Below are 57,671 nucleotides of genomic sequence, written 5' to 3' on the forward strand. Positions count from 1 at the left end.
TTAAACGAATACAAGATTATTAGATTACCTAAACAAAATATCTTTCTAGCTTTTGCTAGACTAGTAATAATTGCGATTGCTTTACAACTATGTATTTTATATATTCCATCATTAGTAGGCTTTGCGAAGGAAGCTACTAATAATGAGCAAGAAAAGGATTTTCGTATACGTGTCATTGCGAATAGTAATACTATACAAGATCAGCTAGAGAAAGAGCAGCTTGCCCAAGATTTAAAACCATACTTTATGCAAGTGGCTACTGCTGGACTTGTAGGGAATGAGCAAATTCTTTCGTTAAAACAACAAATTGAAACAGAATTGAGCGAAAATTATCCACAGATGGATACACAGGTTGTCGTTGGGGATAACTTATTTCCACCGAAAAGACAAGGTGCTGTACTATATCCACAAAATGTGTATCATTCAATTGTTGTTAAGATTGGTGATGCACGTGGGGATAACTGGTGGTGCAGTATCTTCCCATCTATTTGTGAGCCTGACAAAGAAGAAGTAAAAGAAGAAGAGCCGGAAGAAGAGAAGGTAACGTTCTTTATATGGGAATGGATTAAAGGGCTTTTTGAATGAATTGTGCACAAATTCAGATAACTTATGCACATTTTTTAATAAGTTATAAACAATATGTGGATAATTCAGTGAAAAATGAATAATTGAAGGTAGGTTTTAATCATGGAAACTGTTTGCAAGGTTGTGGACAGTAATGTGAATAGTCAGATTAATTATACACAAGCTGTGGATATCTTAAATGAAGGCAATGTAGTAGCATTTCCGACAGAAACAGTTTATGGCTTAGGAGCAGTTGCCACAAATGATATGGCAGTTAAAAAGATATTTGAAGCAAAAGGCCGACCTTCAGATAATCCTTTAATTGTCCATGTTGGCACAAAAGAGGAAGTAGCATTTTATATAGACCATATTTCTGAAGTAGCTAAACAATGCATGGATTTATTTTGGCCAGGTCCACTAACGCTTGTGATGCCAGCAAAGCCAAATGTATTAGCTCGAAGTGTAACAGCTGGATTATCGACAGTTGGCATTCGGATGCCAGATCATCCAGTAGCACTTACCTTGCTGCAACAGCTTAAAAAACCGCTTGCTGCGCCAAGTGCTAATCGTAGTGGTAAGCCAAGCCCGACAGAGGCAGTCCATGTATTAGATGATTTGGGAGGGTACATACCTTATATTTTAGATGGAGGTTCTACAGGGATAGGGCTTGAGTCCACTGTGTTAGATGTGACACATGAGCCTCCAGTGATTTTACGTCCAGGTGGTATTACAAAAGAAATGCTTGAGGCTAAAATTGGGCCTGTTATTCAGCCGACAAAAATAGAGCAGAAGTTAGAAACGACACCTAAGGCACCAGGAATGAAATATACACATTACGCACCAAATGCTCCTGTGTATTTAATAGATTGTCATTATGAGAAAGTCAGTGAAGCTGTTCAGCAATTGCAGCAAGAGGGACATGTGGTAGCACTACTTGCACCTGCTAATTTTGAACATATCAAGGCCGATTTTTACTTCTCCATTGGTGAAGCAGGCAGTAAGCAAGAAATGGGTGCGACTTTATACAATGCACTTAGAGCATGTGATAAAACAACAGCTACCGTTATATTAGCAACCACAACCTCAACAGAAGGTGTAGGCGCAGCTATAATGAATCGATTGGAAAAAGCCTCTGGCGGTAAATGGTATTCATTGTAGAAAAAACTAGCGACAAAAGACATGAAAATTTTTCAATGTCTTTTGTCCTTTTTTATGTTCATTTATCACATGCACAAAAAAGAAAATCTATTGTGTGGACAATTATGATAATAATGTATTTCCGAGCATAAAATGATAAAATATTAGGGAGCGAAGGAGTGCGTTCTTGCAGGGGATTCTTGCAGGTATATTAACGTCTGTTGATGTGATTGGTCTATATGTTTTGCTGCCAAATGTTAGATATCGTTTATTTCTGGCACTATGGACGGCTGCACTGCATATGCTTTTCCCGTTATTAGGATTTGAATTAGGAAGCTATTTAGTTCGTTTCCTATTAGAATGGGGACAATGGATTTCGAGTATTTTATTATTTTGTATTGGGATGCATTTACTATTATTCTCTCATAGAGATGAAAAAGTAATGATTTCACCTGTACTTTTAGCTGTGACTGCAAGCCTAGATACCTTTTCAGTTAGTGTTTCTTTTGGTATGCTACACTTAGAAAAAACAATTTTTATAATGAGCGCAGGCTTGAGTGCTCTAATTTGTGCTTATGGGTCATTAGTCATTGCACGTAGAAGCCAAGTCTTTTTTGGCAATAGAATTCAAATAGTCGCTGGGATTATCTTTATTATCATGAGTATTCTAGCTATTCAACAATAAATCAAACTGGAGAGTGATAAGTGTGAAAATATTATTTGTTTGTACAGGCAATACTTGTCGCAGTCCAATGGCAGAAGTCATATTAAAACATAAACAGATAGACAATGTAGAAGTGCGCTCGGCGGGTATTTATGCTATGCCAAACGCACAAATGTCAGCAAATGCACAACAAGTGCTAAATGAAGCGCAAATGTCACATCAGCATTTTGCGACGCAATTATCAATGACTGAAATGGAATGGGCAGACTTAATTTTAACGATGACTACTGCTCACAAAGACACCGTGCTTTCAAGTTATCCAGAAGCTGAGAATAAAGTATTTACATTGAAAGAGTATACAAATGAAGGCAGTCTGGAAAATGTAGGGGATCCTTATGGTGGAAATAAAGTAATATACGAAGCAACATTTGCAGAATTAAAGGGATTGGTAGATCAATTAATAAAAAAACTAGAAAAGAATTGAGGGGCCCTATGAAAAAACAATTTGGTTTACGACTTAAATTGGTGTTATTTGTTAGCGTACTTGCATTAATCACCTACAGTGTCAGCTTTATATTCATTGAGTTTTTACAGCCAACTTTCTTCCCTGAAACGAATCGAAAATTGTTTGAATTGATTACTTACGCATTAGGTATTACATGGTCAGGTATATTGGCTGCTATATTTAGTGTAATCCTAATCAAACCTTTACAGCAGCTTGAACATTCTGCAACGCTTGTGGCAGAAGGGAAAATTGGACAGGATGTACAGATGCCTAAAACAAATGATGAGATTCGATCAGTTGCAGAGGCATTCCAACAAATGGTGTTAAATTTACGTCAAATGGTAGAGAGTATTGATCATAACTTCCAACAAACTAATCAATCGATTATTCAGCTTTCAGATGAAGCTGGAGTAGCAACTAGAAAAGCAGAAGGCATCGCCTCTACAGTGAAGCATATTTCTGCAGGGGCAGAAGCATCCGCAACAGCTGTACAAGATACTGCTGAAGCAATTGAGGATGTGCGAGCTCTAGCAACTGAAGTAAATAGTAGAGCAGAGGCATCAGCATCGCAATCTAAAGAGATCCTACATAATTTATCAACAACAACAAAAGCAATCGAAACATTAGTGAATAGTATTCAACAAATTGCAACAGGCAACAATGAAGCGCTGAAAAGCATTCATGTATTAGAAGAAAACGCTGGACAGGTAGAACGTATTATTAGCTTAGTCGGTGACATCGCAGCACAAACAAATTTATTGGCATTAAACGCCTCTATAGAAGCAGCTCGTGCAGGAGAGCATGGAAAGGGCTTCGCAGTGGTGGCTGAGGAAGTTCGTGGTTTAGCTGATGAAAGTGCGAAAGCTGTACAAGGTATTACAGCATTAATACAGTCCATGCAGCAAAATGTAGAAGTAGTTGTTAAACAAATGAACGAACAAGTGGCATTTGCTACGAAGGAAGCTGATCGCGTTTCTGAAACTACGACAGCAGTAGAAGGAATGTCTTCCAATGTACATGAAATGGCAACAGCTATTGTTGAGATTTCTTCTTTAATTGAACAACAAATGCATAATATTGAAACGACAGCTCGACAATCGCAAGAAGTCGCAGCTATTGCAGAAGAAACGTCAGCAGGTGCACAGGAAGTTCGTAGTGCAGCTGAAGAGCAAGCGCATGCAATCGAACAAGTAGAGCATCTTGCTCAAAGTTTAAAAAAGCAATCGGAAGCATTGCATAAAATGATTCAACAATTTGATAGACAAGCATAGACCTATAGACTCTACAAAAATGCGACGTAAAATCGGATTTATGTAGAGTCTTTTTTCTTGATTCAGCTAAAGAGTTCTTCCTCTAAGGCAGAGATGAATGCTTGTTTTGTTTTTTCAGCTAGTGTTCAAACGCCTGAATCACGAAATAACCTTCGGCGGATGTCATAGGACGAGCCAGTATCAGGTTACAGCTACTCGTTAGTTCAAAAAATCTGTACGCATTGTGTATCTACGCGAAAAGTGAAGCGTCTGCAGCAATTAATTCTAGGTGTAAGACATTACCAGACGAACAGTCATCTTCATTTAATAGAGAACTTTTATCTAAGCGCCACATTCTGTCGAAGCGTTTATGTCCACGGTAAGTAAAAAGCTAAAAAAACTTTAGAAGATGGAATATTACAACAAAAGACCGTTATCCGAACTTATTAACATGATATTCACACTATCCACAGAAAAGTAGCTTTAAAAGTGAATATTTTTATGTTAGAATACAATAAACGTTCGTCTTTTAGGAGAAATCAGCATAAAAATACAAGAAAAATCATGTTATTCTTCAGAAAGAAGTGGTACACTAAGGTTGACTATAATTCGAAAAGAGGGAACCCAGTGAGAATAGCAATTTCTTCTGATCACGGAGGCAATAACTTACGTCGTGAGATTATGCAGCTATTAGATGAACTTCATATTAGCTACGAAGATTTTGGTCCACAATCTGCGGATTCAGTAGACTATCCAGATTTTGCAAAACCAGTTTCTGATGGTGTTGCAAACGGAGAATTTGATAAAGGTATTTTAATTTGTGGCACAGGGATTGGTATGTCCATTGCTGCTAATAAGGTAAAGGGCATTCGTTGTGCATTAGTGCATGATGTATTTAGTGCCAAGGCAACGCGTTGCCATAATGACTCAAATGTTTTAGCAATGGGTGAACGTGTCATTGGTCCAGGCCTTGCACGTGAAATTGTACAAACATGGCTAGCAACAGATTTCGAAGGTGGCCGTCATACACGCCGCATCGAAAAAATTACTGAACTAGAGCAATAAAAGGTTCATTATGCCATGCTTGGCATTCGTCAAGGATGTCATACATGGCATAATCTTAATGGATATATATGAAGGAGCTGAGCTTAATGGTTGTAAACCAAATACGAGCACATTTGACTCAGTTACTCAGTGAATTTGAAGAGCAGGTAACATTACGACCTCATACAATTTTTGTCGTAGGATGCTCTACATCTGAAGTGATTGGTCAGAAAATTGGCACAGCAGGTGCATTGGAAATAGCTGAAGCAATTTTTGAACCGTTACAAGAATTTACAGCGAAACATCAACTACATTTAGCGTTTCAAGGTTGTGAGCATATTAACCGCGCCATTACGATGGAAGCATCAACAGCTGAAAAATTTGGCTACGATGCAGTGGCGGTAGTCCCAGTACGAACGGCAGGTGGATCTATGTCTGCGTATGCCTATACGCAATTTGCTAACCCTGTGGTTGTGGAATCAATACAGGCACATGCAGGTATTGATATTGGACAAACATTAATTGGTATGCATTTGAAAGCAGTAGCTGTACCAGTTCGAACATCAGTGAAAATGGTGGGAGAAGCAGTTGTCACGATTGCAACAACGCGTCCAAAGCTAATTGGCGGAGAACGTGCTGTATATAAATAGTTACCGCTGATATTAGTGGTATAGTTAAATAATGATACTTTGGGAGGCTTTATCTAACATGGCATATGAAAAATTAGCAGTACAAGACAAAGCAGTATTAGATGGAATTCTTGCAGAAAAAAAACGTCAACAAGCAAATATTGAATTAATTGCATCAGAAAACTTTGTATCCGAAGCGGTTATGGAAGCGCAAGGATCAGTATTGACAAATAAATACGCTGAAGGCTATCCAGGTAAACGCTACTATGGTGGTTGTGAACATGTAGACGTAGTAGAAGATATTGCACGTGACCGTGTGAAAGAAATCTTCGGGGCAGAATATGCAAACGTACAACCACACTCTGGTGCGCAAGCAAACATGGCTGTTTACCACACGATTTTAGAACCAGGTGACACAGTTCTTGGTATGAACCTTTCTCATGGTGGTCACTTAACACATGGATCGCCAGTAAACTTTTCTGGTATCCTATACAACTTTGTGGAATACGGCGTAACGGAAGATGCACAAGTAATTGATTACGAAGATGTACGTCAAAAAGCATTAGAACATAAACCGAAACTTATTGTTGCGGGTGCTTCTGCATACCCACGTGAAATTGACTTCTCTAAATTCCGTGAAATCGCAGACGAAGTGGGCGCATACTTCATGGTAGATATGGCACACATTGCTGGTCTTGTAGCAGCAGGCGAACATCAATCACCAGTACCATATGCTGATTTTGTTACATCAACAACACATAAAACTTTACGTGGACCACGTGGTGGATTAATTCTTGCTTCAAAAGAATGGGAGCAAAAATTAAATAAATCTGTATTCCCAGGAATTCAAGGTGGCCCATTAATGCATGTCATTGCTGCTAAAGCTGTAGCATTTGGCGAAGCGTTACAACCAGAATTTAAAGACTATGCAAAGCAAATTAAAGCGAATGCCAAAGCTTTGGCAGAAGTACTAATTGCTGAAGGTGTTGAAATTGTCTCTGGTGGTACAGATAACCACTTATTACTGCTAAATGTTAAATCTCTTGGTTTAACAGGTAAAGTAGCAGAGCATGCACTAGATGAAGTGGGTATTACAACTAATAAAAACACAATCCCTTATGATACTGAATCTCCATTTGTTACTTCTGGTATTCGTATTGGTACGCCAGCTGTTACTTCTCGCGGCTTTAAAGAAGAAGATATGAAAGAAGTTGGAGCAATTATTGCAGCGGTTCTTAAAAACCCAGAAGATGAAGCAGTTAAAGCGGAAGCAAAAGATCGTGTGAAAGCATTAACTGATAAACATCCTTTATACGTATAATAGAATAATAAGACTGTGTTTAAAGTAACATTTTCACTTTAAGCACGGTCTTTTATTTTGTAAATTAAGTATAATAATGTAAAATAATATTTTTTCTAACAAAGTAGAATAATCCTTTTATTTTTGAATAAATTTACATAAAACCAGTATAAAGGGATATATTGTTATAGACTGAGGACAAATAATGTCCTGGAAAAGAAGTTTTTTTTAATAAAAGTGAAAATTTAATTAAATTTTATGTACAATGGAAATGGGATGAAGTGATAAAGGAGGGGTTTTATGGTCACTAAATCGTTAGGCATAGATCATGATGTATTATTAAACAGTATTCGTAAATTAGGGGATAAATCTAAGGAAAGCTATGTGATTTTTGATGCGATAAATCATCATTGCATACTAGACTGTAATGATTCTTTTTACATGCTTACAAATTCTTCGCGGTCACAAGTCCTAAATACTGATTATTTTTCATGGCTATCGGTGGATGAAAAAAAGACAACTATTGAAATGATTAAAGAAAAAATACATAACGGCATAATGGTACAAGCGAAGCTATACCATAACGGCATCAATAAACCTCCCTTTTGGGCAGAAATACAAACTCTGCCATTTTGCAATGAAGCAAATGTAACGCAATTTGTTTTAGTACTTGTGAAGGATGTTACGTATTGCCATACAGAAGACTTCTTAATGCGTTTAGAAAATGATATGTACAAGGCAATTGAGAGGGATAGCTCATTTGAACAAAAGATGAAGATTATTTGCCATGGGCTAGATAAATTTTTTATGCCGAATATTTCAAGTATGGTCCTCATTAAAACGGAAGCAAACCTGTTACAAGTTTTTACAGGTGATAGAGTGGAAAGTGTACCGAAGTGCTGTGAGAACAACGAATTTTTTAGCAAGGTTATGCTATCCGAAACTTCTACTTTAATTGAAGATTTAGATGAGGCTGATATTCCTAAAGAACATAAACAATATGCTGCTTTATCCCAAAGACCATATGGATGGTTTATACCAATACGCAATCAACAACGACAAGTGATAGGGCTTTTTTCGATATTTTGTAAAAAAACACATAGTGACCAAACGTTTTATAAAAATATGTTTCGTAAAATGGGAGCACTTGTTGCACTAGCCTTCACGTATGCAAGAACCCAGGAAAAAATTTGGGATTTAGCCTATACAGATATTACAACGGGTCTACCTAATCGCCACAGCTTTGTTAATACCATTGAAAAAGAGATTGAACATGGTCAAAGCGGTTTTATTAAAATAATAAAACCAAGTGAATTTCATCAAGTAGTTGAACTATATGGACGCGAAATAGGTGATGAACTTTTAAGACAACTCGCTAAACGCCTTGAACAAGACAAGCCGGAATACAATGAATATGTTGCTAGATTTACAAGTTCTAGTCTCATACTGTCTACGATGACACATAATGAAAATTTGAATGATTATGAATTGAGGATAAAAGAAACGGTTCGTCAACCCTTTATTATTGGAGGAAAGCAAATCTATATTACGTTAAAAACAGGGATTGCTTCCTATGATAATGACACAAAGATCAATGATGCTATTCGTTTTGCTGATAACGCTCTATCTTTTGCAACCGATAAGCCAGGCACATATACTGAAATATTTACAACAGAAAAAAATGATGTGCTGGTACAGAAAATGACTGTTTTAAACCATCTGTCACAAGCAATCAAAAATAAAGAAATAACTGTCCATTTACAGCCTAAAGTAGATTTACGTAATGGAGAAATACAAAGTATTGAAGCACTAGCACGTTGGGTGTCCCCTAAACTTGGTTTTGTTTCACCGGCAATCTTTATTCCAGTAGCAGAGAGCGTGGGAAAAGTTCGGGAAATTGATGTTCTTGTTTTAGAGACCGTGCTTAAGTGGCTTTGGGAACGTCAGCGATCAGGAAAGAAATTAGTGAAAATAGCAGTCAATATTTCACCTGATCATTTTTACTATACGCATTTCGTTCAGGATACATTGAAACTAGTTCGGAAATATAATATTGACCCTAGTTATATCATATTAGAGGTAACAGAAAATATTGGCTTAGTAGATTTCCAATCTGCCTTTAAAATTATCCAAGAGTTAAAAAGCTATGGCTTTAGAACTTCAGTAGATGATTTTGGGACAGGCTTTTCTTCATTAAGCTATCTGCAACAGTTGCCATTCACTGAATTAAAGATTGACCGTAGCTTTATCAATGCCATTGAAGATGCAGCAACACTTGCTATTGTACGCTCCATTATTCAGTTGGCTTTAAATTTAGGGATGACCTCTGTAGCAGAGGGAATTGAAACAGAAGAACAGGTTGAAATTTTACGTGCGCTAGGTTGTACAATAGGACAAGGATACTTTTATTTTAAGCCAATGCCAATTGAACAGTTAGATACAATACTAGATCAATAACTTATTTTGGCCAAAAGAAATATGACAATAGGAGTCGTCCTAAATTTATTTTTGAGGCGACTCCTTTTTTCTGTTATACTAGTTGAGATAAAAATGAAATCCGAACGGTTAGGAGAGATTCCCTTTGAGCAAAGTCTATGTATTTGATCATCCACTAATCCAACATAAGTTAACTTATATCCGCGACAAGAGTACAGGAACAAAAGAATTTCGTGAGCTAGTAGACGAAGTAGCAACACTTATGGCATTTGAAATCACACGTGATATGCCAGTAGAGGAAATTGAAATTGAAACACCTGTAACAATTGCAAAAACAAAAGTACTTTCTGGTAAAAAGCTTGCGATTGTACCAATTCTTCGTGCAGGTATCGGCATGGTAGATGGTGTATTAAAGCTTATCCCAGCGGCTAAAGTTGGTCATATTGGTCTTTATCGTGACCCTGAAACATTAAAACCAGTTGAATATTATGCAAAACTTCCAGCAGATGTTGAAGAACGTGATTTCATCATTGTAGATCCTATGCTTGCAACTGGTGGTTCAGCAGTGGAAGCTATCAATTCACTGAAAAAACGTGGTGCTAAAAACATTAAATTCATGTGCTTAATCGCTGCACCAGAGGGTGTAAAAGCTATTCAAGAAGAACATTCAGATGTAGATATTTATATTGCTGCACTGGATGAGAAATTAAACGATCATGGCTATATTGTACCTGGTTTAGGTGATGCAGGAGACCGTCTATTCGGTACAAAATAAAATCAATATATGAAATTTCCTCATTTAGGAAACTAATAACTTGTGAAAGCGTCCTTCAAATTGAAGGGCGTTTCATAGTATGTTTAGGTAAGTACGCCTCTTAATGGGTATTAACGGGTGTGGTGGATCTTTTCATACAATAACAAAAAGGACGGTGCAGATCATTTTGACAAAGAAATGGAAAGTAATGACGATTTTTGGTACAAGACCAGAAGCAATTAAAATGGCTCCTCTCGTTTTAGAGTTACAAAAGTATCCTGAGCAAATAGAATCTATTGTAACCGTAACAGCTCAGCATCGCCAAATGCTCGACCAAGTACTAGAGACATTTAAAATTACGCCGAACTATGATTTAAATATTATGAAGGATCGTCAAACATTAATTGATGTCACTACAAACGCTTTACAAGGCTTAGATAAAGTTATGAAAGAAGCGCAACCAGATATCGTTTTGGTTCATGGTGATACAGCAACAACTTTCATTGCGAGCTTGGCTGCGTTCTACAATCAAATTGCTATAGGGCATGTGGAAGCGGGTCTTCGCACATGGAACAAGTATTCACCATACCCAGAGGAAATGAATCGCCAACTAACAGGTGTTATGGCTGATTTACATTTTGCACCAACTGAAGTATCTAAAAAGAACCTTCTTGATGAAAATAAAAATTCAGAGACGATTTTTGTTACTGGTAATACAGCGATTGACGCGTTAGCAACAACTGTTAGCGAGCATTACACACATCCTGTATTAGATAAAATAGGCGAAGATCGCATGATATTATTAACAGCACATCGCCGCGAAAATCTAGGTGAACCAATGCGCCATATGTTCAAAGCGATTACTAGAATTTTAGCTGAGCATGAGGACGTACAAGTTGTATACCCAGTCCATATGAATCCAGCTGTCAGAGAAATCGCAAATGAAATCTTAGGCGACAATGAACGAGTACATTTAATAGAACCTCTTGAAGTGTTTGATTTCCATAACTTTGCAGCAAATTCTTATATGATCTTAACGGACTCAGGTGGTGTACAAGAGGAAGCCCCTTCATTAGGGAAACCGGTGCTTGTTCTTAGGGACACAACAGAACGTCCAGAAGGCATTGCAGCTGGAACGTTAAAGCTAGCAGGAACAGAAGAGGAAACAATTTACGCCTTAGCAAAGGAATTACTAACAGATAAAAACGCTTATGAAGCAATGGCAAAAGCATCAAATCCTTATGGGGATGGACATGCATCTAAGCGTATTGTAGAGGCACTGCTAGGATTTTTACAAAAAACGAATTAATGTACTATTTTTTAATTCTAAAAAATAAGTCTAATGTACCTATTGAAATGGGTAAGCTAATTTACGAGCATAAACATGTCGTAAATTAGCTTTTTTTATGCGTGGGAAGGTTGTGAACTTTTGAAACTATGAAATTTCATACACAAATTTGTCAACAATTTGACAAGAGTATAGAGGCTGTGAAGTTTTTCTCCTTTACCAATTGACTTCAAATATCACCTATTGTATGCTTACAAAGGGTAAGAATGATAAGGGTTTCAGTTCAAAATAGGACGTTGAAACACTTGTTATATCAACTTTCTACTAAATTGACAGTTCAAAATAAAACTGTCGATTTGCAACGTTCTGTGCGTTTCGGTTTTTACCGAGCAGGTAAGGGGTGTAAGTTATTTTTTGGGCATTTACACCTGAAATTGAAATGACTCTCCCATTACTATTCCGCTGTGAGTAGTGCTTTTCACTGCTCTTTTCTGATTTCACATAGTGGTCAGCAAACGTTTTCATTACTCGAAAAAATGATTCAGGAGATTACAACCAATGCTAGATTTGCATCACATTTTTGCTGTGCAGAAGAGGGCGTTATTTTTTTTGCTTGCACTCTGCGCATTAGGCTGGGGATTTACATCCTATCAAACTGTATTTGCGGGCATCGCAGTCGGTGCATTCTTTGGTACGTATAACTTTTGGATTTTAGTTCGCCGTATGGAGAAGTTTGACAGATCCATTAGTGAAGGGAAGAAAATAGGCTCACTTGGTACAGCGCTTCGCTTTGGATCAGGTGTTGCGGCAGTCGCAATAGCCATTTCGTTGCCAAACTATTTTCACTTAATTAGCACGGTAATAGGGCTAATGATTCCGTACGTTTTTCTCTTTGTCGAGAGAATTGTGTCACATGTAAGGAACCGCTAATGTGCTTTAAATTAGAAAGAGAGGTGAAAAATAACAATGAATCATGAAGCTCCGTTACTAGAGGTTGGTTTTTTAACATTTAACTTATCAACAGTTATGATGTTACTAGTTGCAGCAATTGTCGTATTTCTAATTGCCTTTATTTCAACTAGAAGCCTAAAGCTAAAACCTACTGGTATGCAAAACTTTATGGAATGGATTATGGATTTCGTTAAGAATATCATTAAAAGCAACATGGACTGGAAAACTGGTGGTAGATTCCACGTTCTAGCTATCACGCTAATTATGTTTATCGCAGTATCTAACTTATTAGGTCTTCCATTCTCTATCGCCTACGATCATCAGTTATGGTGGAAATCACCAACAGCTGACCCTACGGTTACGATGACGTTGGCAGCGATGATTTTAGTCTTAACGCATTTCTATGGTGTTAAAACGAAGGGGACAGGTCATTATGTTGGTACATTCTTCAAACCAATGTCATTCATGTTCCCACTTAAAATAGTAGAAGAATTTGCAAACACATTAACATTAGGTTTACGTCTTTACGGTAACATTTATGCGGGTGAGATTTTACTTGGCTTACTTGCAGGATTAGCATCATCAAGTGCTGTGGGATTCATCGGAGCAATCGTTCCTATGATGGCATGGCAAGGTTTCTCAATTTTCATCGGCTTTATCCAAGCCTTTATCTTCACAATGTTAACAATGGTTTACATGGCTCATAAAGTGAGCGATGACCATTAATATAAAGCATATATCCTATGCTTGAACCACAAAAAAACATACAATTCCAAGGAGGAAATTTTCAAATGACAGGTTCATTAGGTTTATTAGCAGCAGCAATCGCAATCGGTTTAGGTGCACTTGGTGCAGGTATCGGTAACGGTCTTATCGTATCAAAAACAGTAGAAGGTATCGCTCGTCAACCAGAAGCTCGTGGCGTTCTTCAAACTACAATGTTCATCGGGGTTGCATTAGTTGAAGCCCTACCGATCATCGCAGTAGTAGTAGCATTCATCGTAATGAACAAATAATTCAGTTGAACACTGAATTTTACTAGTGGCGAAGCAGGATTCACCAGATGAAACTTCGCCCTTCATTTTGGAACAGATAAAAGCTATGTGTAAATATAGCTTTTTAAAATAGGTAGTTTTTAAAGTTTTAAAATAATGTTGAAGTTAAAGCTCTTGAAGGGAGTGAAACAATCGTGTTTTTAGATTATCTTGTACTAGGTGCAGGCGCTAGTAAGTTTAATAGCGGAGACATCATCGCAACATTAGTTATCTTCTTATTATTAATGTTATTACTAAAGAAATTCGCTTGGGGTCCACTTATGGGCATCATGCAACAACGTGAAGAATTAGTAGCGAGCGAAATCGAAGCAGCTGAAAAAGCGCGCAAAGAATCGCACCAATTTTTAGAAGAACAAAAGAGCCTTCTTAAAGAAGCTCGTACGGAAGCACAATCGATTGTTGAAGGCGCTAAGAAGCAAGGCGAACTACAAAAAGAAGAAATTCTTACTGTAGCACGCAATGAAGCAAATCGCTTAAAAGAATCGGCTTTACGTGAAATTGAGTCTGAAAAAGAAAAAGCTATTGCAGCTGTACGTGATGAAGTCGTTTCATTATCTGTACTTGCAGCATCTAAAGTCCTTAGCAAAGAGATTTCTGAGGCAGACAACCGTGCTCTAATTGAAGAGACGATTGCGAAGGCAGGGGAAGCTCGATGAGTAATTCAACTGTAGCAAAACGTTACGCTCAAGCGCTTTTTAAATTAGCGCAACAAAAAAATAGTATTACTGAAGTTGGAGCTGACTTAAGCGAACTAACAAAAGTAATTAAAGAATCTCCTGATTTTTTAACGCTTTTAAATGCACCTAAGTTCTCCATCGACCGTAAAAAACAAATGGTAGCTGAAATCTTTACTGGTGCAACACCAGAAGTTTTACACACAGTTCAACTTTTAGTTGAGAAAAAACGTGTAGACGAGATGAAGCTAATCGCTAAGACATATGCTGAGCTTGCTGCACAAGCACAAGGCACTGCAAATGCAACTGTATTTTCAACACGTGCACTTTCTGCTGAAGAAAGCGCTAATATTTCGCTAGCATTCGCGAAACTTGTTGGGAAACAATCATTAAACATTACAAACGAAATCGATCCATCTTTACTTGGTGGTATTCGTGTTCAAATCGGTAACCATATTTATGATAGCTCAGTAGTAAATAAACTAGAGCGTCTAAAACGTGAATTAATCGGTTAATAATTTAGAAATGTGAGAGGTGACATACATGGGCATCAAGGCTGAAGAAATCAGCAGTCTGATTAAACAACAGATTGAGAATTATGAATCTGAACTAAAAGTAAGCGAAGTTGGTACAGTTATCCGTATTGGTGACGGTATCGCTCTTGCTCATGGCCTCGACAACGCCATGGCTGGAGAGCTTTTAGAGTTCTCTAATGGTGTTATGGGTATGGCTCAAAACCTAGAAGAAGGTAACGTTGGTATCGTAATCTTAGGTCCATACACTGACATCAAAGAAGGCGATGAAGTTCGTCGTACAGGTCGTATCATGGAAGTACCAGTTGGTGAAGAACTAATTGGTCGTGTTGTAAACCCACTTGGTCAACCAGTGGATGGACAAGGTCCTATCAACACTACAAAATCTCGTCCAATCGAAAGTCCAGCTTTCGGTGTAATGGCTCGTAAATCAGTACACGAACCACTACAAACTGGTATTAAAGCGATTGACGCATTAGTACCAATCGGTCGTGGTCAACGTGAGTTAATCATTGGTGACCGCCAAGTAGGTAAAACATCTGTAGCAATCGATACAATCTTAAACCAAGATGGCGAAAACATGATTTGTATCTATGTTGCTATCGGTCAAAAAGAATCAACTGTACGTGGTGTAGTTGAAACGTTACGTAAGCACGGTGCACTAGATTATACAATCGTTGTTACTGCTGCTGCATCTCAACCAGCTCCATTACTATACTTAGCACCATTTGCGGGTGTTTCTATGGCAGAAGAATTCATGTTACAAGGTAAGCACGTGTTAATCGTGTATGATGATCTTTCTAAACAAGCATCAGCTTACCGTGAACTTTCACTTCTTCTACGCCGTCCTCCAGGTCGTGAAGCATACCCTGGTGACGTTTTCTACTTACACAGCCGCTTACTTGAACGTGCTGCGAAGTTAAACGAAACATATCAAAATGGTTCGATTACAGCTCTTCCATTCGTTGAGACTCAAGCTGGGGATATCTCTGCATACATCCCAACTAACGTAATCTCAATTACTGATGGACAAATCTTCTTACAATCTGACTTATTCAACTCAGGTGTACGTCCAGCGATTAACGCCGGTCTTTCTGTATCACGTGTAGGTGGATCTGCTCAAATTAAAGCGATGAAAAAAGTTGCAGGTACGCTACGTCTTGACTTAGCTGCATTCCGTGAACTTGAATCATTTGCTCAATTTGGTTCGGATTTAGATAAAATCACACTAGCTAAACTTGAGCGTGGTAAACGTACGGTTGAAGTACTTAAACAAGACCTAAACAAACCACTTAAAGTTGAAAAGCAAGTTGCTATCCTTTATGCATTAACTAAAGGTCATTTAGATGATATCCCAGTACAAGATATCGTTCGTTTCGAAAGCGAATTCTTAAGCTGGTTAGATTCAAACCACACTAACGTTTTAGATCATGTTCGTACTACAAAAGAACTTGCATCAGACGCTGAGTATGAAGCAGCTTTAACTGCATTCAAAAAAACTTTCGCTAAATCTGAATAAGCTCTAACTAGTCACTTGATTAAAAAACAGAAGGTGGTGAAATACCAGTGGTAAACTTACGCGAAATAAAAGGTCGTATTAATTCTACAAAGAGTACGAAACAAATTACGAAAGCGATGCAGATGGTTTCTTCTTCGAAGTTACGTCGTGCGGAGCAAAATGCTAAAGCTTACGTTCCTTACATGGAAAAAATCCAGGACGTAGTAGGCGCGATTGCATCAGGTACAAAAGACAGTGGACATCCAATGTTAACTGCACGTCCTGTCAAGAAAACAGCTTACTTAGTCATTGGTTCTGACCGTGGTCTTGCAGGTGCTTACAACTCAAGTATCCTACGTCAAGTACAACGTACAATCAACGAGCGTCATAATTCAAAAGACGAATACGTGATTTTAGCGGTAGGTCGTGTTGTTCGTGATTACTTTGTAAAACGTGATCATAATGTCATCAGTGATGTAGTAGGTCTTCCTGACCAACCAACATTCGCTGATATTAAAGAAATCGCTCGTAATGCTGTTGGTATGTTCATTGATGGTACGTATGATGAACTTTATATGTACTACAATCACTTTGTCAGCGCAATTGCTAACGAAGTGACAGAGAAAAAACTTCTTCCATTAACAGATATTGCACCTGTAAACAGTAAAGCTTCTTATGAATTTGAACCATCTGGTGAAGCAATTCTTGAAGTGTTACTTCCACAATATGCGGAAAGCTTAGTTTATGGCGCATTATTAGATGGAAAAGCAAGTGAACATGCTTCTCGTATGACTGCCATGAAAAATGCAACAGATAACGCATCTGATCTTATTGCAGATCTGTCGTTGCAATATAACCGTGCACGTCAAGCAGCAATTACACAAGAAATTACAGAAATCGTTGGTGGAGCTGCAGCCTTAGAATAGGCTGAGCTCACCAATGTCGTATAAGAATACGATAGGAGGGTACACAGTAATGAATAAAGGACATGTTATTCAAGTAATGGGTCCGGTTGTAGACGTAAAATTCGAAAACGGCCATTTACCAGCAATCTATAACTCATTAACAGTTAAGATTGAACGTCCTAATGAAGAAGCAACAATTCTTGCATTAGAAGTTGCACTTCATTTAGGTGACGATTCTGTTCGTACAATTGCAATGTCATCTACTGATGGCTTACAACGTGGAGCAGAAGTAACAGACTCAGGAAAAGCTATCTCAGTACCAGTTGGTGAAGTTACACTTGGTCGTGTATTCAACGTACTAGGAGAAGTAATCGACTTAGGTGAAGAAATTCCAGCTGATGCTCGTCGTGATTCAATTCACCGCGAAGCACCATCTTTCGATGAACTTTCAACTACAGTTGAAATTCTTGAAACAGGTATCAAAGTAGTAGACTTATTAGCACCATATATCAAAGGTGGTAAAATCGGTCTCTTCGGTGGTGCCGGCGTAGGTAAAACAGTATTAATCCAAGAATTAATCAATAACATCGCACAAGAGCACTCAGGTATCTCTGTATTCGCTGGTGTAGGTGAGCGTACTCGTGAAGGGAACGACTTATTCTTCGAGATGAGCGATTCAGGCGTTATCAAGCAAACTGCGATGGTATTCGGTCAAATGAACGAGCCACCTGGTGCACGTATGCGTGTAGCTTTAACTGGTCTTACAATGGCAGAATACTTCCGTGATGAGCAAGGTGCTGACGTACTTTTATTCATCGACAATATCTTCCGTTTCACACAAGCAGGTTCTGAGGTTTCTGCCCTATTAGGTCGTATGCCTTCTGCGGTAGGTTACCAACCAACACTTGCAACTGAAATGGGTAAACTACAAGAACGAATCACATCTACTAACAAAGGATCTGTAACTTCTATTCAAGCGATCTATGTACCAGCCGATGACTATACTGACCCGGCTCCAGCTACCACTTTCGCCCACTTAGATGCAACTACTAACCTTGAGCGTAAATTATCTGAAATGGGTATCTACCCTGCGGTTGACCCATTAGCTTCGACTTCTCGTGCATTATCACCTGAAATCGTAGGCGCTGAGCACTATGCTGTGGCTACTGGTGTACAACGTACAATCCAACGTTACCGCGAATTGCAAGACATCATTGCAATCTTAGGTATGGATGAGTTATCTGATGAAGATAAACAAACAGTAGAACGTGCTCGTCGTATTCAATTCTTCTTATCTCAAAACTTCCACGTTGCGGAACAATTCACTGGTCAAAAAGGTTCTTATGTACCTGTAAAAGAAACTGTTCGTTCATTCAAGGAAATCCTTGATGGCAAATGGGATCACTTACCAGAAGATGCTTTCCGTTTAGTTGGTTCAATTGATGAAGTAGTTGAAAAAGCGAAAAGCATGGGCGTAGAGGTTTAATACTAGGGACGAGGAGGAAAAAATATGAAGACAGTTCAAGTCAATATTGTCACTCCCGACGGCCCAGTATACGATTCTGAAGTATCAATGGTAATCGCTAAAACAACTTCAGGAGAAATCGGTGTTCTTGCAGGCCATATTCCAATGGTTGCTCCACTTGCAATTGGTGCAGTGAAGCTTAAAAAAGAAAACGGTTCGACTGATATTGTTGCTGTAAGCGGTGGTTTCATTGAAGTTCGTCCAGAAAAAATCTCAATTTTAGCGCCTTCTGCTGAAATTGCTGAAAACATCGATGTTCAACGTGCTAAAGAAGCCGTTAAACGTGCTGAAGGACGTCTTCAAACGAAACAAGACAACATTGATTTCAAACGTGCTGACCTAGCATTAAAACGTGCGTTGAATCGTATCAACGTTCATGAGGGTAATATCTAATTCATTTTTAACGGGCAGATATAGCATCTGCCCGTTTTTTAAGATAAAGCAACAAATTAAAGGTGAAATGGAGGAGATAGCATGGAACTATATGAAGCGATAGGACAAGAAGCTTTATTAGGTATTTTATCGCATCTGTTTTTTATTGCTATTACTTTTTACGCATTACAAGCTTTTATGGTCGATAAACTATTTAAGAAGAATAGAGTTTTTCAAATTCAGCTCATATATATTTTACTAAGTATTGTGATAGGCTCAGCAGTATCTAATTTTTTTCTTCAAATATCTAGTTGGTCTGGCAAACTCCCATATTTATTTTAAAAGATCGACTTTGGCTTCTATATTTAACAAGATTTATCCGTCTACATACTTCAAAGGACTTTATAATACCATTTGTGCGGCCCTTTGAACTATGTAAAAATGCTTATCAAGTACACCTTGACGTAATGATAAGATTTCTAATTGTACTTGCACATTTGAATCCTTGTAAAATCCATGACCCATCTTCTTTTTGTCTTTCACACGAAAATATGGAGTTAAAAGTTGTTTTTTGTACATATATCTTTGGGTATGTATTAGAAGTGAACGGGTTATTGGTCATTCACAAAAAAAAAATGGTAGCGTACAATAAATAAATAGCAAAATATCTAATAATGCCTTAAAATAGTGATTTGGACGCTTGAACGAGCGTTAGAAAAGTTGTACTATAGAGTTGTTTGTTTACTGATTATGACATTATACTTCTTTTTAAAATAAAAATTCGATAGGTTAATAGATTGAATTCGGAGGGACATAGGGTGGATAAAATAATAGTGACTGGCGGCCAAAAACTACAGGGGAAAGTACGTGTAGAGGGCGCAAAAAATGCAGTGTTACCAATCCTTGCGGCAGCTTTACTTGCTTCAAAAGGAGAAAATGTAATTAAAGAAGTCCCTAATTTAGCAGACGTCTTTACAATAAATGAAGTACTTAAAAGTTTAAACGCAGCAGTTACATATATACCTGAGGATAATGCCGTATATATAGATGCAACAAAAGAACTTTCAAGTGAAGCTCAATTTGAATTTGTTAGCAAAATGCGTGCGTCCATTTTAGTAATGGGTTCACTACTTGCTCGTAATGGATATGCTCGTGTTGCGCTTCCAGGAGGCTGTGCAATCGGTTCTCGCCCAATTGAATTACACTTAAAGGGCTTCGAAGCGATGGGTGCAAAAATTTCATTTGGTCACGGTTATGTTGAGGCAAAAACTGAAGGTCGTTTAAAAGGGGCTAATGTGTATTTAGACTTCCCAAGTGTTGGTGCGACTGAAAATATTATGACAGCTGCATCTCTAGCAAAAGGGACAACTGTGATTGAAAATGCCGCAAAAGAGCCTGAAATCGTAGATCTTGCAAACTTCATTAATAGTATGGGTGGCCGTGTAATCGGTGCAGGTACAAATACGATTCGTATCGAAGGAGTCGATACATTATATGGCGTAGAGCATCATATTATTCCCGATCGTATTGAGGCTGGTACATTTATGGTAGCAGCGGCTATTACTAAGGGAGATGTAGTCATTGAAAATGCAGTTCCAGAGCATATGACAGCTTTAATTGCTAAGATGCGTGAAATGGGCGTAGAAATTATCGAATTGGATGAAGGAATCCGTGTACGTGTTCCTCATACATTAAAAGCTGTTGACATCAAAACGATGCCACATCCAGGATTCCCAACAGATATGCAATCACAGATGATGGCTTTAATGTTAACTGCAGAAGGTACGAGTATTATTACAGAAACGGTTTTTGAAAATCGTTTTATGCATGTTGAGGAGTTCCGTCGCATGAATGCTGGTGCTAAAATAGAAGGACGCTCTGTGTTTATTGAGGGGCCGGTTGATCTTCAGGGAGCTGAAGTAATGGCAACGGATTTACGAGCTGCGGCTGCACTAATTTTAGCAGGTCTTGTATCTGAAGGAATTACACGTGTTACAAAGCTTTACCATTTAGATCGTGGTTATGTTGATTTCCATGGTAAATTAGCATCACTTGGTGCCAATATTGAACGAATTACTGAAGAAGTTATGACAGAAGAAGACACAACAGTTGAATTACCTACAAACTAAATTCATTATAAAACCCTTTGCTTTTTTAGCAGAGGGTTTTTGTTTTCTCATAACTAAAAGAAACCCAGCATATTATTCCTTATGAAAAAATGGATGATTAGTATAGGTGTCATTTGTTTAATTGGAGCATTATATATGCTTCCTATAGTAGGGTTTAGCGAAAGACAGGAGGTTGTAAAACTTCCAACTAAAGATGAGAATGCTTGTGAAATATTTATAGAAGTGGAGGGACAAGAAGAAAAAATCCCTTTGGAGACGTATATTACAGGTGTAGTTGCTGCGGAAATGCCTGTTTCCTTTAAAAAAGAGGCATTGAAAGCACAAGCAATTGCAGCACGAACATATGCGTTGAAAACGACAAATTACGGTAAAAAGGCAATTGCTCCAACTGTTGCAAGACAAGTATTTTATGATGAAGAGCAAAGAAAGGCGAATTGGGCTAGCAATTTCCTGGGAAATGAAAAGAAAATTGTCGAAGCTATCAATGAAACGAAAGGACAAGTTCTTCTTTATAATAATGATCTAATTACAGCTATGTTTCACTCAACAAGTAATGGGAAAACAGAAAGTGCTTATGGCTATGGTGGAAATGAAATTCCATATTTGCAAAGTGTTGCAAGTGTATCAGATCAAACATCACCAAAGTTTGAGGCAGAGCAAGAGTGGACACTAGCACAATGGAATAAGTTATGGCCTGTACAATGGCAACCTAATGATTTTAATCGAATACAGCTATTTAATAATGACTCAGGGCGAGTAGAGCGATTGCAGTTAGGGAATACTGTTTGGACAGGAAGAGAGGTCCGAACTCTCCTTGGCATACCATCAACTGATTTTACAATTGACTATAATGCCAATACAAGAAAGGTTCATGTGAAAACACAAGGCTATGGTCATGGAGTGGGAATGAGCCAATACGGAGCAGAAGCAATGGCGAATGAAGGAAAAAAAGCTACCGAAATTTTACACTATTATTATCAAGATATTGAAATAAAAAAAATAGATGCATGTTTAAAATAACTTCTAGTTGTTCACACTGCAACTAGAGGTGATGAAAATGAGAGAGGATAAAAATAATAAAACTTCTCAAAACCAAGATCCAAATCAAAAGGAAAATGGTCAATTACAAAAGAAACCGTGGTTTTGGCCAGCAGTTTACACAGGTGGTGCACTAGTTCTAGCAGGATTGTTATTTGGTTACAATAGTCTCGTATCAAAAGTAGAAGAGGCTCCGCTACCAGATTTAGCTGAAGTAGATCCAGGTCCTGTAGTAGAAACAAATGCTCGAACTGAAAACATGATGTACCCATTCAAAGAAGAGAATTTTAGTAAAGTACAAGTTTTACAAGAATTTTATGAGCTAGAGGCAAATGAAGAGTCACGTGAGAATGCACTAATGGTATTTAATCAAACATTTACAACGTCTTCTGGTATCTCTATTGCTATGAATGGTGAAGAATTTGAAGTACTAGCTGCTATGAGTGGTAAAGTACTAGAGGTAAAACTAGACGCATTTACAGGCAATAAGATTGTGATTGAGCATCCAAATGGTATGCAAACACACTATAGCTCTGTAAAAGATATCGCTGTCAAAGAAGGCGATGAGGTAACACAAGGTCAGGCATTAGGAAAAGCGACTGACAATGAGTGGAATCAAGCGGCTGGCGTCCATATGCATTTCGAAGTTCTTGAAAACGGAAAATATATTAATCCGAAAAAATTACTAGCTTTTTAATCCGAAAAGCTAGTAACGCATAAAAAATCAGCATTTTATCAGGAAAATGCAAAACGTGTTCTGAATAGCTTTGTCCTTACATAAGGTGAAGAAATGCGCAAATGTGCATCTGATTGCCAAAGCATTTTGTGAAATTGTGTGGAAAGGACGAAGAACGTGCATGAGCACATTCGGAAGCGCTGCATACGCCTCGGTGAATTACTGATTGAGACGCGTGAGACTGTGCGTGTCCTCGCGAAAATGACTGGTTATTCAAAAAGTACGGTGCACAAAGATTTAACAGAGCGATTACCAACAATTCATGAAGGATTAGCTGACCAAGTGAAAGAAATACTCGCCTACCATAAGGCCGTACGTCATATTCGTGGAGGAGAAGCAACGAAAAACAAGTGGAAAGAAAGAGCGAGTCATGAGTGATTCGTTCTTTTTTGTTGTGTTGGAGAAGCATAATAGCTGTTTTCAAAGGAATAGTAATTCTATATTATAGCCGTTCATAGCATGAAAAGAAAACAGTCTTATTCACTAAATTTAGGTGAAATTACCAATAGAATATGATAAAATATTCTAGATAAAGAGATAAAATGAACGTTATGTAGTTGGAACTGGCGGGAAGGAGAAATTATAGAATGTTTTCGAAAGATATTGGCATTGACTTAGGAACTGCGAACGTATTAATCCACGTTAAAGGAAAAGGGATCGTCCTAAATGAACCATCTGTTGTGGCGATTGATAAAAAAACAAACAAAGTATTAGCGGTAGGGGAAGAAGCTCGCCAAATGGTAGGGAGAACGCCAGGTAATATCACAGCAATTCGCCCACTAAGAGATGGAGTCATTGCAGATTTTGATGTGACAGAGGCGATGTTAAGACATTTCATCAATAAATTAAACGTAAAAGGATTTTTGGCAAAGCCACGAATTTTAATTTGCTGTCCAACGAACATTACAAGTGTTGAGCAAAAAGCTATCCGTGAAGCTGCAGAAAAATCTGGTGGTAAAAAAGTATATCTAGAGGAAGAACCAAAAGTGGCAGCAATCGGTGCAGGCATGGATATCTTCCAACCAAGCGGTAATATGGTAGTCGATATCGGTGGCGGAACAACAGATATCGCAGTTCTATCAATGGGTGATATTGTAACAAGTGAATCCATAAAAGTAGCAGGCGATGTGTTTGATAATGATATTTTGCAATATATTAAAAAAGAATATAAATTGCTAATTGGTGAACGTACAGCAGAAGCAATCAAGATGACAATCGGTACAGTTTTCAAGGGTAGCCGTAATGATACAATGGATATTCGTGGTCGTGATATGGTAACAGGCTTACCACGTACAATTTCAATCCATTCTGAGGAAATTGAACGTGCATTACACGAATCTGTAGCGATGATTGTCCAATCAGCAAAAAATGTCTTAGAAAAAACACCACCTGAGCTTTCAGCTGATATCATTGACCGTGGCGTTATTATTACTGGTGGCGGTGCATTACTACATGGAATGGATCAGCTATTAATAGAAGAGTTAAAAGTTCCTGTCTTCATTGCAGAGAGACCTATGGATTGTGTAGCTATTGGTACAGGCATTATGCTGGAAAATATTGATCGTGTGCCAGCATCCTTATAAAAATAAAATGAGGTGATTTCTTTGTTTAAAGGGTTTTATACAGTTGCAACAGGTATGATCACGCAACAAAGAAGAACAGAATTACTAAGCAATAATTTATCCAATGCGAATACGCCAGGATTTAAGGCAGATCAATCAACAATTCGCTCGTTCCCAGACATGCTGATGTCTAGTATTGGAAAGACAAATGCTCCCGCCAATCAACAAGCTGGCGCTGAATATATGAGTCAAGTAGGAGCTTTAAATACAGGGACATATTTACAAGAAACATTGCCAAATTACATACAAGGCCAAATCTACAACACTGATTTTACAACAGATATGGCATTAATCGATGGAAATTTACCACAAAATGAAGATGGTGTTACAGGCTCAATTTTCTTCCGTCTTGAACATCCAGCTGGTGGTGAAGCCTATACACGTAATGGTAATTTCACGTTAGATGGTCAAGGCTATTTAGTAAATGGTCAAGGTCTATACGTACTAAATGATGCAGGACAACGTATCCAGCTACCAAATGATGATTTTCGCCTCGATGAAAGTGGAGCCATTTTTGTGAATGATCAGCAGGTAGCACGTGTTGGTGTATCATTTGCTGCGAATCCGAACATGCTACTTAAACAGGATAATGGCCTCATTCGTACACAAAATGGTGAGAACTTACCAACAGCCTATGGAGCGAATGGCGTTTCCTTTACACTACGTCAAAACTATTTAGAAGGTTCAAACGTAGATTCTAGTCGCACTATGACAGATTTAATGACAGCCTACCGTGCGTTTGAAGCAAACCAAAAAGTATTACAAGCTTATGATCGCAGTATGGAAAAGGCTGTTAATGAAATCGGAAAAATTTAATGGGCGAACAGGAGGCGTTTTATAAATGCTACGTACAATGATTACGGCAACGAACACAATGGGCCAATTACAAAATAAACTTGATACGATTAGTAATAACATTGCCAATAGCAGTACAACAGGTTTTAAATCGAAGGAAGCATCTTTTAATGAACTACTTTATCAGCAATTTAATAATGATAAGCAGGATCGTGCTGAGCGTCAAACACCTGTTGGTATTCGTTATGGATCTGGTGCAATGCTGGGACAAATTAAATCCAATGAAAAGCAAGGTTCATTACAAACAACTAATCGAGATTTAGACTTCGCTTTTACAAAGGCAAAACAATATTTCAATATTTTAATGCCAAATGGTGAAAATGGAACCGAAACAGTGTATACTCGACAAGGTGACTTTTATTTATCGCCGTTAAATAACGGGACAGTCATGCTAGTAACGGCAGAGGGTTATCCCGTAGCTAATGCAGCAGGACAAGCCATTACATTACCGGATACTGTTAAAAGCTTTGCCGTCCGAGAAGGTGGCGTATTAGAAGCATCTTATCCAAATGGCGATATCATTCGTACGGACTTAGCCGTAACTGAATTCCAAAAGCCGCAAGTAATGGAACATATCACAGGTTCGTATGTTGGGTTACCAGACAATCTAGCTGAACTAGGCTATACACAAGCAGACGTTCTGACAGAGCTAGTTGGTGCCAATCGTCAACAAATCGGAATGCAAAGTGGTACATTAGAAATGTCCAATGTAAACCTATCGAAGGAAATGACAGAACTAATTCAAACACAACGTTCTTATCAATTCAATGCAAGAACGGTTACATTAGCAGATCAAATGCTAGGACTAATAAACGGCATTCGATAAAAAGTTATCCAAAAACACATAGTAAGGAATGAAGAGGAGTACAATCTATGACTAACGATTCACGTCGACGTTCTGTGCCGACACAAGAAACCGATACGCAACCAGAAAAGAAAGAACGCCGCTCAAATGGAGAGCAACGCGAGGTTCGATGGGTGCAAATCCGACTGATTCCGATTTGGTTACGCATTGTAATTGTTCTCGTCTTAGTCGTTGCTGCCGCAGCATTAGGCGCAATGTTTGGCTTCAGTGTTATTGGAGAAGGCAATGCTATGGATATTTTTAAATTTGAAACATGGCAACATATATTTGATATTATGAATGGTAAAGAATAACATTATTCTTTACCTTACTTTGTGTATACATACCTAAGTTTGAGGGGGAAATGACATGTTAACAGCAGAGCAAATTCAAGCAATCCTACCACATCGCTATCCTTTTTTATTTGTAGATCGGATCATCGAATTAGAAGAAGGGAAACGTGCAGTAGGTTTAAAAAACGTTTCTATTAATGAAGACTTTTTTAACGGGCACTTCCCAGGATATCCTGTTATGCCAGGTGTCTTAATTGTAGAAGCATTAGCACAAGTAGGCGGAGTGGCATTATTAAATGCAGAAGAATTTAAGGGACGTTTAGCATTTTTAACAGGTGTGGATAATTGTCGTTTCAAGCGACAAGTCGTACCGGGCGACCAACTTAAACTTGAAGTAGAATTCGTAAAACTTCGTGGTGCAATGGGTAAAGGACATGCTGTAGCAACTGTAGATGGAGAACTTGTATGTGAAGCCGATATTCTATTTGCAATTGGGCCAGAACAGCCAAAACAAGCTTAATTTGCATTTGTAGACCAAAAGATATAAAATAGATAAAGTCAAGTCAAAAATTGATTAATAGGTTCTTAAATTGCGATGGCGAATAAGCGATTGTGAATTGAAATAGATGTAATTTTTAGGTTTTACAAACGTAGGAGGATTATTAAGATGTATAAGGAATTGTCTTCAGGTATTAAAATTAGCATTACTCGTTCGATTTCGACATCTTTTGAAACATACTTAGCAAGTATTGGTTGGGATGATGAGCGCTTTTCAATGGAAGACTTCATTGCAAGTTGGCAGACTTATTTTCAAGAAAATGCCGCATGGATCGAAAAAATCCCTGCTGATACATTGATGAGTGCACAGTTTCATGAAGAGATGGCAAAAAAAATCGATGAAGTTATTGCCAAAATTTTAAATGAAGAACCAACAACACAGCAAACTGAAACAATCGAAGCATTGCAAAAAGAGTTAGGCACAAACTATAGCTATGACTGTAAAGCAGAAGCAGCATATATTGAACAGTTATTAAAAGAAAAACAAAAATAGTTTGTACAAAAATCGGATAGTTCCCTCCTTTCCCGGGCAATCTATGTAGGATCACAAATACACACGTATTTGATGACATAGTACCCAAGAAAGGAGGTTTTTTACTATGTGGAAAATGTCATTTTTAACCATTATTCTTGCAACTGTATTCCTTGGAGGATGTAACTGGGGAAATAATGCAGTAGAAGATCACCCAGTAAGAGAAGTCGAGAATGACGTTCGTCGTGGTGTGGACAATGTCGAGGATGCATTAGATCCAAATGATACGGATGATGCATATAATCGAAATAATGTAAATGGAAATGGTGTTGATCGAGGCACTGTTAATGATAATACAACATTGCCTGAAGCAACAACACCTGGGTCAAATGCTGATTTAAACGGTACAAACGGCTATGACAACGTACCAAATGCAAATGGTGTAAACGGTGTTGAACGTAAAGACAACGTAAACAGCAACAATAATAATGATATTGTCGATGACAAAGTCAACGACACGGAAAAGTACCGTGACGGTATGAACAACCGATAACATAAAAAAGAGTGTTTCCTAAATGGAAAGCACTCTTTTTTCATGAAAATATACTGCTGAGAGAAGTGAAAACACGCGGAAGCAGAGTGAAAACCCGCGGAGGAGAAGCGAAAAACCGCGGAAGAGAAGTGAAAACTCGCGGAAGAGAAGTAGTTACCCGCGGAAGAGAAGCGAATACCCGCGGAAGAGAAGCGAATACCCGCGGAAGCAGAGCGAATACCCGCGGAAGCGAAGCGAATAGCCGCGGAAGAGAAGCGAATACCCGTGAAAGCAGCAAAATAAAGCTTCAAAAAAATGCCTTCATATATTCCAATAAATTTTCGGGTAAATGGTAAACTCGATCTTTATATGCACCAGTATAAGAAAACTTAAATTTTTTTAGTAATCGAGTGGCTGCATCACTAGAACGAATATGAAAAAATGACCGTAACTGTTGATTTGTAATAGTATGTCCTACTAATAATCGATAATCATGCAAGGCTTCTGCGAAAATTTCTATACTCGTATTATGACAGGATGAACATTTCCAGACACCACGATGGTAATACATTTTATACAGATAGGAACATTTTGGACAAAGGACACCTTGTCGAAATCGTGATGGTGCAATCGCTGTTTGAACTTGGGGAATCAGTTGTTTGGAAAGAAGCACTTGGACCAGTTGAGTTAATTGATTTTCTGATAATAATTTTTGAGGATACTTTTTAAAAAGGGATTGAAGATGTGCATGAAGCCCAGACAGATGAAAAATTGGGACAGCAGCATTTGACGGGTTAGTAATTATCGCTGAAGGATTCGCAATGACAACAGCACCTTCAACGGGGAGTGAATAGTTTTCAAAAAGTGTTTTAAGAAATCGCATATGGCGCTCTGTTTGAGTAAGAGCATTTGGAAATCCTTCAACAGTACCATCTAACTTCGTGCGTGTGCATTGATGTGTATATTGATCAAAATCAAGACGACCATGAATGTTTTTGATTTCTAAAACGAATATAAATTGAGGACACATAAAAAGTGTATCGAGCTGATGTGTATGTTGAGCAGCGTTTGCCAAATATAAATTATGTAATACAAAAAAAATATTTGGACATATTATTTCATGCCATTCACGATCAACTTTTTGTTCACCAGCAAACCCTGCATCTACACGACGAAATTGCTCTTGAAAGTAATGGAATTCGACATCATCCTTAAGAAGACGCCTCATTAAAGCCTCAAGCCATAATAATTTTAAAGGTTTTTCCCTAATAGCAAGCAAAGTATAACCTCCCTTTTTAAATTGTATTTTACATAAAAATAGTAGCTTGTCCAACAAAAAAACGATGCAAAATACGCATCGCTAGTCATTTTTTAATTTTGGTCGCTTCTTCATATCTTTCGTAAAGCGTTCCAGTAAATTCTCTAGGGAAACACCTTCAGCAAGTAGCTCTGAAAGCAATTGTTCGGCATATTTAGAACGTTTAATTTTGAGTGTACCCTTTAATAGTACAGAAACATGAGCACCGATTTCTTGAACAGTATGTACGATTACCTGGAAAGGAGCGGGTTCATTATCTGGAAATGAAATAACTGCACGTACATTGAAGACAGTAGCATTCGCTAAGAGCTCATCAAAGGTTGAGCGATATTGTTTATCCATAAATAATTCAAGTACCCAAGATTGATGGCTGTTCTCCTGATTAATAATGATGCCATCGACTAAAGGGAATGGTTGCACGCCATCTTTTGTGACAAGGTCAAAGGAAAGCATTTTAAATGTTTTCATTATGTATATTCCTCCTAAGTCTGTCATTCTTTTAGTATAACACATGAAAGTATCGGTTGTTTGTTATGCGCACCTGTCACGACTTTTTAAAAACTGCGAAATTGATGATTTCATGAAGTAGCATTTGCCATTACAGCCTAAAGAATTCAGCTGAAAAATTATTAAAAAATAGAAAAGTAAAAATGCTAATTTACCTAATTTATGCTTAAAAACTGATGGAAATTAACAATATCGGATTTTGCTAAAAATGGAATCGTTTTGTAAGATGAGAGCAATCTAAAGTAAAGGAGGTGAACGAATGAATCAAGTCGGACTGGTCGGAAGGTTTACGAAAGATCCAGTGTTACGTTACTTATCTGGAAATCGTGTGCAGACTCATTTTTCACTCGCCATTAATCGTAATTTTAAAAATAATCGTGGGGAAGTAGACACGGACTTTATATTCTGTACAGCTTGGGGAAGGCTTGCAGAGCATATCGTCAAATATTGCGGTAAAGGCTCATTAATAGGTGCAAACGGCCGTATTCAAACAAGGTCATTTGTAAATGAAGAAAGCACCAAGATTTTTATGACAGAGGTAGTGGTAGAAGATGTACGATTTTATCAGCTCAAACAAAGGGATAGTGACGAAATAGCTGTTGTCCCTCCAAAACCACCGAAAGAACAGGAAGACTTAAAAGATTTTGTATTACCATAGCAAGTTAAGTTTACATACGGGGCAGGAAAAAATCATTGTCTGATCCGCCATTCTTCTTCTATCCGTGCACCGTAGCAACAGAAAGGAATGATGTGTAGATTTATAATAAAACCATTGCTGAAGACCGCACAGCAATGGAAGTTTCAACACAACTAAATAAGAATAATGAAGTAAGTAGGGAAAAGAAGCAACAAAGTTCCGCTAAAAGAGCGCCAAGAACAATTTGCTCTTGGCGCATCTAATTAGTATATGTCTAATGTTATTAAATCACGAAGTTCTTGATCCTCTAATTCGGTCAACCACTGGCTTGATTGAATGAGTTCTTCTGATAGAGCAGATTTCTGCACCAACATTTTATCAATTTTTTCTTCGATCGTGCCTATTGTTACAAATTTATGGACTTGCACAAATTGTGTTTGCCCTATGCGATAAGCTCGATCGGTTGCTTGATTTTCGACAGCAGGATTCCACCAGCGATCCGCATGTAAAACATGATTAGCTGCTGTTAAGTTAAGCCCTGTTCCACCTGCTTTTAAGGAGAGGATAAATATAGGGAAATCTCCTGCCTGAAAAGCCTCAACTAAGCGGTCACGCTGCTGCTTAGGCATTGCACCAGTTAAAAAAGGTGCATCTACATTATATAATTCACTTAAACAATGCTGTAGCAATTGCCCCATCCCGATATACTGTGTAAAGATAAGGCATTGCTCGCCATTGTCCACAATCTCAGCTGCCATTTGTACAATGCGCTCTAACTTGGTCGAACGTGTAAGCATCGTTTCGGCATCCTCGAAAGGCTCCTTTAAATATAGGGCAGGATGATTACATAATTGCTTTAATTTACTGAGCATCTTTAAGACGCGTCCCTTTTTTTGAAAGCCTGTTAACTGCTCCAGCTGATCGAGTGTCTCTAAAATATAGCCTTCATAGAGAGAGGCTTGCTCGGCTGTTAATGGGCAGTATTCGTTCGATTCTAGCTTATCTGGTAAGTTAAGCTGTAAATGTGGATCACGCTTTGTACGACGCAATAAGAATGGCTGAATTTTAGCTCGTAGTTTCTGCTTATGTGAATCCGATTCGTCCCGCTCAATAGGTAAAATAAATTCCTCGTTGAAGCGGCCAAAGCTACCTAAATAACCCTTATGAATGAAATCAAAAATAGCCCATAGCTCAGATAAACGATTTTCTACAGGTGTCCCAGTAAGGGCAATGTGATGGTCACCTAGTAATTTACGAATGGCTCTTGATTGCAATGTCTGCATGTTTTTTATATTTTGAGCTTCATCAAGTACAACAGTTGCCCAATCAATGTTTTGTAAAAAATCAGTATCCTGCGAAACAGTACCATAGGTTGATAAAATAACATGTGGTTTTTCTACTGCCACTAACTGTTTAAATTCTTCATCTTTCGCTCGGTTTGTCTGATAATGCGTATGCACAACCAGAGAAGGAGCGAATCGAGCGAGCTCTTTTTGCCAGTTACCGAGAACTGAAGTTGGACAAATAATGATGGATGGCTTTGTATAATCAGCTACATCCTCATAAATATGAAGTAAATAGGTAATCAGCTGAACCGTTTTACCAAGGCCCATATCATCAGCTAGACACGCACCGAAACCTTGTTGACGCATAAAGATTAACCACTCAAAGCCCTCTACTTGATAAGGTCGTAATTCGGTCTGTAAAGATAATGGAATCGGTACTGCAGGCAATCCTTTTTTCTCCAAAAGCTGTTCCATATATGCTTTTAATGACTGTTGAATTTCCAATGCAAAGATTGGATCATCTCTTAGTGCATCATCAGCATCTTCTTCCTCAAGAGGTGCAGACAAGTCTTCAGGTAATTCTCTAAATAACAACTCCCGAACAGTCCAGCTTTCATCTTCTGCCTGCTGCATCAATTCACGCATTTCTTGCATCCAATGGGCGTCGACTCGGAACCATTCAGTACCAATACGAATAAATTCACGTTTCTCATCCACTAGCTTTTTAAATTGCTCAGGTGAAATCGTTTGTCCATTCATAGAAAATTGCCATTTAAACGTTAAAATATCATCTAATCCTGCTACCTTTTTTGCTGAGACATTATTAGTTGTGACGCGTACACGGATTTTGGATTGTTTTAAATCCTTAAGCCATGCAGGTAGTACAACATCAAAACCAAGTGCCTGCAATCTAGCGAGATCCTCACGTAAAAAGGATCGTACTTCTGAATCTTCCAGCGCCACACGAATAAAAGTATCACTTTTGCTATCATCGTTGGATAGAAGATCTACAATTTGCTGTTGTTGCTGCTCGATGTCAGTTGCATACATCCGCCATTTTGTAGGAAGTGCATCTTCTATTGGTAAAGATTGCTTGCGAATAGCAGGTGTCCAGTAGTTTTTTGTAGTAGCAGTGCTTAAGACCGTTTCTAATAACCATACATCAGAATCATCCTCTGGTTCACTTAATCGTAAAGAAACCGAAACTGCACCAGTTTGACGAGTTTGATCCAACGGCCAGCCACCACGCAAGAAAAAGGGCAGTAGCTTTGGTAAATCAGTTATAATTAGCCCGACTTGTGAAAGTTTTTGCTGCACAGCCGTTTCTAATAAAACTGAATCGATGTGATCGATAGGAAAAGTTAGTGAAGAAAAATCTTCTGCAATGACAGCGTGGGACCAAAGTGATGGCTCCTGCCAGTATTCCTGTAAAGCCAATATTTTTTCAAGCCATTCTTTACTTTCTTCATTTGCACCAAGCCAACTGATAAAGGGATGTTGGAAACTTGATGAAAAAATATCAAGTAACTCAGCAGTAGAAACCTCAATCGTATAATCAGCCCGATTTGTTAATAAACCATAAACATTTGCTTCATAAGTAAAGAATAGCGAAGAAATGAATGTATCTACGTCGATTGTCGTACCATTTGCAGTAAAACCCTGCAACGTAAAATATCCTTCCCGAGCTACATCAATACGGAGCTTTTGTGTTTTGGAAAAAGGGGAAGGAGCATTTATTGTCATCATACTAAGTTTCCTTTCTCAATTTCTTCTTGTAATGCACGAAGTCTTTTATATTCTGCACGAATAGTATGCATATATGTTTCAAAATAACCCGTTTTACCAGCTCGTTTTGCGGCACTACGCATACTTTTCCAAATACGCACAGCCTGCTTATAATTCATGCGTGATTTTTGTGCAATTTCAGCCATTGCATAGACATGGTATAAAGGTAAGACAGTAGCAGGTTCAACCTGTAGTACATCCTTTAGTCCACACATTTCTAAATAAGACAGAGACGAAGGATTTAATTGATGAAGAGCAGCCCATTCACGATAACGCCCTTTTTTAATTAGAAAGCTAGAGAACGGCTGAAGACCATACACACCAAAGGCACTGTATAACATTGCTTCCTCTTCCTCAGTAAGCTGTATTTCATCAAACAATAGCTGGAATTGCCTTACGTACTGGGCTCGCTGAACAACTGGCACGACTTCCTGTAGAAATGTTTCAGTCAAAGGTAGTATTGCTCGTAAAATGACTGCCAATGAATAGGATTCGCCAGCACGTTGAGCAAAGGTAGCAAGTTCAAATAAATCCTGTATTTGTGCCAAATCAATCTGAGCCAAACTTTCGAGCAGCAAATCCTCTTTTTGTAAGAGCACATAAAATAATAGTCTTAACGATTGCAGGAAAACTTCTGCTGAAGGGTGATCAAGATTATTTAAATAAACTAATTCTTGTTCACGCCGAGGCTTCTCGTAAAAAAGCACTGCCCAAAGCAGCATGTACAGGCGAAGTCGATTGGCAAACAGCCCCTGTCGTTCTAATAAAAATTCCCTTACTAGCTCTTGGATTGCATCATAAAATGGGTCAGTTGCAAAAAGTCGTGACCGATTAGTAAGCTCTGTGAGGATGCTCTCAAATGATTGACTGCTTTGGTCGATAAAGTATTTCATATAAGGTGAATCTAACGAATGTCCAGGTGTTTCATTTAAATGCCGCCATATAGTATTAAAAATGGCTAACTCCATAAAGAGTTTGTAAAGAGGCTGCCATTCACGCTCAAAGGGCATATGTCGGCGAAGACGCTCCAAAGCATCCGTCCTTACAGCAGAAAGTCCATAGCCTTCTAATACTCGGCCGGGTGGCAATAATCGCTTCATTACTTCATCAACCATCATCGACCAACTTTGCGGGCTCCGTTCATCAGCTAAAGATTTTAGCTGGACAGATTTTTGAGCACGCCAAGCACTCGACCAATTTTGAACGGAATCAAAGTATTGATAGAGGGCGAGTAATGCACCAACTTGATGTCGACACCATTTGGTTTGAGGACAGTTACAATGTAGCTCTTCTTTGGAAAAATCAATTTCAACAGAAGCGGGTCTGACATCCTGAACACTTGCATATAATATAGAACTTGCTCCATTAAAACGTTCAAACACAATGGATTTATTCCTTACAGAAAAGACAGCACGACGCACTAGTTCTTCATCTTCCGTAGTGGAAGGGTGTAACCCTTGTTCAGCTTCTTTTAATTTTGTCAGCACAAATGCTTGATGCTCCTTGGCTAATTGCGATATAGATAATGCCATAACCTCACTCCTTTCATCATGTATGGCTATTTTAACTTTGTTCATTGTAAAAAAGGAAAAAAGACTGTCCTTCCATTATACGATTAAAATGCAGTAATGATAAGCTGAATGATTAGAAAGAAAAAATGAAATAAGATAGTTAACAAGGCTTTTGATTTATGTTAAAATCTGAATAATCAGATAACAAGGGAGGGATGAAGGATGATGCAAGTTCAATACATGAAGCCGTTTTATACAAAAATTACTGGGGACAAATTACGTCTCGTATTTGCTTATCAATATTTCTCTATTTTAAAAGAGAATGAGATTTTCCATTTCATTCCCATAGAAGGTAAAGAGATGATCATCAACTTGAAGACACAGCAAATTGAAAATTTATCTGAGGTTTTTGTTTTCCAAAAAGGAAATCGTTTTATCCGATTACCACTTTATCAACTACTGCTTATTACCAATGTTCATGAGCATTTAGCACCAATACTTGAAAGCGCTACACCGAAGCAACAAATCCCATTAGTTTCTACAGTGACGGTTGGTGAAATAGATCAGCTCATCACAGAGCTAGAGGAACAAAATTATGATAATTTAATCGATCAGGCATTATTAGAGAACGATAAAGCACTCTTTTTCGAACTGCTACAGCAAAAGAGCCATCAACTTGGAGGTTTCAAAATTGAATAGATGGAATGCCCAGTAAGCACCTACTTTTCGTAAATGAGAAGAAGGTGCTTTCATTATGCGCATTAGTATAAAGGGTAGGTCGAAAGTTTAATATAAAAAGATGCAAGGGGATGGATTGCTAATAAATCCCGAAAAAATTGAAACGATTCCCAATTTAAAGATTAATAGAATAGCGAATAGACCGATATAAATAATAAGAAGGTGGTGAAAGCATGCTTGGTAAGTGGTCAGCAACGGGGATGTCAATCTTGAATAATATGAATCGGCATCAAAGTGCGATGAGCAAGGCAATGCTACGCATTTCTTCAGGTTATCGAATCAATAGTGCGGCGGATGATCCAGCTGGACTGGCGATTTCTGAAAAGATGCGTGCTCAAATTCGTGGATTGAATATGTCGGCTAAAAATATTCAGGATGGCATTTCTCTTGTGCAGACGGCAGAAGGAGCATTGAATGAGACACATGCCATGATTCAACGGATGCGTGAGCTAGCAGTGGAGGCAGCCAATGATACATTAACAGATGATGATCGTAAGAAACTTGATCTGGAATTCCAAGAATTAAAGAAGGAAATTCAGCGTATCTCGACGGATACAGAATTTAATACTAAGACGTTGCTTAATGGAGATCACGAGACTAATGGCATTAAAATTCAAGCAGGAGCCAATGCAGGGCAATCTATTGAACTGTTTATCAATGGCATGGGATCAGAAGCACTGGGCTTGAAGGATGTTTCTATTGCCACTCGTGAGGAAGCGGATAAAGCCATTTCATCAATGGATGAGGCATTAAAAAGCGTATCTAATGAACGTTCTCGTCTTGGTGCCTATCAAAACCGTTTGGAACATGCCTATAATGCCAATGTGAACACCGCAGAAAATTTACAAGCAGCAGAGTCTCGAATTCGGGATGCAGATATCGCAAAAGAGATGATGAACATGGTAAAGGCTCAGATTTTAATGCAGGCGAGTCAATATGTGTTAGCGATGCATATGCAGCAAGCACAGTCCATCTTAAAATTATTAGAAGTTGGAAAAAAATGATGAATTTCAATTTAATTGAAATTCATCATTTTTTAATGTTTATTGTGAAAAAACCTCAATCGCTAATTTAGCTGTTGCTGTTGCTTCATTTTGTAATGGTAGGACAGTCTGACGCATATTATCTTGAACCGTTGTATACGCTTCAAGGATTGCGACAGCTTGTTCAAACAAGGTAACACCATTCCAATCATCTACTTCGACATGTCCTATAACTGGTTGGCCAACAATGTCAGCAAACGCATCGATTTTCGGATCATATGAAATCGCAATAAAAGGTGTAGCATAAATGGCTGCGAAGATTAAGGAATGCAATCTCATACCAATTAATAATTGAGATTGTCCAATCACTGCAATTTTCTCCTCTATGGATAAATCAGCAGGAGCAATCAAACTCTTTTCCTTCATCAGTGCGGCTACATCCTGCGAAGTTTTAAAATCATGGTCACCATGCATAGGTAAGAAGACGACTTGCTCACCTTGACGTACTAATTGATCTAGGCTGTGCGCGATTTTTTCTTTGTACGCTACAGTGGATGGCCAGTCACGAACACTTACAGCAATATAGCTCTCGGCTGACAGGGCTACGTTTTCTAGCCATTGACAATCAAAGTCACTTCCGTTTAGCCCCATAACAGGATCTGGCACAACCATTGCCTCTTTACGAACACCTATCTCTGTTAAAAGAGCATGAGAGGCGTTATCTCTAACCGTAATTTGCTCGACCTTATTAAAGACTTTGCGAACAATGAATTTACTAAGAGGGTGATTAATCGGACCCATACCTTGGGCGTAAACAAATACTGGCTTCTTCAACCATTTTGCAATTTGAATAACGCCCGCATAGTAAGGAATGGTTTTCATGCCTGTTTGATCCTGCATGAGACTACCACCGCCGCTTATAAGTCCATCAGCTGTTTTAAGCAGTTGGTGAATTTCTTTCATTTTCCAACGATTGACGGCCTTGACACCGTATGTTTGCTCAGTAGCTGCTGGGTTATTGGATAATACAGTAATCTCTATATCTTGCTGCCATTTCTTTAAAGAGTGAATAATGGACAGCAGAATAGCATCATCTCCTACATTGTCAAAACCATAGTAGCCAGATAAAACAACGTGCATTATGACCACCTCGCGATTGCCTTAGAAACCCAACGATAACCAATTTTGAAGAGTAGGATAAATACCAGCCCTACGACAAGTCCAAGAGACACGCTGTATAGTGTACGTAATACAGAAACTGCTACTGGGATGTGTAAGTGTGTAAAAGTATTCACGATAGATAAGAATCCAATAACACCTGGTACAAGTAGGATACTACCCCATTTACGATTAATCCCCATTACATATAATGCTAAGATGAAGAATGGGAAACCAATTAAAAATTCCTTTGTTCTTGGTCGAACATATAACGTATTTTCTAACCATTGTCTAAAGACTAATTCCATGTTACTTACAGAACCAGCGTTACCTGTTCTGCTAATGTAAAATAATCCGACACCTGCTACAACAACGAGTAAGAGCACATGCCAATATTTTAGTTCTTTATTTAATAATGTTACTGTGTTGGTTAAAGATTTTTTCATGTTTTGATCAACTAATTTGTTGATCTCAATTAATGTAAATAGTAAGACGCCCATGATTGGAATAACATAAACAAGTTTAACACCTTTAAATGCGGCAAAGCCTGTCATAAAGGCATTACCATTCAATAAGCCAATGACAATGACAATCCCAATAAGGCTAATTGCAACTGCCTTTATATATTGGACAAATAGTTTAGACATTTTCGTAGAACCTTGCGCTGTTTTGATCACTGCATAGGTAGGTGCAAGGACAGCAATAATTAATGCGAATGCTTGTAAGAATAGGGTGCTCTTTAGTAGGAAGTAAGCAATGGCAAGTACCGTCATAAAGCCAGCTGCCGCTATACGAAGAGGCATCCATTTTACTAATTCTGAAACGATAAATGTAAATAAAATACCTGCTAAAAATACGGCTGCCGTTACCCAAGCTGGTACGGCTACTTTATCAAATAGCTTTGGCTCACCTGGTGTGAAATGATCTGGCATTCTTTCATGTACACCGTTCAAGTAATCAATCGTTTCCTCTACATTCTCTTTGGCGTTGCCAGTAGTTTTAATATGATAGAAGATTGAGCGAATATTACGCTCTTTCACAGCTCTTGTCGTACGGTCAATACTTTCATTTAACTTTAATTTTGTCTCTCTGTTGACATTGATACTATGCAAACGGATCATATTGTAATCTGTCATTTGAGCAATTTTACTTTCGCCCTTAAGCGGGTTACTTTCAATTGTGTAGAAGTAATAGCCAGCATCACTTAATTTTTCAACTAATTGATTGCCATCTTCTTGTCCAAAACCAATTGCTTCATCACCTTGGCCAAGTAAGCGACCAGCAGAAGCATCTTTTAATGCTAGTAATTGGTTAACCAATTTTTCGTTAGCTACTTCGTTAGCTGCATTTTCTACTTTAAAGATGTGAGCTAGTCCATGCTTACTAATCATATCAATAGCAGGTTGATCGTAGCCGATTGGTGTTTTTAAATCATAATTGTGGTTAGAAGCTGCAAGGAAATAAAAAGCTTCTTCTCCTATTTGAACTTCATCTGGTTCGATGCTGTCCATGATGAGCTTTTTATAGCTTTCATTTTCAGGGACACGGATGTAATAACCACTCTTAGTGATATCAACAGCATCTTTATAAGGTGTGAACAATAATTGTGCTGCTAATTCGTTTTCTTTATAAATAGTAATCAAATTTTGTTTTTCCATTTCCTTTAACGTTAAAGGCTCTAGACTTACTGTATTCAGTCCAGCTTCCTTTAAAGAGGAAAGGATATCATCCATTGTTAAATCACTATTTTTATCTGCGGTTTGTATTTCATCGTAGGGAATCACAATTTCATAAGCATCATTCGCTTGCTCCGCATTCCACCTCATCATAATACCTGTTGAGGAAACGACAAGTAAAAGAACAATGATTCCCCAAAGCCATTTCTGTTTCGACATAAGTGTCCTACCTCTCTTATTTATGAAAATCTTTTTCCGATAACAGGGATTTTCTTTAAATCTTGTTTATGAATAGCTTTCATCATCCATAGTAGAAGGAAATAAATAGCTCCTCCAACTAGGATTGCGACAGTCAGATAACCCATTGCCCACATTCTAGACCAATGTGTAAAATCAAGCCAAAGGGTCGGTAAACCAACTGCTGCCCCCATTACGATCGAAGAAACAATCATTTTCACCGTATCTTTTCCAATGACAGTGAAGCGAATCATACGATAAATAAAGACAGAATTCACAATAAATAACACAAAGTATACCAACAATGTTGCATATGCCGCACCATCTAAACCGTATGCTTGAATAAAGAAGATGTTAGAGAACACCTTGAGAACAACACCACTCAAAATAATGATGGCTCCTGTTTTTGCAGCATTCATCCCCTGTAAAATGCCTGTTCCAAGCAGTGTCAGGGATGTAAAGACAGAGCTAAGATTAATCATGGCTAACATTAAGCTTCCCTCTAAGTCTTTGAAAAGAGCTAGATTTAAAGGCAAGGTTAAGGCTAGTAACCCTATAGCAGCTGGCCAAGAAATGAGATGTGTCATACGATGTGTTCGTTCAATAATACTGCGTGTTTCATCCAATTTACGTTCGGCTAGCTTCGTTGTAATCAGCGGCACAAGTGGTAAGATAATCGAAGAAGCAAACACAGTCGTAATTTGAACTAATGTCAGCCCTCGACCATAAATCCCGTAAAGGAAGCTAATTTCACTAGCATCTGCCCCAGCATTTCTCAATCCATATGTGACCGTGAAGGAATCAACAAAGTTAAAGAGAGCCATTGTCACAGAACCAATCGCAATTGGGATGGAGATTTTTAAAATGGTTTTACTATAGGTAGAGAAATCCTTACCAGAATATTTCTCCTTACTCGTCACTTTTACTGAAGAACGGAAATATTTAAAAAGTAAATAGAAAAGTGAACCGAGTGCCCCAAGTACAGAGCCTGCCATAATACCACCAGCTACGATATCATTTGAATAATCCATCGCAACTAGGAAATACGCAACAATTAAAATTAAAGCAACACGTACTAACTGCTCAATGACTTGCGAGATGGCAGTAGGTCGCATATCCCCAAAGCCTTGGAAAAATCCACGGTAAACGGCCATATAAGGAGCTACTAGTAACGTGAGGGCAACAATAATTAACGCAATCTCTGTTGAAGGTCCACCAAGTGCATTCGCTATCTGCTCTGAAAAGCCGTAAATGATTGTAAAACTAATGACGCCAAAGGATAGTGCAAGGATTCTTGCTGTTACATAAATTTTTCTAATTTTGGCAGCGTCATTACTCGTTCTAGCTTGTGCAATCAGCTTAGAAATAGCGATAGGGATACCAGCAACGGATAAATATAGCGCCACCATATAGACAGGATAGACAAGACTAAAAATACCGAGTACTTCATCGCCAGCAATATTTTGAAGTGGTATACGGAACATACTGCCGATTACTTTAGAAAGTAATGTCGCAATTGTTAAGATGAGTGTACTTTTGACAAATGTTGACTGACTCATTTTGTTTTGCCCTGACCTTTAAGCTTTAATGCAATAATCTTTAAAGCAAAGCGAGGGAGCACGAGCATTCTGCCAAAACGACTTGGCTGACGCAGCAGTCGATAGAACCACTCAAGGTTTAACTTTTGCCAAATGACTGGCGCACGCTTCACAGTGCCAGCGATGACATCAAAGGAACCTCCTACACCGATAAATACACCCTTTGAAAACTTATCTAGGTTTTCAGTAATCCATTTTTCCTGTCTTGGTACACCTAAAGCCACAAACACAAGATCAGGCTGTAATGTCGCAATCTCATTTGCAAAATCATTGTTATTCCAGTCAAAGTAACCATCATGATAGCCAACGACATCAACATTCGGATAGTTCTGATGTATATTCGCAACTGTTTTTTCGATTGTTTCTTTTTGTGCGCCTAATAAATAAATTTTAAAATGCTTTTGTTGGCCAACTTCCAAGAGCCGTACCATCGTATCATAGCCTGTTACACGCTCTGGAAGTGAATCACCTAGCATTTGTGCAGCTTTAACGACACCAATACCGTCCGCACAAATGTAAGTAGCCTGCTGTAAATAACTCATCACTGTAGGATTTTCATTTGCCTGCATGACAACTTCTGGATTGGCTGTCACAACGAAAGTCTTTTCTTGCTGTTCAATACGATTAACGAGTAAATCAACAAACCCTTGCTGACCAATATGTAAAAAGGGTACGCCCATAATCGTTACATGCCTCATATAGTGTTCAAACCTTTCTGTAATTCCTTTTTCACTGCAATCTATCATACCATAAAAGCAATATTGACAGGAAATTTTCGATAAAGGGTTTACCTGTAGTAAGAGGGCATATCACTGAAAAAAGAACGGTTGCAAAAAAGGATGTCAATAGTAATAGGAGGGCAAAGCCTATTGCTATGCATGAACTATTTAATGGTTGAATAAGCATAAATTTGTACTAAATTTTAGGAGGAAATTTTGATTATTATAACCTGTAATTACGAGTTTCTTCTATTATATAGTGATTAAATAACCAAACGAAAAAAGGCCAACAAAAAGAGTGCGAATCAATGTCGCACTCTTCTTTGGATAATCGCAATTGAATTATTTTTTTACAATATAATCGCCATGCACCCAGCCTGTTTTTCCATTGTAGATTACTTGATACCAGGCACCATTCTTTATAAATTCACCTTTATCATCGACAGCCCCAATAATAAAGCCATTCGGTTTAACCGTTCCTAAAATGGCGCTCGTAGTGGAAGGTTCACTTCTGACATTGAGCGTGATGTTCATGTCGACAATCTGTAAGCCATTTTCGAGACTAACATAATCATCAATTATCCAACCTTCTTGTCCATTAACACTCACTTTGAACCAACCACCATTTTCGCCAAGTAGTTTGAACGATGTGTCCTTTGGCAAATTTGTAATAATAGAAGCAGCATCTGCTGTATTTGGATACGTTCTAAAATTGACATTACTAGTAGCCTTTCCAGTTGCCCCAGCTAAACCTAAATCCAACGCATATTGCTTTGTTGGGCTTGGTAATGAAGGAGCGGAAGACTGACTTTGATAAGCAGGTACATCAAACACTAAATTGCTTGACGTATGAGCACCAATTAATTCGTAGATGTCATAAATCTTTTTCGCCTGGATCACTGCCCACATAACATGCGTAGCATATTGATGATCTGTTGGTTTGTCCGGATTCCAACGCATTTTATACAACGTGTCCTGACCCTTACTAATATATTGATCCTTTACAAATTGTGCACCACCAATAATAGCATCCTGAACGGTAAACCAGCCATTTGTATAGGCACGTTCAGCACCATATTTATTTGCATCAGCATCAATAGCACCAATGCCGTAAACATTGTAGGTTTTCTTAATCTCAGTTAATTTTTCACGATTTTCAGCAGTCACCATCATCGGTTTACCGTTTGTATCTAAGCCAACCTCGATGCCTTTTATAAGTGCAGAGGCACCATTGGCCGTTTCATGTAGCGCATGGGATAACAAATAAATGGCATTCACATTGTTATCGACACCCGCCTGAATAAAGGCATCCGCTGTATCTGCTAAGCTTCCTTTATTTGCAAGTACTTTATCGTTCAGTTCCTTTGCACTAAGGTTATTCATCACAGTAGATAATTTTAAAAATTGATAATAAGAGGGGCTATCCTGCATAAAACTTTTAGGATGTACATAGTATGACACTAGTGCCTCGCTAGCCGTGAATACGCCAGCACCATCGACCTTTGGATTATTGTTAGCCTGTTTACTTACCACTGAAGCGTAATCATGTGAGTAATTCGATGTAATGTACTGCTTACCACCAGTCTCTGATTCATCTAAATGGATTAAACGGTAGAGTACAGTAGCTGCCTCAGCCCGAGTTGTTTGAGCAAGAGGTGCAAATTGATTATTAGGTTTCCCAACAAGTAGCCCTGTTGTTACGACAGCTTGTACATCTGCATAGGCCCATTTGGCAATACGAGCATTGTCACTAAAAGTAATAGGGGAGGAAGACGTGCTGATGTTTTGATAATGGAGAGCTCTTTTTAACATAGCCGCCATTTCCTGACGATTAATATGATGATTCGGATTGAACTTGCCTTGCTCATCACCTTTAATCAGTCCGTGATAGCTTGCTTGCTCGATGACTCCATAATACCAGTCACCCTTCTTAACGTCTGAGAAGGTTGCGTTACTAGAAGCAGCTGGCAGGTTAAGTGTTCGAACTAAAAATGCGGCAAACTCAGCACGAGTAACAGCATCATTCGGACGATAATTGCCAAATTCATCACCCTTCATTAAATCGTTGGTAATGAGATAGTTCATTTCATGGTAGGCCCAGTGCTTCGATATATCTTCTGCTGAAGCGGTAGTAGGTGCAAGATATAGCATTCCTGCAAGCACTGCCCCGTAAAGAGGTAATTTACGTTTCATTTTTTAAGCTCCCTTCAATAGCTGATGGTGTTCTATCAAACTATCAAAAGTGTAGCATAAAAATAGTCAATCTATTATTACAACATGGGTACAGATAGATTTAACTATTAATTAATAAAGAAGAAACTCATAAAGGTAGTGGAGTAAAGGCACAATTCGCTAAGAAACGCCCTATATATTTCTGTTTCTTTACAATTATAACTAAATTATTACGGGAGTCTTTAATTTTTGACAATTTAGTAACCATTCCAGAAAATGCTTGGTTATTATTGAGAGTAAGGTATAATAGGTAACGGAACTATATGTTACCAATCCAAATGAGGGTATAATTAGTTGGAAGGTTTATTGTATCTATTTAATACCATAATAGGTATGGTAAATAAATCTTCTATAACTAAATTTATGTCCCAATGCTTGAATTTAGTAAAAGATAGTGTTATATTATTGTAGAAAGTGAATAAACTTACTAGAATGGTATTCTACTACGCTTTTTCTAGTAAATTTACTAACAAATTTGCTTTAGTTTTGTATTATTCAAGAAAGCTATAATACATACATTTAGGTAACTAGGCGGTACTATAGTTTTCGTTGGATTAATATCAATTTAAGGAATTTTAGGGAGGAATACATTAATGGCAAAGCAAAACAAAGGCCGTAAGTTTTTCGCGGCATCAGCAACAGCTGCATTAGTTGCATCAGCAATCGTACCTGTAGCATCTGCTGCTCAAGTAAACGACTATAACAAAATCTCTGGATACGCTAAAGAAGCAGTTCAATCTTTAGTTGACGCTGGTGTAATCCAAGGTGACACTAACGGGAACTTCAACCCACTTAACACAGTAACTCGTGCACAAGCTGCAGAAATCTTCACGAAAGCTCTAGAATTAGAAGCTGACGGCGATGTAAACTTCTCAGACGTTAAAAAAGGTGCTTGGTACTACAACTCAATCGCAGCCGTAGTAGCAAACGGCATTTTTGAAGGCGTAAGTGCAAACGAATTCGCACCAAACAAATCTTTAACTCGTTCTGAAGCAGCTAAAGTTCTTGTAGATGCTTTCGGTTTAGAAGGTAGCGAAGGCCTAGGTCAATTCGCTGACGCTTCTCAAGTTAAACCTTGGGCTAAAACTGCTCTAGAAACAGCTGTAGCAAACGGAATCTTCACTGGTTCTGAAGAAAACGGCAAATTAAACTTAAAACCAAATGCAGCAATCACTCGTCAAGACTTCGCAGTAGTATTCGCTCGTACTCTTGATCTAGTTGATACTGAAACTCCAGTAGATGCAGCTATCAAAGCAATCAACAACACAACTGTTGAAGTAACATTCGACGCTGAAGTTGATAATGTTGAAGCACTTGATTTCAAAATCGAAGGCTTAGAAGTTAAAAATGCAGCTGTAAAACAAACAAACAAAAAAGTTGTTGTTTTAACTACTGCAGCTCAAACAGCTGACAAAGAGTACACAGTAACTCTTGATGGAGAAAAACTTGGTTCATTCAAAGGTGTATCTGCAGTAATTCCAACTAAAGTTGAATTCGTAGAACAATCAGTTCAAGGTAAACTTGGTCAACAAGTAACTGTTAAAGCACAAGTTACTGTAGCTGAAGGTGCTTCTAAAGCTGGTATCCCAGTAACATTATTCGTACCAGGTTCAGCTGACGGAATTAAAGCTCCAGTTACTGTTGAAGCAATTACTGACGACAAAGGTGTAGCAACTCACACTTATACTCGTTATGCTGCAACAACTGATACTGTAACTGTATACGCAACTGGTGACCGTTCTAAATTCTCAACTGGTTATGTATTCTGGGGTGTTGATACAATCCTAGCGATTGAAGAAGTAACTACAGGTGCTACAATCAACAACGGTGCTAACAAAACTTATAAAGTAACTTATAAAAACGATGTAACTGGTAAACCAGAAGCTAACAAAACATTTAACGTTGGATTCTTAGAAAACATGAATGTTACTGCTGACAAGTTGGCTAATGCTACAGTTAACGGTTTATCTGTTAAACAATTAAGCAATGGTACAGCTTTAGAAGCTGCACAAATTACAACTGATTCTAAAGGTGAAGCAACATTCACAGTATCAGGTGTTAATGCAACAGTTACTCCTGTAGTTTACGCTTTAAATCCTATTTCAGCTTCAGAAGCAACTAACAACAACAAAACTTATAAAGCATCAGCTTTACAAGCTACAACTTCTAAAGTAGTATTTGCAGCTACTCAAGCTGAATACAAAATCGAAATCACTCGTGATGGTGGAGAAGTTGCAGCAACTGGCGAAGCTAATGGTCGTGAGTATAAAGTAGTTGTAAAAGATAAAGAAGGTAAAGTTGCTAAAAACGAAACTGTAAACGTAGCATTTAACGAAGATATCGATCGTGTTATCTCTACTAATACAAAAGCTAAGTTTGTTGATGCAGATACTGATAAATATTACCCAACTACTAGCACTGGAAACACTGCTAAACAAATTTCTGTTAAAACAAATGATAAAGGTGAAGCTTCATTTGTTATCGCAAGTGACAACGAAAATGACTATGCAACTCCAGTAGCATGGATCGATATCAACAGTGCAAATGCTAAACAAGGTTCATTAGATGAAGGCGAACCAAAAACTGTTGCTACTATTTCTCACTTCCAAGCTCCATATTTAGATGGTGCAGAAATTAAGGCATACAAAACTGGTGTAACTAAATCGACTACTAAATTCGATGGTAACGAAACTGCAGAATTCAAAGCAGAATTAGTGAACCAAAGTGGTAAAGTATTTACTGGTGGATATACAGTAGGTAAAGTTACTTACACAGTATTCAATACTGGTGGAGAAGATATTAAGGTTGGCAATACAGTAATTTCTCCTAACCGCAGTGAAACATTCACTTTTGAGAATGGTGCAAGCTTATTTGTAACTTCTGCTGAAAGTAAAACAACTTCTGTACGTGTAGTTGCAACTGGTACTGCTCGTAAAGATTCAAAAGACTTTGCATTCACAGCTAAAGAAGCTACTGCAACATTTACAGCTACAGATGATGTTCCAAATTCATACACTGGCGTAGCTGCACAATATAACACAGCTGATTCTGGTTCAAACAGCAATTCTATCTGGTTTGCTGGTAAAAAACCTGTAAAATATGCTGGTGTATCAGGTAAAACATTTAAATACTTCGGAGCTAATGGTAATGAAGTATATGGTGAAGCAGCATGGGAAGCATTATTAGCTCAATATGCAGCTACTACTCAAAAAGTAACAATTTCATACAATGTAGATGGCGATAATATTACATTTAAAGTAATTAGTGCAGTTGCTGGTACTTCTGTTGATGCAATTAAACCTGTTGTACCAACTACTCCAGTTGCTCCAACTACTGGCGCTTTAACATTATCTCCAGTAGCAGGTAGTACAGTTGATTTAACAAGTGCTACAAATACTTTAACAATTTCATTAGCTGATGCAGATCTTAACCTAAGTTCAACTGTTATCGATACGGCAACAGTATCTTTAAAAGATAGTGCAAATGCTCCATTATCACTTACATTAGTAGAAACTGGTGTAAATACAGGTGTATTCGCTACAACTGTTCAAGCGGGTACGCTATCTACTTTAGCTGCTGGTACATTAACAGTTACTTATGCAGATGCTAAAAATGCTGCAGGTGTAGCTCAAAATGTTACAGCTTCTGTAACGTTGAAAAAAGCAGCAGGTTCACTAACTTTTGGTTCATTCACTCAAGCTGTAGCAGATGCTCCTGCTAAAGTTGCTGAATATACTTCTAAATCAATTGCTGCAGATTATACATTTGCAACAGGTGAAACTATCACTTTAGCTATTGATGGTGGTGCGGCTACACCTATCAACCTAGTTGGTAAAAAAGGTGCACAAGGTGCTGTAGATGCAATTAAAGCAGCAATTCCTACTGCTGATGCATCTGTATCAGGAGATACAGTTGTAATTAAAGGTCTATTAGATTCTGGCGCAGGTAAAGTTGATGTATCTGCTTCTACAACTAGTCACTTCTTAGTTGCAGCTCCTGTATTTACACCAGCTGTAGTAGCTGCTGCTGCAACACAAGAATTCACAATCGCTACTAAATTAGCTGTTGGTGAAAAAGTAGTTATTGATGGTGTTGAATATACTGCTGTAGCATTTGGTACAATTCCAACAGCTACTCAATTTGTAGTGGAAGCTTCAGCTGGAGTATTAGCAGCTGAAACTGCTCAAGCAACAAACCTTGCGGCTGCAATTACTGCAAATACTGCTGATAAGTTTAATGCAGCTGAAACTGGTGCTGTTATTAAATTGACTTCTACTGTAACTCCAGTAGGTACTTCAATTACTAAACCAGTAATTACTGTGAAATAAGCAATTAACTACATTTTTGGTTAATTAGTTGTTTATTAAAATATTCATGAAAACTCTATGAGGATAATTTTCCTCATAGAGTTTTTTTGACTGTATTTTAAGACCTTGCTAACTGTAGAAATAGAAATACTGGCAAATGAATACTATTTACCTTCTTTCGAAAAGGATTTAAAAATCATGTAACTTTTTCTAATATAAAGAGTCTACTTAACTATATAAGAAAATAGGTGTTAGATGACAAGACATGCTAGTAGAACAGATTTTAATAATGAAGTTACTTATCAAGTAATATTCATACATAGAACGATTTGAATTTTATAAAAAGCCAGCTTCATTACTTTAAAACTCAGTATGATGGAGGTTATTAAAAAAGGATTTATCAAGCAACAATGCGTTTACTAGAAAATCTTCATGGAATTATGGAAATACCATTTGCTCCATATGAAGCTTTTGAAGGAGAGCGCTTAGCACTCTAGTACCGAATTCTACTTTTTTCGATAAGAATCCCACATTTTGGTGTTTTTCATGTTAAGATGATAAAGACTATTGAAAGAGAAAAAAAGGAGATTAAGATGTTTAAGAAACTAAGGACTACATGTATTGTATCAGCAGTTGCTTTGGCTACCATTTTGCCTGGACAAGCGTCTGCATCAGCTACTAGTAACAATGGAATTCAGATAAAAAACAATGTTTCGATCACGATTAATGGGGAGACGATTAGTGTCAATGACCCTATTTTAAATAAATCGGATTTCTTATTATTACCAATGCGTGCATTATATGAAGCGATTGGTGCGAGTGTCGATTGGAATAAGGAAACGTTGACAGCATCAGCTACTCGCAATGGTAAGAACGTTGATTTAACGATTGATTCGATGACGGCTTTAGTCGATGGACAAGAGGTGGGAATGGATGTTGCACCATTTATGTATAAAGACCGGACTTACATGCCCCTCCGTTTCGTTAGTGAAAACTTTGATGGCACTGTAAATTGGGATCCGGTTACGCAATCAGTAGATATTACGCTTTCCGATGATCAACAACCAGAGACACCACAGGAAGATCCTTATATTCTACATATCAATAACAAGCGTATTGTGATGAAAGATCCAATTGTTACGAAGGATGGAAGAACTTACTTACCTGCCAGCTATATTTATGATTATTTAGATGATTCCTCTGGCACATGGCAACCTGATGGCTCCTTTGAATTGCTAATTGGTGGTATGAGCTTTATTTTCAATGATAATAGCAATCAAGCTTTGGTTAACAATGAAGCAGTGACAATGATCGAAAAGCCATTTATTCAAAAAGGCAAAATGTACGTGCCTGCTAAGTTTCTTGTCGATGCGTTAGGCGGAAATTTACGCTATATCACGGAAAAGAAAGAAATGTATATTTACGTTTATCGTTATATGTACACAAGCTCCTTCCTGGAAAAATCATATGGCACTACGTCATCACCAGAGGCAGTTCCTTCTGCTCGTTTAGAAGGGGATCGTGATTTATTTATTAGTGATAACCCAGAAACGTTAACACGTAAGCTAGTGCCAACCAATAATGCAACGCTTGCACAATATGATGTGAAACCAACAGCAGCTACGAATAAGCATCGTATCTTTGGCTGGCATTACAACACGTTAGGTGCAGATGTCAATATTGGTATTACGGTTCAAAACAAGTCTACGACAGAAAGCATTAAGATCACTGACTCGAAAGGTATTAACCAAAAAACAGGAAATAGCTGGGTAGGTCATGATATTGGTTTGACGATCGCGGACGCTATGTTAAATAACAAGCTTAAAAAATCGGACAGTAGTGGTATTGTTATTGCACCAGGGGAAACGAAGGTGATTGAAACATTCGATCTACATCACGATTATATAATTGGTTTTTTACATGATCTAGATATTCAAGCGGTCAATGGAGGAAAGCCAGAGTATACAATTCGCACAGTGCTTTCCAAGGATGATACAGATTTATCAACAATCCTATCCGATCAGGTTGCAATTGATGAGTATGCGAAACATCCAAGAGGTGCGTGGCCAAGTGCTACTATTCTAGCAGAGCTACCAGCCTATACAGTAGATTCTCCTGAGGTGGGCTATAACATTTCTAATGGCCGTACTGACAATCTACAAACAGCTGAAAACTCACTTTCACAAATCAATGGTGCTGTCGGAAATCCAGGTCATTTCGGTATGAACTACAAAGTTTCCATTCCTGTGGTCAATCCATCGGGAACTACAAAAACGATTAAGCTGAAACTAGCTGGTCGAGGCGGGCTATACAGTGGTGCTATTAAGGTCAATGGTCAGGTATATTTAGTGCCTTCTTTAAGAGTGGGAGCAGAGTATGTTGAATTACCAGATTTCAAGATGAATGGTTCAAAAGATACGATTGAATTAGAACTAATTCATGCTGGCGGTGTTAATCTTCCAGTAGCTATCTATGTAGAAACAAAATAAAAAAGTCACTGGCACGGGTCATGTGACATGAAAACGTGCCAAACTTTGAATATATTCGGAGTGAAGAAATTGGCAAGAAAACTAGTAACAATTGTTGTAGTCATGTTCGTGCTTATACTAGCAGTCAACCCAATCAATGGCCAAGCAGCTGGTTTAGGCAATAAAGTCAGTGAAGTTAAAACAGAGGTTTCACCACAAGTAACACATGTTCAGCAAAACTATTCTTCAGGTTCTATACGTCAGTTTGTAAATGTTTTAGATGTCAATTTAAATAATACATATACAAAACTAGAAATCGGTATGCCAAATCCTATTAATTCATTAAAAACAACATCAGCGATGGCAAAGCAAAACACGTATGATGGTCATCGTGTTGTTGGAGCAGTAAATGCTTCTTACTTTTTAGGAAATGGTATGCCAGCGAACTTGTTAGCGGAAAAAAATGAAATTGTGAACTATGGTATTTTGGGAGATACGTATGATAGCCCAACTCAAAAGCCAGTTGCGTTTGGTTTATCTAAATCAGGGAAAGCGATCGCAGATTATTATACAACGAATCTATCTTTCCAAGTGAATGGCAAAAGCTATCCTATCGATCTCATTAATAGTGAACGAGGAACAAATAAAACGGTTTTATATACACCTGAAAAAAAATCAACAGGTTCGAATACTTGGGGTGTGGAACTGGTAGTGTCAGGTGCTAGCCAAGATACAAACAGCTTGCATTTTGGTGATCAATTCTCAGGCACGGTTTCCCATGTAACAGCTTATGGAGCAGAGGGTAACTCATCTGTACCAGCAGATGGCTTTGTTATTTCTGTTCAAAATAAAGAGTTAGCTACTGAATTAAGTAAAATTACAGCAGGTACAAATGTTGATGTCAGCTTATCAATCGATCAAAAATGGATGGATGCACAGTTCATTTTAGCTGCAGGACCAATGCTTGTGCGTAATGGTAAAGTTGATATTTCAATGCCAACGAATTCTGGCTTTGCCTCCACACGTAGTCCACGTACTGCAATAGCAGTGGATGCCACAGGTACGAAGGTATCTCTTGTGACAATTGATGGTCGCATAAGTGGTCATAGTAATGGTGTTAATTTATCAGATTTAGCTTCTCATTTAATTTCAATGGGTGCTTCCTCAGCTATTAACTTAGATGGAGGCGGCTCTACTGCGATGGTCGTGCGTAATCCGGGAGGCTATTTTGCCAACCTTGTGAACAGACCATCAGAAGGAAGTGAGCGTCGTGTATCAGCCATTTTACAGGTTGTGAATACTGCGCCACCAGGGAAAGCAAAATCGATTACATTAAGTAGTGTTGGTCAAGTAATGAAAGGTTCATCAGTTGATATGCAGGTTGCGAATGCATATGATCAATACTTGAATCCGATGACAATCAACCCAGCCAATATGAAATGGACAGTTGAAGGAAATATCGGCAAGATGGACGGAACAACCTTTACAGCTACACAAAAAGGTGAAGGAAAAATTATCGGTGAGTATGAAGGTATTCGTACGTCTACACCTGTAAAAGTAGTAGACTTAGCAGAAAAACCTATTGTACTAGATAGCTTTGATAATGCGTCATCTTGGACAACAGAAGTGGCGAAAGCAAATGCTTCATTAGCAAACTCTAAAGAGTATGCTAGACAAGGAACGGCTAGCTTACAATTAAATTATGATTTCACAACAGCAGGTACAGGCACAAAAGCGGCCTATATGGTTGCTAATACATCAATTGCTATGTCAGGTCAGCCTAAAAACATTGGTCTGTGGGTATTCGGTGATGGCGGTAAGCATTGGCTAAGAGGCGTTGTTGTTGATGGCACTGGCGCTAAGCATACGATTGATTTCACAAGTCAAGGTGGTTTAGACTGGAGTGGCTGGAAATACGTGACGGCAAATATTCCGAGTGATCTAGCACAGCCATTAAAATTTGAGCGTTTATATGTTGCTCAACCAACAGCAACGCTTCAAAAGAAAGGCCAACTATACTTCGATCAATTACAGGCTGTTTATAAAGACAATCATGAGGAATTAATTTATACAGATGTCACGAAAGGGCATTGGGCTTTCTCAGAAATACAAAGCTTAAACAATAAATCGCTTATTAAAGGTTACTCAAATGGAACATTTAAACCAGAAGCATCTATTACACGTGCAGAGGCAGCGACAATTATTGCTAGAGCTTTAAATCTAACAACAACGAAAGATTCAAGCTTTACAGATGTGAGTAAAGGTCATTATGCATATAGTGCCATTGCAGCAGTCGAGCAGGCTGGCATTATTAAAGGGCAGGAAGTAGGGAAGTTTAATCCAAACGGACAGCTTTCACGTGCAGAAATGGCAGCGATACTAACAAGAGCGTACAAATTAACAGGTACGAGCAAAGTAAACTTCACAGATGTTAAATCAACTCATTGGGCGTACAGCAACATCCAAGCGCTTGTGGCGAATGATTTAACAGGAGGTTTCCCAGATAATACATTTAGACCAGATGCACAAATTACACGTGCTCAATTTGCAAGCTTCTTAAATAGATGTCTATCATTAAAATAAAGAAGACAAATCCTCTGTAACAGCTACAGAGGATTCTTTATGTTCTGTTGAAAAATAAAACAATCAACGGAATTTTTGTGAAAGGTGAAGTGGATATCCGTTGCTTGCTTTCCTGTGGGCTAGTGCCGAGCCGCTTCCTCGACAACTTCTCTGTGCAGGATCTCGCCTGTCTCGCTATCCCACGAAAGTCAAGTAACCTTCCACTCCAACCCACAAAATGTTAACTTTTTAGAAAGGTTTTCACTAATCATAATGCTGTCACTCATCACTTCTCCACATTTTTCACTACTGTTAGTATGAAAGAAAAGGAAAAGACACTTTTTTAGCATGGTTGATTGGAGTGAAGCCAGCGTCACTCCTAGGGGATTTAGCGTCACAGATGAGACCCTGGAGCGAACGGAAGTGAGTGAAGCGGCTCATCGGACGCCCCCTGGAAAGGACGCTGGCGGAGCGGAAATCAACCCATCGCTCGCTTTGCTAAATGTTTTTTAGTGTCATCTTCTTTTATAACAAAAAATCCGCCTAGCCCGTAAAAGGACGAAGCGGATTTAGATTAGAAAACGATATATTTCACATATTGCTTCCAAGTTAACTCTTTAAAATGGTTCCATTGAATTTTTTCAACAGGTAATGTTCTGAAGGTATAGGCTTCAATAGTACGTTTCTCATTAGAGAGCATTGGCGTTCCTTCATCTACATAGTCCATAAAAATAGCTGACTTAGCGGTATTAAATTGCACATTGACATCGATTAGCTGGATTTTGCCATCCTGATTGATGATGTATAGCTTTTTATTCCCTTTTTTCGTCTTCGCTAGCCATGATTTATCAACCTTATAAGAATCAAATGCTTCATTAACAATGATAGAGACTTTGCCAGTTGTTGAAAATGGAATGTCCTCTAATGGCGCATCTTGTTGCAATGTCACTTCATAACTTGTTGGTTGGGGCAAGGCTGTTGTTTTGGCTAGTTCATTTGCCCAAAATGTTTGATCATCTGTCGCAATCATTTGTTTTTCTAATACGACGCCAGTTAATGCATCTTTAACATGTTTCACTTTAAAATCAACGGTTTGGCCTTCCTGTACTTTTTGCCATTCCTTTTCTGATAAATAGGCATACATTGCTTTTTCATTCGAATAGATTTCAAAAGTTACTGCACCAGCTTCTTCTTTAATTGCTGACACAACACCGTCAATAGGACTGACAATACCTTGACGAGACTGTATTTGTGTAATTTGTGCCTCAATTAGCGCAATTTGGCGATTCGTTTCGGCAATATGTCGATTTAACAGCGCAACTGCTGTCGATGGTGAATTTTGTTGAGCAAGCTCTAATTTTAGCGTAACAGACAGCTTATCATTGATTTGATCTGTATTAATGGAGCTTTTTGGATCAGACCCGTCCCCATACTCATCCTCAATTTGATCCAGTGCATCCTGTAAATCACTTAATTCTGTTTCATAGGCTGTACGTTCCGATTCAAGCTTTGTTAGCTCTTCGTCCACTTCATCCGTTTGGTATGTAGCAAGTAAATCATTCATCATGATCTTTTGACCACGCTTTACATTAATTGCTGATAAGCTCGTTGCATCGGCCGTAATCGTATACGTTTCAGCAGGTGCTACAATGGTTTCTTTATTGACACGCTCTGTATTCGTGCCGATATAAGCCTTTTGAAATTCGTCGATAAAGTAGGATCGAGTCACATTGCTATCTTCTTTGAAGACAAAATAAGCATTTATACCGATTACTAGCATCGCCAACACAATGGTCATACTTGTCCATGGTCTTGCTTTGATAAATGCCATCATCCTAACCCCCTAGCAATCCATTCTTTAATTGGTAGAACACTAATCATCCCAACAAATAAGGCCATAAATAGTTGTATACCAATCAATTTGACTACTAACATTTTTCTACTAGCTTCCTCTTCCCATTTTGATAGGAATAGATACTGCACAATAATGATTAAAACGGTTGTTACCGTCAATTGATTGATGCTGAATAAGACAAAATCTGTTTCAATCACCTGTAGGGCAGCGGGAGCTAAAGAAAAGAAAGAAAACATCGTTGTAAAGCCTACTGCATAGAAAACAGCGAAGAGTATTGCTTTTTCAATTAATAGAAAGGCAACAACATAAAGTTGGACTTTTTTTATCCAAGTATAAGGAATGTCCGTTAATAGATGTAAAAGGTATGTGACACCATAATAATGGAAGCAGAAATAAACGATCGCCCATAAAATGGCACCGAGCATGGAAAGTACGCGTGCTACATAGTATTCATTTTGTAAATCCATTGCGAATAAGGACGTTAAATTTTCTGTCCCCATTCCCCAATATTCGCGAGCAGCGAACAACAGGATAAATAGGCTAAACACCGTTAATGCGCGTTTTTTATATCCGATGACCTCGCCTTCCTCTACGATGCTTGTAAAGTAGGTAGGATTTTTTAAGCTATGCCAGAACTTATAATGGTAAAACATAAACAGCGTCCTTTCGTCCAAAATGAGATATCAAAGTTGTAGTATACACCTTGTAAAGCTATTATGACATATGAAAATAGCTGTTTTTTTCCAATAATTTCGTTGAAAAAAACGTATTCCATCACTACATGTCGATTGATGAAAAACATCATATAAGACCATTGTATAGTATAATTGAAATAACTTCCTGTTTTTCTAGCTAGTAAATTTGAAAAATTACTTTTGATGCTCATAATTTTGTAAATATACTAGATTGGCTTGAAAACATGTCATTTACACCGATACTAAAGTAATGATTCTAAGATGGAAATAGACACAAACATTTTCCTATACATAAAAAGATGAAAGGGTGGTTCGATTGAATCGAAAATTGACAGCAGGGGTCATAACAAGTCTTTTACTGGCACCTACGGCTATAGCGAATGCACAAGAAAATGATGCACAGTCTCGTGCCACAACGCAAACAGAGCAAGTTGCCTATGCTAACGAGGTGGCAGCCGCAACATCAAGAGAACAAACTATTGCACAATTTGGCAAGTTATCCGAAAATTCCTCACCTGATGATATGGTCATTGCCAAAGGGGATGCTGAGGTTTTAAGTACAACAGATTTTAATGATGACGAAATTGCATTTATTAAAGCAAAGTACACTTATGTAGTGGAGCAACGTCGACTATTAAGTGAACTACTGGATATAGGAAAGAAAATTACTCCGACATCTTATACTAGTAAGACATTCATAAGTGAAGTCTCAAATTTAGATAGTCTTTATAAGGCATTTTTAGGAGATGAAAATACTGTTAATTCTTATCTAAGTGTACAAGCTGATTTTGAAATAGCTGTTTCTGAAGCTTTGGCGAATGATGCTAAAGGCATTGCCTCAACAGTCAGAGGCGCATCCTTACAATACGGCTACAATGAAGCTGAACGTAATACCTATTTTAAAGGTAAGGAAGCAGATATTGAAAAACTAAATAAATTAGTTGGTGACGCAACTGCAGCGACAGTAGCTACCGACACATTAGATATTTTAGTTGGTTTATTAGGCTCTACAAATAATAATCCTACAGCTATTCCTAATGCAATAAATAGTGTGACAACTGCCTATAGTGCATTAACATCCGATCAAAAGAAAGTTGTGGAAGCTTATAATCCAAAAAATGATGCAGTAGCCCCTTTTAAAAAATATAAGGATGCGTTAACAGGTCTGACTGCTGCAGATAAAGTTTCGATAAGTATTACGCAATTGATAGCAAAAAAGCCGGCCGACTTTACTTC

General features: G+C 38.1%; 51 protein-coding genes (2 of these 51 cut by a window edge). 39 read left to right on the forward strand and 12 right to left on the reverse strand.

Annotated elements, in window-relative coordinates:
- From GJU32_RS19680 to GJU32_RS19780, 21 genes are all read left to right on the forward strand, one after another.
- Nucleotides 1-585, forward strand: the 3' portion of a protein-coding gene (locus GJU32_RS19680) for a stage II sporulation protein R (RefSeq protein ID WP_155593624.1). It extends 3 nt beyond the left edge of the window; 585 of the gene's 588 nt are visible here — the last part of the coding sequence; its start codon lies beyond the left edge, outside the window; it ends in the stop codon at nucleotides 583-585.
- 102 nt (nucleotides 586-687) lie between these two features.
- Complete coding sequence (locus GJU32_RS19685) at nucleotides 688-1,722, forward strand: L-threonylcarbamoyladenylate synthase (RefSeq protein WP_155593625.1); 1,035 nt, start codon at nucleotides 688-690, stop codon at nucleotides 1,720-1,722.
- A 166-nt stretch (nucleotides 1,723-1,888) separates the two neighbouring features.
- Entirely contained in the window at nucleotides 1,889-2,386 is a 498-nt protein-coding gene (locus GJU32_RS19690) for a manganese efflux pump (protein ID WP_155593626.1), read from the forward strand.
- Between the two features lie 22 nt (nucleotides 2,387-2,408).
- The gene (locus GJU32_RS19695; RefSeq protein ID WP_155593627.1) at nucleotides 2,409-2,849 is read left to right on the forward strand and encodes a low molecular weight protein arginine phosphatase; all 441 of its coding nucleotides are present in this window, start codon (nucleotides 2,409-2,411) and stop codon (nucleotides 2,847-2,849) included.
- An 8-nt stretch (nucleotides 2,850-2,857) separates the two neighbouring features.
- Nucleotides 2,858-4,141, forward strand: coding sequence for a methyl-accepting chemotaxis protein (locus GJU32_RS19700; protein ID WP_155593628.1), 1,284 nt, complete (start codon nucleotides 2,858-2,860; stop codon nucleotides 4,139-4,141).
- Between the two features lie 606 nt (nucleotides 4,142-4,747).
- Nucleotides 4,748-5,185, forward strand: a complete 438-nt coding sequence (gene rpiB / locus GJU32_RS19705) for a ribose 5-phosphate isomerase B (protein WP_155593629.1) — start codon at nucleotides 4,748-4,750, stop codon at nucleotides 5,183-5,185.
- Between the two features lie 86 nt (nucleotides 5,186-5,271).
- Nucleotides 5,272-5,814, forward strand: a complete 543-nt coding sequence (locus tag GJU32_RS19710) for a TIGR01440 family protein (protein WP_155593630.1) — start codon at nucleotides 5,272-5,274, stop codon at nucleotides 5,812-5,814.
- Between the two features lie 58 nt (nucleotides 5,815-5,872).
- Complete coding sequence (gene glyA, locus GJU32_RS19715) at nucleotides 5,873-7,114, forward strand: serine hydroxymethyltransferase (protein ID WP_155593631.1); 1,242 nt, start codon at nucleotides 5,873-5,875, stop codon at nucleotides 7,112-7,114.
- Nucleotides 7,115-7,393: 279 nt separating this feature from the next.
- Entirely contained in the window at nucleotides 7,394-9,550 is a 2,157-nt protein-coding gene (locus tag GJU32_RS19720) for a bifunctional diguanylate cyclase/phosphodiesterase (RefSeq protein WP_155593632.1), read from the forward strand.
- 124 nt (nucleotides 9,551-9,674) lie between these two features.
- Nucleotides 9,675-10,304 carry a uracil phosphoribosyltransferase gene (gene upp / locus GJU32_RS19725; RefSeq protein WP_155593633.1) on the forward strand — a complete coding sequence of 210 codons (630 nt, stop codon included), beginning with the start codon at nucleotides 9,675-9,677 and terminating at the stop codon, nucleotides 10,302-10,304.
- A gap of 166 nt (nucleotides 10,305-10,470) precedes the next feature.
- A complete protein-coding gene (wecB, locus tag GJU32_RS19730; protein WP_155593634.1) occupies nucleotides 10,471-11,592 on the forward strand; it encodes a non-hydrolyzing UDP-N-acetylglucosamine 2-epimerase in 1,122 nt (373 codons plus the stop codon).
- A gap of 537 nt (nucleotides 11,593-12,129) precedes the next feature.
- Complete coding sequence (locus GJU32_RS19735) at nucleotides 12,130-12,501, forward strand: ATP synthase subunit I (RefSeq protein ID WP_054611259.1); 372 nt, start codon at nucleotides 12,130-12,132, stop codon at nucleotides 12,499-12,501.
- A 36-nt stretch (nucleotides 12,502-12,537) separates the two neighbouring features.
- The gene (gene atpB / locus GJU32_RS19740; protein ID WP_155593635.1) at nucleotides 12,538-13,248 is read left to right on the forward strand and encodes a F0F1 ATP synthase subunit A; all 711 of its coding nucleotides are present in this window, start codon (nucleotides 12,538-12,540) and stop codon (nucleotides 13,246-13,248) included.
- A gap of 65 nt (nucleotides 13,249-13,313) precedes the next feature.
- Entirely contained in the window at nucleotides 13,314-13,538 is a 225-nt protein-coding gene (atpE, locus tag GJU32_RS19745) for a F0F1 ATP synthase subunit C (protein ID WP_004269474.1), read from the forward strand.
- 173 nt (nucleotides 13,539-13,711) lie between these two features.
- Nucleotides 13,712-14,233 (forward strand): F0F1 ATP synthase subunit B, encoded by a 522-nt coding sequence (gene atpF, locus GJU32_RS19750; protein WP_155593636.1) that lies wholly within the window; start codon nucleotides 13,712-13,714, stop codon nucleotides 14,231-14,233.
- Nucleotides 14,230-14,766 carry a F0F1 ATP synthase subunit delta gene (locus GJU32_RS19755; protein ID WP_155593637.1) on the forward strand — a complete coding sequence of 179 codons (537 nt, stop codon included), beginning with the start codon at nucleotides 14,230-14,232 and terminating at the stop codon, nucleotides 14,764-14,766. The genes atpF and GJU32_RS19755 overlap by 4 nt, the downstream gene beginning before the upstream one ends.
- 28 nt (nucleotides 14,767-14,794) lie before the next feature.
- Nucleotides 14,795-16,303, forward strand: a complete 1,509-nt coding sequence (atpA, locus tag GJU32_RS19760) for a F0F1 ATP synthase subunit alpha (protein WP_155593638.1) — start codon at nucleotides 14,795-14,797, stop codon at nucleotides 16,301-16,303.
- A 47-nt stretch (nucleotides 16,304-16,350) separates the two neighbouring features.
- The gene (atpG, locus tag GJU32_RS19765; RefSeq protein ID WP_155593639.1) at nucleotides 16,351-17,208 is read left to right on the forward strand and encodes an ATP synthase F1 subunit gamma; all 858 of its coding nucleotides are present in this window, start codon (nucleotides 16,351-16,353) and stop codon (nucleotides 17,206-17,208) included.
- A 49-nt stretch (nucleotides 17,209-17,257) separates the two neighbouring features.
- Nucleotides 17,258-18,673 carry a F0F1 ATP synthase subunit beta gene (gene atpD / locus GJU32_RS19770; protein ID WP_155593640.1) on the forward strand — a complete coding sequence of 472 codons (1,416 nt, stop codon included), beginning with the start codon at nucleotides 17,258-17,260 and terminating at the stop codon, nucleotides 18,671-18,673.
- A gap of 24 nt (nucleotides 18,674-18,697) precedes the next feature.
- Nucleotides 18,698-19,105, forward strand: a complete 408-nt coding sequence (locus tag GJU32_RS19775; RefSeq protein ID WP_155593641.1) for a F0F1 ATP synthase subunit epsilon — start codon at nucleotides 18,698-18,700, stop codon at nucleotides 19,103-19,105.
- An 81-nt stretch (nucleotides 19,106-19,186) separates the two neighbouring features.
- Complete coding sequence (locus GJU32_RS19780) at nucleotides 19,187-19,426, forward strand: DUF1146 family protein (protein WP_155593642.1); 240 nt, start codon at nucleotides 19,187-19,189, stop codon at nucleotides 19,424-19,426.
- 60 nt (nucleotides 19,427-19,486) lie between these two features.
- Here GJU32_RS19780 and GJU32_RS23225 read toward each other — a convergent pair whose 3' ends face one another.
- Nucleotides 19,487-19,627: a hypothetical protein gene (locus GJU32_RS23225; protein WP_196426747.1), complete on the reverse strand. Its 141-nt coding sequence runs from the start codon at nucleotides 19,625-19,627 to the stop codon at nucleotides 19,487-19,489.
- 275 nt (nucleotides 19,628-19,902) lie between these two features.
- Between GJU32_RS23225 and murA the strand changes: the two genes are divergently transcribed.
- The 11 genes from murA to GJU32_RS19835 all read left to right on the forward strand — a co-directional run bounded on the left by murA (nucleotide 19,903) and on the right by GJU32_RS19835 (nucleotide 28,184).
- On the forward strand, nucleotides 19,903-21,213 hold the full coding sequence (gene murA / locus GJU32_RS19785) for a UDP-N-acetylglucosamine 1-carboxyvinyltransferase (RefSeq protein ID WP_155593643.1): 1,311 nt from the start codon (nucleotides 19,903-19,905) through the stop codon (nucleotides 21,211-21,213).
- A gap of 81 nt (nucleotides 21,214-21,294) precedes the next feature.
- Complete coding sequence (gene spoIID / locus GJU32_RS19790) at nucleotides 21,295-22,233, forward strand: stage II sporulation protein D (protein WP_155593644.1); 939 nt, start codon at nucleotides 21,295-21,297, stop codon at nucleotides 22,231-22,233.
- Between the two features lie 37 nt (nucleotides 22,234-22,270).
- Nucleotides 22,271-22,948 (forward strand): M23 family metallopeptidase, encoded by a 678-nt coding sequence (locus GJU32_RS19795; RefSeq protein ID WP_155593645.1) that lies wholly within the window; start codon nucleotides 22,271-22,273, stop codon nucleotides 22,946-22,948.
- Nucleotides 22,949-23,104: 156 nt separating this feature from the next.
- Entirely contained in the window at nucleotides 23,105-23,365 is a 261-nt protein-coding gene (locus tag GJU32_RS19800) for a sporulation transcriptional regulator SpoIIID (protein ID WP_115674215.1), read from the forward strand.
- A gap of 209 nt (nucleotides 23,366-23,574) precedes the next feature.
- Nucleotides 23,575-24,570 carry a rod shape-determining protein gene (mreB, locus tag GJU32_RS19805; RefSeq protein ID WP_008180529.1) on the forward strand — a complete coding sequence of 332 codons (996 nt, stop codon included), beginning with the start codon at nucleotides 23,575-23,577 and terminating at the stop codon, nucleotides 24,568-24,570.
- Nucleotides 24,571-24,591: 21 nt separating this feature from the next.
- On the forward strand, nucleotides 24,592-25,425 hold the full coding sequence (locus tag GJU32_RS19810) for a flagellar hook-basal body protein (protein WP_155593646.1): 834 nt from the start codon (nucleotides 24,592-24,594) through the stop codon (nucleotides 25,423-25,425).
- A 25-nt stretch (nucleotides 25,426-25,450) separates the two neighbouring features.
- Nucleotides 25,451-26,290 (forward strand): flagellar hook-basal body protein, encoded by an 840-nt coding sequence (locus GJU32_RS19815; protein ID WP_155593647.1) that lies wholly within the window; start codon nucleotides 25,451-25,453, stop codon nucleotides 26,288-26,290.
- Nucleotides 26,291-26,337: 47 nt separating this feature from the next.
- The gene (locus tag GJU32_RS19820; protein WP_155593648.1) at nucleotides 26,338-26,622 is read left to right on the forward strand and encodes a DNA-directed RNA polymerase subunit beta; all 285 of its coding nucleotides are present in this window, start codon (nucleotides 26,338-26,340) and stop codon (nucleotides 26,620-26,622) included.
- A 55-nt stretch (nucleotides 26,623-26,677) separates the two neighbouring features.
- Nucleotides 26,678-27,121 (forward strand): 3-hydroxyacyl-ACP dehydratase FabZ, encoded by a 444-nt coding sequence (gene fabZ / locus GJU32_RS19825; protein ID WP_155593649.1) that lies wholly within the window; start codon nucleotides 26,678-26,680, stop codon nucleotides 27,119-27,121.
- Nucleotides 27,122-27,268: 147 nt separating this feature from the next.
- Nucleotides 27,269-27,652 (forward strand): hypothetical protein, encoded by a 384-nt coding sequence (locus tag GJU32_RS19830; protein ID WP_155593650.1) that lies wholly within the window; start codon nucleotides 27,269-27,271, stop codon nucleotides 27,650-27,652.
- Between the two features lie 106 nt (nucleotides 27,653-27,758).
- Nucleotides 27,759-28,184 carry a hypothetical protein gene (locus GJU32_RS19835; protein WP_155593651.1) on the forward strand — a complete coding sequence of 142 codons (426 nt, stop codon included), beginning with the start codon at nucleotides 27,759-27,761 and terminating at the stop codon, nucleotides 28,182-28,184.
- 286 nt (nucleotides 28,185-28,470) lie between these two features.
- Here GJU32_RS19835 and GJU32_RS19840 read toward each other — a convergent pair whose 3' ends face one another.
- Both GJU32_RS19840 and GJU32_RS19845 read right to left on the reverse strand, forming a co-directional pair.
- Nucleotides 28,471-29,442 (reverse strand): NERD domain-containing protein, encoded by a 972-nt coding sequence (locus GJU32_RS19840; RefSeq protein ID WP_230875097.1) that lies wholly within the window; start codon nucleotides 29,440-29,442, stop codon nucleotides 28,471-28,473.
- Between the two features lie 81 nt (nucleotides 29,443-29,523).
- Nucleotides 29,524-29,949 (reverse strand): YwpF family protein, encoded by a 426-nt coding sequence (locus GJU32_RS19845; protein ID WP_155593652.1) that lies wholly within the window; start codon nucleotides 29,947-29,949, stop codon nucleotides 29,524-29,526.
- A gap of 298 nt (nucleotides 29,950-30,247) precedes the next feature.
- Here GJU32_RS19845 and GJU32_RS19850 point away from each other — a divergent pair, with 298 nt between their 5' ends.
- Complete coding sequence (locus tag GJU32_RS19850; protein ID WP_155593653.1) at nucleotides 30,248-30,646, forward strand: single-stranded DNA-binding protein; 399 nt, start codon at nucleotides 30,248-30,250, stop codon at nucleotides 30,644-30,646.
- Nucleotides 30,647-30,888: 242 nt separating this feature from the next.
- Here the strand turns inward: GJU32_RS19850 and GJU32_RS19855 are convergent, their stop codons facing one another.
- Together GJU32_RS19855 and GJU32_RS19860 are read right to left on the reverse strand one after the other, a co-directional pair.
- Complete coding sequence (locus tag GJU32_RS19855; protein WP_155593654.1) at nucleotides 30,889-33,657, reverse strand: DEAD/DEAH box helicase; 2,769 nt, start codon at nucleotides 33,655-33,657, stop codon at nucleotides 30,889-30,891.
- Nucleotides 33,654-35,273 (reverse strand): hypothetical protein, encoded by a 1,620-nt coding sequence (locus tag GJU32_RS19860; RefSeq protein ID WP_230875098.1) that lies wholly within the window; start codon nucleotides 35,271-35,273, stop codon nucleotides 33,654-33,656. Before GJU32_RS19860 ends, GJU32_RS19855 begins: the two co-directional genes overlap by 4 nt.
- Nucleotides 35,274-35,429: 156 nt before the next feature.
- On the opposite strand from GJU32_RS19860, the gene GJU32_RS19865 reads away from it, so the two are divergent.
- Both GJU32_RS19865 and GJU32_RS19870 read left to right on the forward strand, forming a co-directional pair.
- Entirely contained in the window at nucleotides 35,430-35,906 is a 477-nt protein-coding gene (locus GJU32_RS19865) for a transcriptional regulator (protein WP_155593656.1), read from the forward strand.
- A 212-nt stretch (nucleotides 35,907-36,118) separates the two neighbouring features.
- Nucleotides 36,119-36,949, forward strand: a complete 831-nt coding sequence (locus tag GJU32_RS19870; RefSeq protein WP_155593657.1) for a flagellin N-terminal helical domain-containing protein — start codon at nucleotides 36,119-36,121, stop codon at nucleotides 36,947-36,949.
- A 39-nt stretch (nucleotides 36,950-36,988) separates the two neighbouring features.
- On the opposite strand, the gene csaB is transcribed toward GJU32_RS19870, so the two are convergent.
- From csaB to GJU32_RS19895, 5 genes are all read right to left on the reverse strand, one after another.
- The gene (csaB, locus tag GJU32_RS19875) at nucleotides 36,989-38,068 is read right to left on the reverse strand and encodes a polysaccharide pyruvyl transferase CsaB (protein ID WP_155593658.1); all 1,080 of its coding nucleotides are present in this window, start codon (nucleotides 38,066-38,068) and stop codon (nucleotides 36,989-36,991) included.
- Nucleotides 38,068-39,981: a DUF5693 family protein gene (locus tag GJU32_RS19880; RefSeq protein ID WP_155593659.1), complete on the reverse strand. Its 1,914-nt coding sequence runs from the start codon at nucleotides 39,979-39,981 to the stop codon at nucleotides 38,068-38,070. Before GJU32_RS19880 ends, csaB begins: the two co-directional genes overlap by 1 nt.
- A 20-nt stretch (nucleotides 39,982-40,001) precedes the next feature.
- Nucleotides 40,002-41,558, reverse strand: a complete 1,557-nt coding sequence (locus GJU32_RS19885; protein WP_155593660.1) for a putative polysaccharide biosynthesis protein — start codon at nucleotides 41,556-41,558, stop codon at nucleotides 40,002-40,004.
- Nucleotides 41,555-42,295 carry a WecB/TagA/CpsF family glycosyltransferase gene (locus tag GJU32_RS19890; RefSeq protein ID WP_230875099.1) on the reverse strand — a complete coding sequence of 247 codons (741 nt, stop codon included), beginning with the start codon at nucleotides 42,293-42,295 and terminating at the stop codon, nucleotides 41,555-41,557. Before GJU32_RS19890 ends, GJU32_RS19885 begins: the two co-directional genes overlap by 4 nt.
- Before the next feature lie 363 nt (nucleotides 42,296-42,658).
- Nucleotides 42,659-44,509, reverse strand: coding sequence for an S-layer homology domain-containing protein (locus GJU32_RS19895; protein ID WP_155593661.1), 1,851 nt, complete (start codon nucleotides 44,507-44,509; stop codon nucleotides 42,659-42,661).
- Between the two features lie 632 nt (nucleotides 44,510-45,141).
- Between GJU32_RS19895 and GJU32_RS19900 the strand changes: the two genes are divergently transcribed.
- From GJU32_RS19900 to GJU32_RS19910, 3 genes are all read left to right on the forward strand, one after another.
- Nucleotides 45,142-48,876, forward strand: a complete 3,735-nt coding sequence (locus GJU32_RS19900; protein WP_155593662.1) for an S-layer homology domain-containing protein — start codon at nucleotides 45,142-45,144, stop codon at nucleotides 48,874-48,876.
- A 572-nt stretch (nucleotides 48,877-49,448) separates the two neighbouring features.
- On the forward strand, nucleotides 49,449-51,344 hold the full coding sequence (locus tag GJU32_RS19905) for a stalk domain-containing protein (protein ID WP_155593663.1): 1,896 nt from the start codon (nucleotides 49,449-49,451) through the stop codon (nucleotides 51,342-51,344).
- Nucleotides 51,345-51,404: 60 nt separating this feature from the next.
- Entirely contained in the window at nucleotides 51,405-53,906 is a 2,502-nt protein-coding gene (locus GJU32_RS19910) for an S-layer homology domain-containing protein (RefSeq protein WP_230875101.1), read from the forward strand.
- Nucleotides 53,907-54,459: 553 nt separating this feature from the next.
- Here GJU32_RS19910 and GJU32_RS19915 read toward each other — a convergent pair.
- Together GJU32_RS19915 and GJU32_RS19920 are read right to left on the reverse strand one after the other, a co-directional pair.
- Nucleotides 54,460-55,716 carry an HlyD family secretion protein gene (locus GJU32_RS19915; protein WP_155593665.1) on the reverse strand — a complete coding sequence of 419 codons (1,257 nt, stop codon included), beginning with the start codon at nucleotides 55,714-55,716 and terminating at the stop codon, nucleotides 54,460-54,462.
- On the reverse strand, nucleotides 55,716-56,393 hold the full coding sequence (locus GJU32_RS19920; RefSeq protein WP_155593666.1) for a hypothetical protein: 678 nt from the start codon (nucleotides 56,391-56,393) through the stop codon (nucleotides 55,716-55,718). The genes GJU32_RS19915 and GJU32_RS19920 overlap by 1 nt, the downstream gene beginning before the upstream one ends.
- A 349-nt stretch (nucleotides 56,394-56,742) precedes the next feature.
- On the opposite strand from GJU32_RS19920, the gene GJU32_RS19925 reads away from it, so the two are divergent.
- Nucleotides 56,743-57,671, forward strand: partial view of an LXG domain-containing protein gene (locus GJU32_RS19925; protein WP_230875100.1) — the beginning only. 3,073 nt of this gene lie beyond the right edge of the window; only the first 929 of its 4,002 coding nucleotides appear in the window; the start codon lies at nucleotides 56,743-56,745; the stop codon falls past the right edge of the window.

It is taken from the genome of Lysinibacillus cavernae (assembly GCF_009724685.1).
Lineage (GTDB): Bacteria > Bacillota > Bacilli > Bacillales_A > Planococcaceae > Lysinibacillus > Lysinibacillus cavernae.

What these genes read in the sequence shown, in the direction of transcription:
- GJU32_RS19685 (WP_155593625.1), top strand. Translation starts at nt 688, where the DNA reads ATGGAAACTGTTTGCAAGGTTGTGGACAGTAATGTGAATAGTCAGATT.
- GJU32_RS19700 (WP_155593628.1), top strand. Translation starts at nt 2,858, where the DNA reads ATGAAAAAACAATTTGGTTTACGACTTAAATTGGTGTTATTTGTTAGC.
- GJU32_RS19710 (WP_155593630.1), top strand. Translation starts at nt 5,272, where the DNA reads ATGGTTGTAAACCAAATACGAGCACATTTGACTCAGTTACTCAGTGAA.
- glyA (WP_155593631.1), top strand. Translation starts at nt 5,873, where the DNA reads ATGGCATATGAAAAATTAGCAGTACAAGACAAAGCAGTATTAGATGGA.
- GJU32_RS19720 (WP_155593632.1), top strand. Translation starts at nt 7,394, where the DNA reads ATGGTCACTAAATCGTTAGGCATAGATCATGATGTATTATTAAACAGT.
- GJU32_RS19735 (WP_054611259.1), top strand. Translation starts at nt 12,130, where the DNA reads ATGCTAGATTTGCATCACATTTTTGCTGTGCAGAAGAGGGCGTTATTT.
- atpB (WP_155593635.1), top strand. Translation starts at nt 12,538, where the DNA reads ATGAATCATGAAGCTCCGTTACTAGAGGTTGGTTTTTTAACATTTAAC.
- atpE (WP_004269474.1), top strand. Translation starts at nt 13,314, where the DNA reads ATGACAGGTTCATTAGGTTTATTAGCAGCAGCAATCGCAATCGGTTTA.
- GJU32_RS19755 (WP_155593637.1), top strand. Translation starts at nt 14,230, where the DNA reads ATGAGTAATTCAACTGTAGCAAAACGTTACGCTCAAGCGCTTTTTAAA.
- atpA (WP_155593638.1), top strand. Translation starts at nt 14,795, where the DNA reads ATGGGCATCAAGGCTGAAGAAATCAGCAGTCTGATTAAACAACAGATT.
- atpD (WP_155593640.1), top strand. Translation starts at nt 17,258, where the DNA reads ATGAATAAAGGACATGTTATTCAAGTAATGGGTCCGGTTGTAGACGTA.
- GJU32_RS19775 (WP_155593641.1), top strand. Translation starts at nt 18,698, where the DNA reads ATGAAGACAGTTCAAGTCAATATTGTCACTCCCGACGGCCCAGTATAC.
- GJU32_RS19780 (WP_155593642.1), top strand. Translation starts at nt 19,187, where the DNA reads ATGGAACTATATGAAGCGATAGGACAAGAAGCTTTATTAGGTATTTTA.
- spoIID (WP_155593644.1), top strand. Translation starts at nt 21,295, where the DNA reads ATGAAAAAATGGATGATTAGTATAGGTGTCATTTGTTTAATTGGAGCA.
- GJU32_RS19795 (WP_155593645.1), top strand. Translation starts at nt 22,271, where the DNA reads ATGAGAGAGGATAAAAATAATAAAACTTCTCAAAACCAAGATCCAAAT.
- mreB (WP_008180529.1), top strand. Translation starts at nt 23,575, where the DNA reads ATGTTTTCGAAAGATATTGGCATTGACTTAGGAACTGCGAACGTATTA.
- GJU32_RS19815 (WP_155593647.1), top strand. Translation starts at nt 25,451, where the DNA reads ATGCTACGTACAATGATTACGGCAACGAACACAATGGGCCAATTACAA.
- GJU32_RS19820 (WP_155593648.1), top strand. Translation starts at nt 26,338, where the DNA reads ATGACTAACGATTCACGTCGACGTTCTGTGCCGACACAAGAAACCGAT.
- fabZ (WP_155593649.1), top strand. Translation starts at nt 26,678, where the DNA reads ATGTTAACAGCAGAGCAAATTCAAGCAATCCTACCACATCGCTATCCT.
- GJU32_RS19830 (WP_155593650.1), top strand. Translation starts at nt 27,269, where the DNA reads ATGTATAAGGAATTGTCTTCAGGTATTAAAATTAGCATTACTCGTTCG.
- GJU32_RS19835 (WP_155593651.1), top strand. Translation starts at nt 27,759, where the DNA reads ATGTGGAAAATGTCATTTTTAACCATTATTCTTGCAACTGTATTCCTT.
- GJU32_RS19845 (WP_155593652.1), bottom strand. Translation starts at nt 29,949, where the DNA reads ATGAAAACATTTAAAATGCTTTCCTTTGACCTTGTCACAAAAGATGGC.
- GJU32_RS19850 (WP_155593653.1), top strand. Translation starts at nt 30,248, where the DNA reads ATGAATCAAGTCGGACTGGTCGGAAGGTTTACGAAAGATCCAGTGTTA.
- GJU32_RS19855 (WP_155593654.1), bottom strand. Translation starts at nt 33,657, where the DNA reads ATGATGACAATAAATGCTCCTTCCCCTTTTTCCAAAACACAAAAGCTC.
- GJU32_RS19860 (WP_230875098.1), bottom strand. Translation starts at nt 35,273, where the DNA reads ATGAACAAAGTTAAAATAGCCATACATGATGAAAGGAGTGAGGTTATG.
- GJU32_RS19865 (WP_155593656.1), top strand. Translation starts at nt 35,430, where the DNA reads ATGATGCAAGTTCAATACATGAAGCCGTTTTATACAAAAATTACTGGG.
- GJU32_RS19870 (WP_155593657.1), top strand. Translation starts at nt 36,119, where the DNA reads ATGCTTGGTAAGTGGTCAGCAACGGGGATGTCAATCTTGAATAATATG.
- csaB (WP_155593658.1), bottom strand. Translation starts at nt 38,068, where the DNA reads ATGCACGTTGTTTTATCTGGCTACTATGGTTTTGACAATGTAGGAGAT.
- GJU32_RS19880 (WP_155593659.1), bottom strand. Translation starts at nt 39,981, where the DNA reads ATGTCGAAACAGAAATGGCTTTGGGGAATCATTGTTCTTTTACTTGTC.
- GJU32_RS19885 (WP_155593660.1), bottom strand. Translation starts at nt 41,558, where the DNA reads ATGAGTCAGTCAACATTTGTCAAAAGTACACTCATCTTAACAATTGCG.
- GJU32_RS19890 (WP_230875099.1), bottom strand. Translation starts at nt 42,295, where the DNA reads ATGAGGCATGTAACGATTATGGGCGTACCCTTTTTACATATTGGTCAG.
- GJU32_RS19895 (WP_155593661.1), bottom strand. Translation starts at nt 44,509, where the DNA reads ATGAAACGTAAATTACCTCTTTACGGGGCAGTGCTTGCAGGAATGCTA.
- GJU32_RS19900 (WP_155593662.1), top strand. Translation starts at nt 45,142, where the DNA reads ATGGCAAAGCAAAACAAAGGCCGTAAGTTTTTCGCGGCATCAGCAACA.
- GJU32_RS19905 (WP_155593663.1), top strand. Translation starts at nt 49,449, where the DNA reads ATGTTTAAGAAACTAAGGACTACATGTATTGTATCAGCAGTTGCTTTG.
- GJU32_RS19915 (WP_155593665.1), bottom strand. Translation starts at nt 55,716, where the DNA reads ATGGCATTTATCAAAGCAAGACCATGGACAAGTATGACCATTGTGTTG.
- GJU32_RS19920 (WP_155593666.1), bottom strand. Translation starts at nt 56,393, where the DNA reads ATGTTTTACCATTATAAGTTCTGGCATAGCTTAAAAAATCCTACCTAC.